General features: G+C 72.6%; 35 protein-coding genes and 1 pseudogene (1 of these 36 cut by a window edge). 20 read left to right on the top strand and 16 right to left on the bottom strand.

Translation table 11 applies throughout. The features are described 5' to 3' along the window. Positions 1-86: 86 nt before the first annotated feature. The 4 genes from AB0E67_RS25395 to AB0E67_RS25380 all read right to left on the bottom strand — a co-directional run bounded on the left by AB0E67_RS25395 (position 87) and on the right by AB0E67_RS25380 (position 3,724). Positions 87-1,271, bottom strand: coding sequence for a cytochrome P450 (locus tag AB0E67_RS25395; RefSeq protein ID WP_362030813.1), 1,185 nt, complete (start codon positions 1,269-1,271; stop codon positions 87-89). Between the two features lie 30 nt (positions 1,272-1,301). Then, positions 1,302-2,672, bottom strand: coding sequence for an FAD-dependent oxidoreductase (locus AB0E67_RS25390; RefSeq protein WP_362030811.1), 1,371 nt, complete (start codon positions 2,670-2,672; stop codon positions 1,302-1,304). Then, positions 2,659-2,871, bottom strand: coding sequence for a ferredoxin (locus AB0E67_RS25385; protein WP_073781522.1), 213 nt, complete (start codon positions 2,869-2,871; stop codon positions 2,659-2,661). Before AB0E67_RS25385 ends, AB0E67_RS25390 begins: the two co-directional genes overlap by 14 nt. Before the next feature lie 175 nt (positions 2,872-3,046). Continuing rightward, entirely contained in the window at positions 3,047-3,724 is a 678-nt protein-coding gene (locus tag AB0E67_RS25380; RefSeq protein WP_362030809.1) for a GAP family protein, read from the bottom strand. A gap of 402 nt (positions 3,725-4,126) precedes the next feature. Here AB0E67_RS25380 and AB0E67_RS25375 point away from each other — a divergent pair, with 402 nt between their 5' ends. The 11 genes from AB0E67_RS25375 to AB0E67_RS25325 all read left to right on the top strand — a co-directional run bounded on the left by AB0E67_RS25375 (position 4,127) and on the right by AB0E67_RS25325 (position 33,623). Beyond that, the gene (locus tag AB0E67_RS25375) at positions 4,127-5,974 is read left to right on the top strand and encodes a glycoside hydrolase family 15 protein (protein ID WP_362030807.1); all 1,848 of its coding nucleotides are present in this window, start codon (positions 4,127-4,129) and stop codon (positions 5,972-5,974) included. Between the two features lie 227 nt (positions 5,975-6,201). Continuing rightward, positions 6,202-6,996 carry an SDR family oxidoreductase gene (locus AB0E67_RS25370; protein ID WP_362030825.1) on the top strand — a complete coding sequence of 265 codons (795 nt, stop codon included), beginning with the start codon at positions 6,202-6,204 and terminating at the stop codon, positions 6,994-6,996. Between the two features lie 76 nt (positions 6,997-7,072). Next, a complete protein-coding gene (locus AB0E67_RS25365; RefSeq protein WP_362030805.1) occupies positions 7,073-8,002 on the top strand; it encodes an NAD(P)H-binding protein in 930 nt (309 codons plus the stop codon). A gap of 659 nt (positions 8,003-8,661) precedes the next feature. After that, positions 8,662-9,582, top strand: coding sequence for a 3-oxoacyl-ACP synthase (locus tag AB0E67_RS25360; protein ID WP_362030823.1), 921 nt, complete (start codon positions 8,662-8,664; stop codon positions 9,580-9,582). Beyond that, a complete protein-coding gene (locus AB0E67_RS25355) occupies positions 9,579-9,848 on the top strand; it encodes an acyl carrier protein (protein ID WP_362030804.1) in 270 nt (89 codons plus the stop codon). The genes AB0E67_RS25360 and AB0E67_RS25355 overlap by 4 nt, the downstream gene beginning before the upstream one ends. After that, complete coding sequence (locus tag AB0E67_RS25350) at positions 9,832-10,998, top strand: acyl-CoA dehydrogenase family protein (RefSeq protein WP_362030802.1); 1,167 nt, start codon at positions 9,832-9,834, stop codon at positions 10,996-10,998. Before AB0E67_RS25355 ends, AB0E67_RS25350 begins: the two co-directional genes overlap by 17 nt. Further along, a complete protein-coding gene (locus AB0E67_RS25345) occupies positions 10,995-12,071 on the top strand; it encodes an HAD-IIIC family phosphatase (RefSeq protein WP_362030800.1) in 1,077 nt (358 codons plus the stop codon). Before AB0E67_RS25350 ends, AB0E67_RS25345 begins: the two co-directional genes overlap by 4 nt. Further along, positions 12,064-12,993: a 3-hydroxyacyl-CoA dehydrogenase family protein gene (locus AB0E67_RS25340; RefSeq protein WP_362030798.1), complete on the top strand. Its 930-nt coding sequence runs from the start codon at positions 12,064-12,066 to the stop codon at positions 12,991-12,993. Before AB0E67_RS25345 ends, AB0E67_RS25340 begins: the two co-directional genes overlap by 8 nt. Before the next feature lie 5 nt (positions 12,994-12,998). After that, entirely contained in the window at positions 12,999-14,822 is a 1,824-nt protein-coding gene (locus AB0E67_RS25335) for a non-ribosomal peptide synthetase (RefSeq protein WP_362030796.1), read from the top strand. 38 nt (positions 14,823-14,860) lie between these two features. Further along, complete coding sequence (locus AB0E67_RS25330; protein WP_362030794.1) at positions 14,861-22,894, top strand: amino acid adenylation domain-containing protein; 8,034 nt, start codon at positions 14,861-14,863, stop codon at positions 22,892-22,894. Then, positions 22,887-33,623: an amino acid adenylation domain-containing protein gene (locus AB0E67_RS25325; RefSeq protein WP_362030792.1), complete on the top strand. Its 10,737-nt coding sequence runs from the start codon at positions 22,887-22,889 to the stop codon at positions 33,621-33,623. Before AB0E67_RS25330 ends, AB0E67_RS25325 begins: the two co-directional genes overlap by 8 nt. Positions 33,624-33,829: 206 nt before the next feature. Here the strand turns inward: AB0E67_RS25325 and sbnA are convergent, their stop codons facing one another. From sbnA to AB0E67_RS25290, 7 genes are all read right to left on the bottom strand, one after another. Further along, positions 33,830-34,837 (bottom strand): 2,3-diaminopropionate biosynthesis protein SbnA, encoded by a 1,008-nt coding sequence (gene sbnA, locus AB0E67_RS25320; protein ID WP_362030790.1) that lies wholly within the window; start codon positions 34,835-34,837, stop codon positions 33,830-33,832. Between the two features lie 214 nt (positions 34,838-35,051). Further along, entirely contained in the window at positions 35,052-36,122 is a 1,071-nt protein-coding gene (sbnB, locus tag AB0E67_RS25315) for a 2,3-diaminopropionate biosynthesis protein SbnB (RefSeq protein ID WP_362030788.1), read from the bottom strand. Next, positions 36,119-37,123, bottom strand: a complete 1,005-nt coding sequence (locus AB0E67_RS25310) for a TauD/TfdA family dioxygenase (RefSeq protein WP_362030786.1) — start codon at positions 37,121-37,123, stop codon at positions 36,119-36,121. The genes sbnB and AB0E67_RS25310 overlap by 4 nt, the downstream gene beginning before the upstream one ends. A gap of 23 nt (positions 37,124-37,146) precedes the next feature. Beyond that, positions 37,147-40,401, bottom strand: a complete 3,255-nt coding sequence (locus tag AB0E67_RS25305) for an amino acid adenylation domain-containing protein (RefSeq protein ID WP_362030784.1) — start codon at positions 40,399-40,401, stop codon at positions 37,147-37,149. 63 nt (positions 40,402-40,464) lie between these two features. Then, positions 40,465-42,993, bottom strand: coding sequence for a Pls/PosA family non-ribosomal peptide synthetase (locus tag AB0E67_RS25300; protein WP_362030783.1), 2,529 nt, complete (start codon positions 42,991-42,993; stop codon positions 40,465-40,467). Positions 42,994-43,197: 204 nt separating this feature from the next. Then, the gene (locus tag AB0E67_RS25295; RefSeq protein WP_362030781.1) at positions 43,198-43,419 is read right to left on the bottom strand and encodes a hypothetical protein; all 222 of its coding nucleotides are present in this window, start codon (positions 43,417-43,419) and stop codon (positions 43,198-43,200) included. Beyond that, positions 43,416-43,712, bottom strand: coding sequence for an IPT/TIG domain-containing protein (locus AB0E67_RS25290; protein ID WP_362030779.1), 297 nt, complete (start codon positions 43,710-43,712; stop codon positions 43,416-43,418). The genes AB0E67_RS25295 and AB0E67_RS25290 overlap by 4 nt, the downstream gene beginning before the upstream one ends. Before the next feature lie 129 nt (positions 43,713-43,841). Between AB0E67_RS25290 and AB0E67_RS25285 the strand changes: the two genes are divergently transcribed. From AB0E67_RS25285 to AB0E67_RS25270, 4 genes are all read left to right on the top strand, one after another. After that, positions 43,842-44,408: a transposase gene (locus tag AB0E67_RS25285; protein WP_362030778.1), complete on the top strand. Its 567-nt coding sequence runs from the start codon at positions 43,842-43,844 to the stop codon at positions 44,406-44,408. Between the two features lie 180 nt (positions 44,409-44,588). Then, positions 44,589-45,020, top strand: a complete 432-nt coding sequence (gene panD / locus AB0E67_RS25280; RefSeq protein WP_362030776.1) for an aspartate 1-decarboxylase — start codon at positions 44,589-44,591, stop codon at positions 45,018-45,020. 27 nt (positions 45,021-45,047) lie between these two features. After that, entirely contained in the window at positions 45,048-45,413 is a 366-nt protein-coding gene (locus AB0E67_RS25275; protein ID WP_362030774.1) for a GNAT family N-acetyltransferase, read from the top strand. A gap of 67 nt (positions 45,414-45,480) precedes the next feature. After that, entirely contained in the window at positions 45,481-46,107 is a 627-nt protein-coding gene (locus AB0E67_RS25270; protein WP_362030772.1) for an aspartate/glutamate racemase family protein, read from the top strand. Positions 46,108-46,611: 504 nt separating this feature from the next. Here the strand turns inward: AB0E67_RS25270 and AB0E67_RS25265 are convergent. From AB0E67_RS25265 to gndA, 3 genes are all read right to left on the bottom strand, one after another. Continuing rightward, entirely contained in the window at positions 46,612-47,409 is a 798-nt protein-coding gene (locus AB0E67_RS25265) for a family 1 encapsulin nanocompartment shell protein (protein WP_362030770.1), read from the bottom strand. Next, positions 47,409-48,482, bottom strand: a complete 1,074-nt coding sequence (locus AB0E67_RS25260) for a Dyp-type peroxidase (RefSeq protein ID WP_362030768.1) — start codon at positions 48,480-48,482, stop codon at positions 47,409-47,411. Before AB0E67_RS25260 ends, AB0E67_RS25265 begins: the two co-directional genes overlap by 1 nt. A 266-nt stretch (positions 48,483-48,748) precedes the next feature. Then, positions 48,749-50,191: an NADP-dependent phosphogluconate dehydrogenase gene (gene gndA, locus AB0E67_RS25255; RefSeq protein WP_362030766.1), complete on the bottom strand. Its 1,443-nt coding sequence runs from the start codon at positions 50,189-50,191 to the stop codon at positions 48,749-48,751. A gap of 196 nt (positions 50,192-50,387) precedes the next feature. On the opposite strand from gndA, the gene AB0E67_RS25250 reads away from it, so the two are divergent. The 3 genes from AB0E67_RS25250 to AB0E67_RS25240 all read left to right on the top strand — a co-directional run bounded on the left by AB0E67_RS25250 (position 50,388) and on the right by AB0E67_RS25240 (position 53,820). Continuing rightward, positions 50,388-50,981: a WHG domain-containing protein gene (locus AB0E67_RS25250; RefSeq protein ID WP_362030822.1), complete on the top strand. Its 594-nt coding sequence runs from the start codon at positions 50,388-50,390 to the stop codon at positions 50,979-50,981. Then, the gene (locus AB0E67_RS25245; RefSeq protein ID WP_362030764.1) at positions 50,974-51,933 is read left to right on the top strand and encodes an alpha/beta hydrolase; all 960 of its coding nucleotides are present in this window, start codon (positions 50,974-50,976) and stop codon (positions 51,931-51,933) included. Before AB0E67_RS25250 ends, AB0E67_RS25245 begins: the two co-directional genes overlap by 8 nt. A 399-nt stretch (positions 51,934-52,332) precedes the next feature. Next, positions 52,333-53,820 (top strand): transglycosylase family protein, encoded by a 1,488-nt coding sequence (locus AB0E67_RS25240; RefSeq protein WP_362030762.1) that lies wholly within the window; start codon positions 52,333-52,335, stop codon positions 53,818-53,820. Between the two features lie 62 nt (positions 53,821-53,882). Here AB0E67_RS25240 and AB0E67_RS25235 read toward each other — a convergent pair. Continuing rightward, positions 53,883-54,710 (bottom strand): annotated as a pseudogene (locus AB0E67_RS25235) (DMT family transporter); the annotation flags it as partial. A gap of 226 nt (positions 54,711-54,936) precedes the next feature. Here AB0E67_RS25235 and AB0E67_RS25230 point away from each other — a divergent pair. Next, on the top strand, positions 54,937-55,620 hold the full coding sequence (locus AB0E67_RS25230; RefSeq protein WP_362030760.1) for a (2Fe-2S)-binding protein: 684 nt from the start codon (positions 54,937-54,939) through the stop codon (positions 55,618-55,620). 150 nt (positions 55,621-55,770) lie between these two features. On the opposite strand, the gene AB0E67_RS25225 is transcribed toward AB0E67_RS25230, so the two are convergent. Further along, positions 55,771-56,241, bottom strand: coding sequence for an ATP-binding protein (locus AB0E67_RS25225; RefSeq protein WP_362030758.1), 471 nt, complete (start codon positions 56,239-56,241; stop codon positions 55,771-55,773). 551 nt (positions 56,242-56,792) lie between these two features. Between AB0E67_RS25225 and AB0E67_RS25220 the strand changes: the two genes are divergently transcribed. After that, positions 56,793-57,671: the 5' portion of an SDR family NAD(P)-dependent oxidoreductase gene (locus AB0E67_RS25220; protein WP_362030757.1), read on the top strand. Its footprint extends 606 nt past the window's final position; only the first 879 of its 1,485 coding nucleotides appear in the window; it begins with the start codon at positions 56,793-56,795; the stop codon falls past the right edge of the window.

Here is a 57,671-nt window from a genome sequence, read left to right as displayed (position 1 = left end):
AGCTTGCCCGGTCGGATGGGGACGGGCCGTCACATGGGCACGGGCCGTCACATGTGCGCGGGCCGTCACATGGGCACGAGCCGGAATCAGAGCTGAACAGGGAGATGCCGAGGACCGCGAAGCATGGCGTTCTGCCGGTAGGGAGGCGGGTCCTGGACCAGACGCGCCGCGCCCAGGTGGGGAAGCAGCGCGCCGAGTGCGGCCTGGGCCTCGATACGGGCCAGCGGACCGCCGTAGCACAGGTGAATGCCGCTGCCGAAGCCGAGATGCTGGTTGTCCGGGCGGGTGGGGTCGAACCGGTCGGGCTCGTGGAACCTCATGGGATCGCGGCTGCCCGAGGCCAGAGCGAGGATGACGGACGCGCCTTCGGGGATCGTGGTGCCGGCGACGTCGATGTCGGAGTGAGGGATGCGTTCGCGCATGTGGACGGGGGGTTCGTAGCGCAGCAGTTCCTCCACGGCTCGCGGCAGCAGGCCGGGGTCGCGGCGCAGGTGGTCCAGGTGCTCGGGCAGGCGCAGCAGGGTGAGCACCCCGTTGGTGATCAGGTTGACGGTGGTCTCGTGTCCGGCGATGAGGAGCAGTACGGCCGTTTCCGCGAGTTCTTCCTGGGTGAGCCGCAGCTCGGGATCCGGCTCGTTGACGAAGGCGGAGAGCATGTCGTCGCCCGGACTGCCGCGGCGCTGTTCGGCGAGGCCGACCAGGTATCCGCCCATCTCGATCCGTGCCTGGTTGCCGGCCTTGTCCGCCTCGGTGGTGTCCTGGCCGGGCCGGACATCGGCTGCTGTGACCAGGGCGTCGGACCAGGCCCGGAACAACGGCTCGTCCTCGCGGGGGACGCCGAGGAGACGGCAGATCACTGTGACGGGCAGCGGGTAGGCGAAGTCGTCGACGACATCGATCTGCCGTCCTGCCTCGAAGGACGCCACCAGGTCCTTGGTGAGCCGGTCGATCTCGTCGCGCATGGCGTCGACCCGGCCCGGGCTGTGCGGTGGCCCGAAGGGCCGCATGGCCAGCGTGCGCAGCCTGTGGTGCTCCGGGTCGTCGAGCCGCAGGAACGGCGGCTTGTGCGTCACTTCGCCACGGGTACGGGGGTCGACGCTCATGCGTGGGTCGTGAAGCAGTGCGGCGACCTCGTGGTAGGTGCCGATCAGGTAGCTGTCGTCCGCCTGCCGTACGACGGGACCGGCCGCGCGGAGTTCCGCATACAGCGGGTAGGGGTCGGGGCGGCTGGCGTAGTCGGTTATCCGGGCCAGCAGAGTCTCGGAGGCCATGGTGGCTCCTCGTCATGGGACGGACGTGGGTCAGCGCGGGGGCCGCAGCACGGTCAGCCGGCGGTCGGGCAGGTATCCGGTGAGCGCCACGGTGGGGCCGTGGGACAACCCCTTCGGGTCCGGTACGTCGGACGGAATCGGGACGTCGGCCGCGAGCGCACGGTCCAGCGCGCCGGGCGGGGGCGGGAACGGGGCAGCGGTCTCGATCAGGTGCCGGTAGTAGTCGAGCGACTTGGCCATGTCGACGGTGACCGCGGCGGTGACCCGCCCCTGGTAGCCGTAGACCATCGCCAGACGGCGCGCCTCCAGAGAGCCCTGCGCGATGACCACGTGGTCGGAGAAGGTCGGTACGCCCACGGACTTGATGTTGAGCCCGAACTGGGTCGACCAGAATGTCGGGATGGCCAGGTGCGGGCGCTGCCTGGGCCCCGGGTTGATCATGTTGTGGGCCGCCACCTCGGCCTGCTCGACCGCGTTGCCCCAGTGCTCCAGGGAGAGCATCTGATAGCCGAAGAGCGGGTGGGGGAAGCGGGAGACGTCGCCGGCCACGAAGACGTCGTCGGTGACGATGCCGTACATGTTGAAGGCGCGGCACCCGGCGTCGCAGGCGATCCCGCGCGGGCCCGCCGCCAGTCCGGAGTCGGCCAGCCATTCGACGTTGCGTACCGCCCCCAGCGCCACGACACACACGTCCGCGTCGACACGCGTGCCGTCGGACAGGTCCGCGCCGGTGAAGTCGCCGTTCCCGCGCAGGGCGGTGACGGTGACTCCGCAGCGCAGGTCCACGCCGTGGTTGCGCTGCATGACGGCCGCGAGTTTCGAGAGGGTGCCGCCCAGTGCGCCCACCAGGGGCGCGGGGCCGCGTTCGGCGACCGTGACGTCCAGTCCGCGTTCCCGGCAGGCCGAGGCGATCTCCGAGCCGGTGAAGCCGGCACCGATCACCAGCACCCGCTTCGGCCCGGCGTCCAGTCGCTCGGCCAGCCCTGCGGCGTCCTCACGCGTGCGCAGGGTGAACACCCCGTCCAGAGCGCCCTCCGCCGCGTTCGGCCAGGGCCGCGCCCGGGTCCCCGTGGCGATCAGCAGCCGGTCGTACGGCAGTGACTCTCCGTCCGCCAGCAGCACCCGCTTCCCCAGAGGGTCCAGCCCGGTGGCGGCCGTTCCCAGCCGCCAGTCGGCGTCCGGGTCCCGGCGCAGAGGCAGTTCGGTGGTGTCCGCCGTCGCGCGGCCGAGCAGCACCTGCTTGGACAGCGGCGGCCGGTCGTAGGGTGCATGGGGCTCGTCCCCCACCACCGTGAGGGAGCCGGTGAAGCCCTCCTCGCGCAACGTCTCCGCGGCCCTCAGCCCGGCCAGGGACGCACCGACGAGTACGATCCGGCCCTCCCGGAGATCAGCGGCGGCCATCGGGGTTCACCTCTTCACCGACCAGGATGGCCTGGACCGGACAGGCCGCCGCAGCCTGGCGCACGTGTTCGGCCTGGTCGTCGGGGACAGCTGTGGCGTACAGCAGTCCTTCCTCGCCGTGCAGTTCGAACATCTTTGGTGCGAGAAAAACGCACTGTGCGTAGCCCTGACAGCGCGTGAGGTCCACAACGGTTCGCATCCCCACCACTCCCTCTGTCGCCGCACCCCCCTTTTTTCTTCCAGCATGAGCCGAGCATCGCGGGCTCGCACGGTGACCGCTCGCGGGGCGCTGCCTCCGACGTACCAGAAGGAGAAGGCGCTCTCGTTCCCTTCGAAGCCGTCGGCGCGGGCATGCTCCGCCGCACACGGCTCCATCAGGTGGCGAGGATGCTGACGCCGTCGCCGAGCAGCTTGAGTCCGAGGACGAAGAAGAGGGCGGCCATGACGGCGGCGTTGTGCTGGGCGGCCCAGTTCCGCCAGGTGCCGAGAATGCTCTTGGCGCGCTCTCCCGCGAACAGATAGACGGCCAGCGGTGCGAGGACTCCGAGTGAGGCGATGAACACGAAGATGGCGAGTGCCCCGATTTGTTGCGGTACGGAGATTCCGGTGGCGCTGATCGAGGCGCCTGCGGCGATGGTCAGGGGGCCGTTCTTCGCGTTGGCTGCCGACAGCAGCAGCCCCAGTCCGAGCACTTTGGGCGGAGTGAAACGGTCGAGCGCCGTCATCCACTTCGGCAGACGGGCCTCCGTGGGGTCGGTGGGGCGGTGTCGCCACTGATGTGCGGCGAGCAGGACGAGCAACACGCCCAGGGCGAGTTTCAGGGCCCCCACCCAGGTGGCCGGGTGCTTGTTCGTGGACGCGTCGCCCGGGCCGCCCACCACGAGCATGATCGCCCCCAGCAGTGCCAGGCCCAGGATCCAGCCGACCGAGAACAGCGCGCCGTTCAGACGCCCCCGTGGGGTGGTGAGAAGGAGGATGACGGCCACGACAGGGAGTGGGCTGATCGTGACACCGGCCGCGAGGCCGAGTACATCGCCGACCGCATGTCCCAAGGCGGCCTCCTCACAGGTAGGGGTCGGGTAGCGGATCGGGCGGCCGAGGCAGCGGGCCACGCGCCGAACCCGGGAACCACGGCCATCGTTACGCGGAGTTGCCCTTCACGCGCGGTATCGGCATCGATCGGGTGAGGCCGTCTCTTCGAAGTGCCGTCGTTCGGCGCAGGCCGGGCCGAGCGTCCGCGACCCGATCGGAGCGCCCTCGACCCGATCAGAAGGAAGCGGCACCCCCGCGGCGACGCGGCTGTGCTCCAGCGGCCCGGACCTCTTGAGCCAGGGCATCGGCGGTCCCGCATCCCGAGCGCCGCTCGCGTACCCGGTCCGTGTGGTGCCATTTCTGGCATCCCTGGCGGACCAGGACGACAGTGGAAGAGGGACCCCCGGAAAGGTGACAGGACGATGGACCGCTACCCTCCGATCGCCGACCACGGCATCGTTGGCGACCTGGAGACCGCTGCCCTGGTTTCTTCGCAGGGGGTCATCGACTGGTTCGCGGCCCCCCGGTTCGACTCGCCCAGCATTTTCGCCGCCCTGCTCGACCATGATCGCGGCGGCCACTTCCTGTTCGCTCCGGAGGCCAGGAACGCCACGTGCAAGCAGCTCTACTATCCCGACACCGCGGTCCTGGTGACGCGTTTCCTCTCGCCCGACGGGGTCGGGGAGATATTCGACTGCATGCCTCCGGGCCGAACCGGCAGGGCCACCGACCGGCATACGCTGATCCGCGGAGTGCGGGCAGTGCGTGGCACCATGCGCTTCGTGCTGGAGTGCCGGCCACGGTTCGACTACGGCCGGGTCGACCACTCGCTGGACCTCCGCGACGGCACCGCCACCTTCCGGGCCCCGGGTGTCACCGCGTATGCGCAGAGCACATTCCCCCTGCAGCCGGACGGCAAGGACGTGCGGGGCGTCGTCACCTTGAACGCGGGGGAGGTGGCCGCCGCGGTGTTCACCGTCGACTCCGTGGACAGCCGGCCCCCGGTTCCTCCGACACCGGACGGCGTGATCAGGCAGTTCTGGGACGTGGTGGAATTCTGGCAGCACTGGGTCCGCGCCTCCCGGTACCGCGGGCGCTGGCCGGGTGTGGTGAACCGATCGGCCATCACCCTCAAACTGCTCACCTACGCTCCGACGGGCGCTCCGATCGCCGCAGCCACCATGGGTCTGCCCGAGCAGATCGGCGGAGAACGCAACTGGGACTACCGGTACACCTGGATCCGCGACGGCTCCTTGTCGGTGCGGGCCCTGCTCGACCTCGGGTACGTCGAAGAAGCGGCGCACTTCACCCGTTGGCTGGGAGACCGCTTCCGAGCCCGTGAGGGCACCGGAGGCGAACCGCTGCAGATCATGTACCGCGTCGACGGAGATCCTCGGCTGACGGAGGAGGAGCTCACGCACTTCGAGGGCTATCGCGGATCGTATCCGGTGAGGGCCGGGAACGGCGCCGCCGATCAGTTGCAGCTGGATATCTACGGCGAGGCGCTCTACGCCTTGGCCGAGGGCGGCGAGATCACCATGCGGACCGGCTATCACGGCTGGAAGAACGTCGCCCGGACACTGGACTGGCTCGCCGACTCCTGGGACCGGCCCGACGAGGGCGTGTGGGAAACGCGCGGCGGGCGCAAGGACTTCACCTTCAGCCGAGTGATGTCCTGGGTGGCCTTCGACCGCGGGCTGCGCCTGGCGGCCCAGTACAGCCGTCCTGCCGACACGGTGCGATGGACCGCCTCTCGTGATGCCATCCTCGAACAGGTGATGGAACACGGCTGGAACGAGAAGGAGCAGGCTCTCGTGCAGCACTACGGAGGCGAAGTCCTCGATGCCGCGCTGCTGCTCATCCCCCGGGTCGGCTTCCTGACTCCGAAGACGGAGAGCTGGCTGTCCACGCTCGACGCCATGGAACGCACCCTCGTGTCGGACAGCCTTGTCCACCGCTATGACCCCAAGGCATCCCCCGACGGACTGCGCGGCTCCGAAGGCACCTTCAGCCTGTGCACCTTCCTCTATGTGGACGCCCTCGCCCGCGCCGGGCGCTTGCGCCCGGCGCGTTACGCCTTCGAGAAGATGCAGACCTACGCCAACCATGTCGGTCTGTTCGCCGAGGAGATAGGCCCCAGCGGTGAGCAACTGGGCAATTTCCCGCAGGCGTTCACCCATCTGTCGTTGATCATGGCCGCCACTACGCTGGACGATGCCCTCGACCGGCAGCGCACGGAGAACTTCGACGTCCCCTTGGAAGGACCGTGACCATCAGCGCCGAGGACGCTCCGTACGACAATGGACGGCGTCCGCGGGCAGGCGACGGGAAGGGCTGAGCCGTTCGCCTGACAATTGTGCTGCAGACGGGCCAGGTGCGGGCGTCGTCTCCCGCCCCGATCCCGATGCCGGTGCTTCCGTTCCGTGAGATCAGCACGGAGAGGGAGAAGCCGGTGGGCAGCAGTGTCAGCGAAGGGGACCGGAGCAGCTCGCATCCGCTGCTCAAGGGGCAGAAGGCGCTGGTCACCGGAGCGAACTCCGGAATTGGCAGGGCCACCGCCATCGGCCTGGGGAGAATGGGTGCCGATGTCGTGGTCAACTACGTCTCCGGCGGCGAAGCGGCCCAGGACGTGGTGCGGCAGATCGAGGATCTCGGTGTGCGGTCCTACGCGCACGAGGCGGACGTCTCCCAAGAGGACCAAGTGGTCGAGATGGTCTCCAGGATGGTCGGCCAACTCGGCACGATCGACATCCTCGTGGCCAACGCCGGCCTGCAACGCGATGCCGCCGCGATCGACATGACCATGTCGCAGTGGCAGAAGGTCCTCGACGTCAACCTGACCGGCCAGTTCCTGTGCGCCCGCGAGGCGGCGAAGGAGTTCCTGCGCCGTGGCGTCGTACCAGAGGTGTCCAAGTCCGCGGGGAAGATCATCTGCATGAGCTCGGTCCATCAGATGATTCCCTGGGCCGGGCACGTCAACTACGCGGCGTCCAAGGGCGGTGTCATGCTGATGATGGAAACCCTGGCTCAGGAACTCGCACCCCACAAGATCAGGGTCAACGCGGTAGCTCCTGGGGCGATCCGCACCCCGATCAATCGCAGCGCCTGGGATTCTCCTGAGGCCGAAGCCGACCTGCTTCGTTTCATCCCCTACAACCGCGTCGGCGATCCGGAGGACATTGCCACGGCCGTGGCGGCGCTGGCCTCCGACCTCTTCGACTACGTTGTGGGCGCGACGCTCTACGTCGATGGCGGCATGACACTCTTTCCCGGCTTCGCCACGGGCGGGTGAGCTCCCGGGTCCGCCGAGCACCGGGGCTCGCCGGGCTCCGGTTGCGCCGCGGTCGTGCGCATCGCAGGCTGCAGCTATGAATCGCACCCGAGAAGTCGGCGTGCCGCCGATTCTGGTGACGGGCGCGGCGGGCAGTGTCGGCGCGGTCGGCCGATCCGTGGTCGAGGGACTTCGACGGCGTGGCCTGCCCGTCCGGGCCATGGTGCGTCGCGACGACGCGCGGGCGCAGGCGCTGCGTGCGACCGGCGCCGATGTCGTCGTCGGAGACCTCACGCGCGCGGGCGACGTAGCCGATGCCCTGGCCGGCTGTGCGCGCGTGTACTTCGGCATGAGTGTGTCGGCGCAGTATCTGCAGGCCGCCTTGACGGCGGCGGCCGTCGCGCGTGCGCACGGGGGCCTGGAAGCATTCGTGAACATGTCGCAGTTGACTGTCTCCCAGATGGACCTCACCAGCAGCTCCGAGTCCGTGCAGCAGCGGCAGCAGTGGCTGGTGGAGCAGGTCCTCGACTGGTCGGGCCTGCCCGTTGTCCAGCTCAGGCCCACCGTGTTCTTGGAAAACCCTCTGTTCCGTGCCGGCTTCTCCTCGATCGCGAAGTACGGAACCATCAGACTTCCCTTCGGCCGGGCGAAGACCTCCCCCGTGGCAGCCGGCGATGTGGCCGCGGTCGTGGAGGAGATCCTGGTCGACCCGGCCCCGCACATCGGCAGGATCTACGAGCTGACCGGCCCGCGCTCGGAGGACATCGCCGCCATGGCGGCGGAGGTCTCGACGGTTCTGGGCCGACCGGTCGGGTACACCGACGTTCCCCTGCAGGAATGGATCGACGACGATCTCAGACCGCTGGGGTTGCCCGACCATGCCTTCCAGCACATCACCACCATGGCTCGCCTCCACGCGGAGAATCGATACGACCGCAAGGCGGAAGGGGTAGAGCAGGTCACCGGGCGACCTCCTACGGGGGTGGCCGCATACGTTCGTGGGAATCCCGGCCTGTTCAGCTCCTGAAGCCGCGCTCAACCACCTGTCTCACACACCACGGAATACGGCTGACGCCGTGTGAGGCGGTTCGGCGAACGTTCACCTTGACGGGTCGAAGCCAGTGGCTCGATCACATGAATTGCCGGTGGGCGATCGGATGCTGTTGTCTTTCCGCCGCATCCGTCGAACGGCGTCACTCGATGGTCCTCACGGCCCTTGGAAGGGGCCGCGCCACCCAGGCCGACGGCTGGAAGGCATCCTGCCGTGACCGGCAAGGTTTGCCCGGAAGGAGCGTCGTCCGGTGCGTGCGATCGCAAGGCGATCGGAAGCCCCCGTAGCGGGCTACGTGGGCTTTTGGCCAACGCCGCGAGCGTGCGTGCCGGCGGCGCGACGGGGCAAACGTTGCCGGGAGCGGCAGTCCGATGCGGCCGAGTCTCGCCACGCGTCCGCAGCGGCCGCCGACGTGCCCGGAGCGGCCTTCCTCCCCGCGCAGCCGCAGTTCGACCATGCCCAAAACTCCTTGTAGAGGTGTGGTGGCGTGACTGGAATTGAGGGTGAAAGCCAGCCACCTCACGGGGGGAGAGCCAGTGACCCATTCCGGCGCACGGGCGCCGTTCGCGCCGCTCGCGGTCAGGACGGTGGCCTCCTGCCTTCCCCCGGTCTCGCTGAAAGTGGCGGAGCTGCCCATGCTCTCCGCGCTGCCCCCCGAACAACGAGCGGCCTGTACGCAGTTGGGCATCGACACCGTCGGGGTGGACGAAGCCGACGCGACCACCCTGGCCGAGCGGGCCGCGCGCAGGGCACTGGAGGACACCGGGGTCGCGGCCGGCGACCTGGGCGCGCTGCTGGTGGTGGAGCAGCGTGCGCCGGGGACGCTGCTCAGTTCCGCGGCCACCCGTCTCCAGGAGCTGCTGGGCGCCACCGACGCGCTCACCTTCACCGTGGGCGGACTGGGCTGCGTCTCGGTGACCCCGGCCCTGCTCACCGCCCGGGGGCTGCTGGCCGCCGATCCGGAGCTGGGACCGGTGCTGGTCGCCCACGGCAGCAAGCCCGTCTCGGAGCACCGCTACCGGCACCCGGTCACCGTCAACGGCGACGGCGGGCAGGCCCTGCTGCTGGGCCGCGAGGGGCGGATCCAGGTCCGCGACCAGGTGCAGGAGACCGACGGACGGTACTGGGACCTCTTCCACGTCGACTACCGGGACCGGCACCCGTCGCAGTGGCGCGAGGAGTGCACGGACCAGCGCACCTACTCCTTCCGGCTCGCCGTCGAGACCCGTAACAGGCTCAGGTCCCTGCTGGACCGGCTGCTGCGGCGCAACGGGCTCACCCGCGCGGACATACGCGGATTCGTGAGCCAGAACCTGTCCGCCGGCGGACACACCTTCATCGAGGAATCCCTCGACCTCGCGCTTCTCCCTTCCTGCCGGGAGAACCTGCGTACCCATGGTCACCTCGGCCCCAACGACGTCTTTCTCAACCTCTGGTCGGCCCTGGAGGACGGCCGGCTCTCCGACGGCGACCACGCCGTGCTGATCAATGTCAGTCCGGTGGCGGCCTGGAGCCTGCTGCTGGTCCGGATAGGCCCCCAGGAGTCAACGGCGTGAACGAGATCACCGACCAGGTCACCGAGTTCCTCACCCAGGCCCTGCGGCGGCCCGTCGAGCCGGACGACGACTACTTCGCCCTCGGCCTGGCGGACTCCCTGTTCGCGCTCGAACTCGTCACCTTCGTCGAGGAGCGTTTCGCGGTCACCGTCGAGGTGGAGGACCTGGACCTCGACAGCTTCCGCACCGCGGCGCGGATCGCCCGGTTCGTACGGGCCAAGAAGGGCCACTCCGAGCTGGTGCCCGGCGATGACTCCTTCGCCTGAGACCGGGACGGCCCTGGAGAGGGCGGCCGAGGAACTGGCCGGGCGCTGGGCGCTGCCGGCGGCGCAGTGGGACCGGTCCGAAGGACTGCCGGCCGAGGTGGCGCGCGACCTGGCCCGGTCCGGGCTGCTGGCTCCGGACATACCGGTGGAGTACGGCGGTGCCGGCGCTGACCCCCGTCAAGTGGGGGAGATCTGCGCCCGGTTGGGCGGCGTGTGCAGCTCGGTCCGGGGACTGGTCACCGTGCAGGGCATGGTCGCCGCGGGGCTGCGCCGCTGGGGCACCGCCCAGCAGCGCAAGGACTGGCTTCCCGCACTGGCCTCCGGGGAAGTGGTCGCCGGTTTCGCGGCCACGGAGCAGGAGGCGGGCAGCGCCCTGGCGCACCTGGGCACCACCATCGAGGAGGACGGCGACCACCTCGTGGTGAGCGGCCGCAAGAGGTGGGTGACCTGCGGGCAGTTCGCCGATGTCCTCCTGGTGCTGGGCCGGGCTCCGGGGGGCCTGGCGGCGGTGCTGGTGGAGGGCGACCTGCCGGGGGTGACCAGGGAGCCCGTCACCGGACAGCTCGGGATGCGGGCCGCGCGGATCGCGCACCTGGCCTTCGACGCGGTGCGCGTGCCCCGCGACCACCTCGTCGCCCCGGTCGGTCTCGGGCTGTCCCACGTCGCCGCCACCGTCCTGGACCACGGGCGCCACACGGTCGCCTGGGGCTGCGTCGGGATGGCGGAGGCCGGTCTGCGGGACGCGGTCGCCCACGCCGGGACCCGCGTACAAGGGGGAACCCCCCTCGGCGACCACCAACTGGTGCGCTCCTGCCTGGCCCGCTCGGCGGTCGCCGCCGCAGGTGCGCGCGAGCTGTGCCTGCGGGCGGCGCGGGCCCGGACGGACGAGCCGAGCCGCGCCGTGCACGAAACCATCCTCGCCAAGTACGCCGCCGCCGACGCGGCCGCGACGGTCACCCGCGACGCCGTCCAGATCCTCGGCTCGGCCGGGTGCGCCCCGGACAGCAGGGTCGGGAGACTTTTCCGCGACGCCAAGGTGATGGAGATCATCGAAGGAGCACAGCACGTGGCCGAGATGCACATCGCCGACCGGCTGTTCCGGGACCTCGGTGTCCCTGCGGCGCCCCGCGCGAACGGAGCGACGGCATGACGGCGGACACCCCCGGGGCCACGGTCAAGTGCCTGGTGTGGGACCTGGACGACACCCTGTGGGCCGGAACCCTGCTGGAGGGGGACGACCCCCGGCCCGCCGAGGCCACCCTGAGCACCTTGCGCACCCTCGACGAGCGGGGTGTGCTGCACGCGGTGGCGAGCCGGGGCGATCACGCCACCGCCACTGCCCACCTGGCGCGCCTCGGGCTGGCGGAGCTGTTCACGGTGGTGGAGATCGGCTGGGGCGCCAAGTCCGCCTCGGTGCGGCGGGTCAGCGAGGTGCTCGGCATCGGCATCGACAGCCTCGCCTTCGTCGACAACGACCCCGTGGAGCGCGCCGAGGTCGCCTCCGCCCACCCCCACGTGCGCTGCTACGAGCCGGAGCGGATCCCGGCCTTCCCCGAACTGCCGGAGTTCCGCCCCGGGCACCTCACGGAGGAGTCCCGCAGACGCCGGGAGATGTACCGCGCGGAGAGCAGCCGCCGCAGGGCCCAGGAGACGTACGAGGGGGCGCCGGCGGACTTCCTCGCCTCCCTCGCTCTGGAACTGACCGTGCGGGAGGCCACCGAGGGGGACTTCGCCCGGGCGCACGAACTGACGGTCCGCACACACCAGCTCAACACCACGGGCCGCACCTACGACCTGGCGGAGCTGCGGCAGCTCAGCCGCTCACCGGACCACCGGGTCATGGTGGCGCAGCTCCAGGACGTCTACGGCTCCTACGGCACCGTCGGGCTGGTGGTCACCGAACAAGTGGCGGACCGGACCGTGCTGCGCCTGCTGCTGCTCTCCTGCCGGGTGATGTCCCGGGGCATCGGCCCGGCCCTGATCGGCCATGTGGTGCGCCGGGCCCTGGCCGAAGGACGGCGGCCCGAGGCCGAGTTCGTCCCCACGCCCGTGAACCGGGCGATGCTCGTCAACCTGCGCTTCGCGGGGTTCCGGCCGCAGGCGGGCTCCGGCCCGGCCGCGGAGGACGAGCCCCTGGTGCTGGAGTTCCCGCCCGGCGCGGTCCCGCCCGCCGTTCCCGACCACGTACGGCTCGTCATCCCGTCTGGAGGCTCCGATGAGTAGCACCGACCGCCGCGGCGACCGCGCCGTCGCCGACGAGCGGGGCGGGCCGGTCCCGGCCGCACCGCCCCGAGTTCCGATCGGCGTGGTCGGCGCGGGCACCATGGGGGCCGGGGTCGCGCAGAGCTTCGCCGAGGCCGGCCACCCGGTCACGCTCCACGATCCGGACGCGGCGGCCCTGGCCGACGGCGAGCGCCGGCTGCGGGCCGGCATCCGGGCCGCCCGGCTGCTGCGCCGGCCCGCGCCCGAGGCTCCGCCCGGCGCGGTCCTCGGGCGGGTGCGATGGGTGACGGAGGCGGCCGAACTCGCCGACGTGGCACTGGTGGTGGAGTGCGGGCCCGAACGGATGGCCGTCAAGGAGCAGATCCTGCGGACGCTCGACGCCACCTGCGCCCCGCACACCGTCATCGCCTCCTGCACCTCCGCCATCCCCGTGGAGATCCTCGCCGGTCACACCGGGCGCCCCGACCGGGTCCTGGCCACCCACTTCATGAACCCCGCCCACCTCAAGGACGCGGTCGAGGTGGTACGGGGAGCCCGTACCTCCGAGGAGACCCTGAAGACCGTCCTCGGCCTGCTGGAAGGCATCGGCAAACGCGCCCATCTGGTGCGCGACGCCCCGGGCTTCGTCTCCAACCGGGTGCTGATGCCCATGATCAACGACGCCGCCGCTCGGGTGGAGGAGGGCACCGCCGACGCCGAGACCGTGGACCGCGTCTTCACCGACTGCTTCGGACACGCCATGGGGCCGCTGAGGACCGCCGACCTGATCGGCCTGGACACCGTGCTGGACTCCCTCGTCGTCCTGCGGGACACCACCGGCGACCCCCGCTTCGAGCCCACCGCCCTGTTGCGGGACCTCGTCGACCGGGGACACCGCGGCCGCAAGAGCGGCCGCGGCTTCCACTCCTACGAGACCCGGTGATCGCCATGACCGGCCATGACGTGGTGGACCAGTTGCGCGACTCCCTGCGGCGCCACTCCGAGCGCACCGCGGTGGTGGTGGGCCGGGAGCAGCTCAGCTACCGGGAACTGGACGCGGCCACCGACCGGCTGGCCGCACGCCTGCGGGAACTCGGGGTGCGCCCGGGACAGACCGTCCTGCTCCACCTGCGCCAGAGCGCGGACACCCTGGTCGGCATGGTGGCCGCGCTGCGGGCGGGCGCGGCCTGGTGCGTCACCGAGCCCGGCCATCCGGCGGAGCGCCTCGCCGCGGTGACCCGCGATCTGGAGTGCGGGGCGGTGGTCCGGGACGGGGCGGCGGACCCCGACGTACGGGAGGCGGTGGCGCGGCCGGCCGACGAGGCGCCCGCGCCGTTGCCCGTCCTCGACCTGGCGGAGCTCTGGCGGTCCGTCCCGCCGGGCGGGGCCACCGGACCCGGGCCCTGGACGGAGGTGCCGCCGGGCGCCCCGGCGTACGCCATCACCACGTCCGGGTCCACCGGGAAGCCCAAGGCGGTCGTCGTGGGGCGGGACAACCTCTCCGCGCTGGTGGCCGCCCGCGGTGACGAGCCGGGCGGGATCCGCTTCTCGGCCTGCCGGTTCGCCTGGGACGGCGCGCTGATGCTGACCTTCGGCGCGTTGTGCACGGGCGGCACCGCCGTGCTGCCGGACCACGCCGCCCTGCGCGACGCCCGGGCCTGTGCCGAACTGGTCCTCCTGCGGCGGGCCACGCAGATGGTCTGCCCGCCCTCGTACTACCGGCTGATGCTGCCCCACCTCGCGGGCGCCGGCGCCCATCTGCGGGAGGTCGTCGTCGCCGGCGAGGTGGTGCCCCCGGCACTCGTCGCACAGCACCGCGCCGCACTTCCCACCACCCGGCTGCGCAACGAGTACGGCCCGACCGAGACCACCGTGTCGGTCCTCGGCCACACCCTGCGCGACGACTCCCCCCGGACGGTGCCCGTCGGCCGCGCCTCCGGGGCCACCTCGGTCCACGTGCTCGACGAGCGGCTGGAGCCCTGCCCGCCCGGCGTCGTCGGCGAACTGTACGTGGGCGGACCGCAGGTCACCCGCGGATACGCCCGCAGGCCCGCACGGACCGCGGGCAGCTTCGTCGCCGATCCCTTCTCCTCCCGGCCGGGCGCGCGCATGTACCGCACCGGGGACCTCGTCCTGATCGGGGAGGAGGGCGAGATCGAGTTCCACGGGCGGGCCGACGGCCAGCTCAAGGTGCGCGGAATCCGCGTGGAGCGGCACGGCGTCCAGGCCGTCCTGGAGACCCACCCGGCGGTCGGCCAGGCCGGCGTGCTGGGGGTCCCGGGAGACGACGGCGCCCTGCGGCTGGTCGCGTTCTGGACCCCGGCCGAGGACGCGGTGGCACTGCCCGGACCACGGGAACTGATCGCCCACTGCCGGACGAGCCTCGTCGCCGACGCCGTACCGGAGGAGTACATCACCCTCGGCTCGATGCCGCTGGCACCCTCCGGCAAGGTCGACGAGGCCGCGCTGCTCGCCCTGCTCACGCCGCGGAGCGGCGGCGGCCCGGCCTCGGGCCCGGGCGGGGACGAGCGGGAAGCCCTGTACCGCGAGGTCGCAAGGATGTGGGCCCGGGTCCTGCGGCACGAGGACTTCGGGCCCGAGGACAGCTTCTTCGACGCGGGCGGCAACTCCCGCAGCGTGGTGGAACTTCACCTGTGCCTCGACGAGCGCTGGCCCGGCGCGCTGCGCGTGGGCCAGCTCTTCGACCTGGACCGCGTACCGGAGCAGGCGGACGCGCTCCTCGCGGCGGGCGCCCGCCCGACACCTCAGTGAGACGGCCCGACACCGAAGCAGAGCGGACCCCACCTCCGGTGGGCGAGACAGCGGGGGACACAGTGCCGAACAACGGCGGCTCGACAGCACGACGGACGCGGCAGGACGGCGACGCGACCGGCCAGGACGCCACCCACATCCCCGACGACGCGATCGCCGTGGTGGGACTGGCCGTGCGTTTTCCCGACGCCGACGACCTGGCGGAGTTCCGTGCCAACCTGCGCGCGGGCCGCGACAGCGTCGGCGCCCTGCCCGAGGGCCGCGCCGAGGCGACGGGACTCGACCCGGAGGCGGCCTACCTGCCCATGGGGCACGTGCGGGACATCCACACCTTCGACCACGGCCTGTTCCGGCTCTCCCGTCGGGAAGCCGCCGTGATGGACCCGCAGCAGCGCCTCGCCCTGCTGCTGGCCCACCAGGCGGTGGAGGACGCCGGGTACTCCGCCCGCCACCTCGGCGCGAACGACACCGCCGTCGTCCTCACCTCCTCCCCGTCGTCCTACCGTGCCGCCGCCGCGGACCCGGGCACGCTCGCCGCCCTGGGCAACATGGCCTTCGGGACACCGGCCCGGGTCGCGCACGTGCTGGGGCTGACCGGCCCCTGCTACACGGTCGACGCGGGCTGCAACAGCTCCCTGCTCGCGGTCCACCACGCCTGCCGCGAGATCGCCTCGGGCGACGCCCGGTACGCGCTCGCCGGCGGGGTGAGCCTGCGTCCCGGCGGCCTTCCGGCCGAGGAGGCCGACGCGATGCCGGAGCTGGTCTCCGACAGCGGGCGGTGCCGGGCCTACGACGCGGACGCCGACGGCGCCGTCCCCGGAGAGGGCGGGGCCGTGCTGCTGCTCACCACGGTCGCCCGGGCCCGGGCCGACGGCGCACCGGTCCACGCGGTGCTGCGCGGCAGCGCGGTCCTGCACAACGGTGGCGCCGTGGCCACGATCAGCTCGCCCAGCGCCGTCGTGCAGAGCAGGACCATCCGCAAGGCGTGGGCCGCGGCGGGGGTGGACCCCGTCCACGCGGGCTATCTGGAGGGGCACGGATCGGGCACCCCGCTGGGCGACGCCGTCGAACTGGAGGGCCTGGCCGCGGTGTTCGGCACCCGGGACACCCCCGTGCCGATCGGTTCGGTCAAGGCCAACATCGGCCACCTGGACCATGCGGCGGGCGTCGCGGGACTGGTCAGGGCCATCCTCAGCGTGAAGCACGGGGAGCTGTACCCCTCGGTCCACTTCCGCCGGGCGACCGGCGGCGTCGACCCCGCCGACCTCGGGGTGGAGGTCGTCGGCGCCCACCGCCCCTGGGGCGACGGCCCTCGCCTGGCCGGGGTCAGCTCGTTCAGCCTCGGCGGCATCAACGCCCACTGCGTCGTGCAGCGGCCGCCTGCCGAGGACGGCGCGGAGGAACCCGACGACCCGGCGGACGACCCGGCGCCGCACCTGGTGGGCGTCTCCGCCCGCACCCCCGAGGCGCTGGCGGCGCTGTGCGCCCGCCTCTCCACCGCGCTGCGCGCGGGACACCTGCCGCTGGCCGACGTCGCGTTCACCCTCAACCAGGGGCGCGACCACTACGCGCACCGCGTCGCCGTACGGGCCCGGGACACCGAGGAACTCGCGGTGCGCCTGGCCGCCGAGGCGACCTGGCTCGCGCAGGACGGGACCCGTGACGTCCCCGCGCGGCCGCCCCGCGTCGTCCTGCTGCCCGACGCCGAGGGCAGGGCCGCCACCGGGACGGCCGCCGAACTCCGCCGCTGCGGGGTGGGACTGGCCGCCGTGCTGGGCACCGACGGCGGTACGCCTCCCGAGCGGACCGCCGCCGAGGTGGCGAAGCTGCGCTCCCGGGGCCGCCCGGTGCTGTGCGTGGCGCCCGACCCGGCCACCGGGCAGGCGGACGCCCTGGCGGAGCCCGGCTCCGACGAGCGGGGCACCGTCGAGGTGATCCCGCTGGACGCGCGCCACGGAGTGCCGGATGTCCTCGGCGCCCTGTACCGCCTCGGCGTCGACCTGGACTGGCAGGCGGTCGCCCCCACTCCGGCCGACGCCACCCGCCCGCCGCGACGTCACCGGCTGCCGGGCCACCCCGTCCTCGGCATTCCCTGCTGGGCGACGCCCGCCCCCGCCGCACCGGCCCGGGCGCTCACCGCCGCCCCGCCCGTGCCGCCCGCCGCACCGGCGCCGGACGTCCCGGAGACCGCTACCGCCACCGCCACGCCTGCCGACCGACCGGCGACCGGGACCGGACCGCTCCCGGCCGGTGAAGCGCCCCGGCCCGTCGAGCAGGTGGCGGCGGAGCCCGAGGACACCACCGCGTGGCTGTGCCGCACCCTGGAGGAACTCCTCGGCGCGGGCACGCCCGTCACCCCCGAGGCCGACTACTTCTCCCTGGGCGGCAACTCGATCATCGCCATGCAGCTCGTCCAGCGCGTGGACGAGCGGTTCGGCCACCGCCTCAAGCTCATCGACACCTACGACCACCCCCGAGTGGCCGACCTCGCCCGCTTCGTCGACGCGCTCTCCCGCGGCCGCCGGACGGCCGTCCCCCCGGTGAAACCCACCGACGAGCGGGTCCTGTCCTTCGGGCAGGAGCGCATGTGGTTCCACCACCAGCTCGACCCCGACACGACCCTCTACAACCTCCCGATGGTCAGCCGGATCAGCGGGGACCTGGACGTCGACGCGGTGCGGGGCATGTGGGAGGGGCTGGCGCGGCGGCACGAGGTGCTCCGCTCCAACCTCGTCGACGACGACGGCGTCCCCGCCCTGCGCGTCCGGCCCGAACTGGGCCCGGAGTTCTTCCGCTTCTCGGACGTCAGCGACCGCCCCGACCCGCAGGCCGCCGCCCGTGAACTGGTGCGCCGCGCCGCGGACCACCGCTTCGACGTGGAGAACGACCCCCTCGTACGGCTGCAGGTCATCCGCACCGGTCCGCAGGAGCACGTGGTCCACGTGACCATGCACCACGCCGTCAACGACGGCGGTTCGCCCAGGATCTTCGAGCGGGAGCTGCCCGAGCTGTACGCCGCGCACCGGGAGAACCGCGAACCCCGCCTCGACCCGCTGCCGGTCCAGTACCGCGACTGGGCCCACTGGCAGCGGCAGCTCCTGGAGTCTTCCGGCCTCGACGGCGAACTGGAGTACTGGAAGCAGCGGCTGGCGGGGATCGAGCCGCTGCGGCTGCCCACCGACCACCCCCGGCCGGCCCGCAAGAGCTACACCGGCAGGCTGCACACCTTCACCGTGCCGGCGGACCTGGTGCGGCGCCTGCGCCGGATCGCCGCGCAGGAGTCCGCGACCCTCTTCACGGTGCTGCTCTCCTGCCTCTACCTGCTGCTCGCCCGCCACACCGACCAGCGCGACCTGGTCATCGGCAGCCCCACCACCGGGCGCACCCGCCCCGAGGTCCAAGGCCTCATCGGCTTCTTCAACAGCACCGTCGCCCTCCGCGCCGACCTGGGCTCCGCCGTCTCGTTCGGGGACTTCGTCAAGCAGGTGCGCGGTACGGTCCTGGAGGCGCTGGAACACCAGGAGGTGCCCTTCGACCGGGTGGTCAACGCGCTGGTGGGCGAACGCGACCTGGGCCGGGAACCGCTGTTCGACGTGTTCTACGTGCACCAGGAGCTCCCGCCCGTGCAGCACGTGGGCGACGCCCGGACCGACTTCTTCGACACCGGCCACACCCAGGAGAACCTCTTCAGCGGGATGCCCCCCGGCACCGCCAAGTTCGACCTGACCCTCGTCACCGAGGACCGCGAGGGCCAGGACGAGATGACGGCCTGCCTGGAGTACAGCGACGACCTGTTCACCGAGCGGACCGCCGCCACGCTCACCGCCGACTATCTGGACGTGCTGCGCGCCGTCGCCGCCGAGGGCAGCCGGGAGACCCCGCTGACCGCCCTGCTGGCCCCGGGCGACCCGCACCCGCCAACGACCGTTCCCGGCCGCCGCGACGAGCGGGCGGAGGCGGCGCCGGAGGCGCCCGCCACCGTGCACCGGGCGATCGAGGACCGGGCCGCCGCCACTCCCGACCTCGTCGCGGTGCGCGCGGGCGAGGACCGGCTCACCTACCGGGAGCTGGACCTGCGCGCGGAGCGGCTGGCGCGGACTCTGCGGGCGCGGGGCGTGGGTGCGGAGGACCGGGTCGCCCTGTGGCTGGACCGGGGCGTGGAGCTGGCCGTCGCGGTGCTCGGGGTGCTCAAGTCCGGCGCCTGCTACGTGGCGGTGGAGCCCTCCCTCCCGCCGGAGCGGGCCCGTTTCCTCCTCACCGACAGCCGCCCGGCACACGTGGTGGCCACCACCGCGTCGGCGGCCCGGCTGCCCTCGGGAGCCCCCGACGTGGTGCTGGTGGACGACCCGTCCACCCCCGGGGAGGGCGCCGGGGCCGAGCGCGCGACGCCGCCGAGCACCCGCCCGGCGGCCGGCGGCAACGCCGCGTACATCTGCTACACCTCCGGCTCCACCGGGCGGCCGAAGGGCGTCGTGGTCACCCACCGCAACGTCCTCGACTTCCTCGCGTGGATGCGGCGCGAGCTGGGCGGCGACGCCTCGTCACGCGTGCTCGGCGCCGCCTCGGCGAGCTTCGACGTGTCGGTCGTGGAACTGCTGGCCACCCTGGTGGCCGGCGGAACCGTCGACCTGGTGCGCAACCTGCTGGCCCTCACCGAACGGAAGGACTGGTCCGGCTCCCTCATCGTCGCCATCCCGTCCGTCTACCGCCGGGTGCGGCAGGCGGAGTGGGTCGACGAGCGGGCCGACCACTACGTGCTGTGCGGGGAACGGGTCACCGCCGACCTGGTGCGGGACATCCACCGCCGCCACCCCGGGGCCACCGTCTGGAACGCCTACGGCCCCACCGAGTGCACCGTCTATGCCACGGCCTGGCGCTGCGACCCCGACGCGCAGGACGACCCTCCGATCGGCACACCGGCGGACGGCCACCGCTGCCACGTGCTGGACCGCGAGATGCGTCCGGTGGCCCCCGGCACGGTCGGCGAGCTGTACGTGGCCGGTGACGGCGTGGCCCGGGGCTACGCGGGCCGTCCCGGGCACACCGCCGAGCGTTTCGTGGCCGACCCGTTCGCAGCCGACGGCACCCGCATGTACCGGACCGGGGACCTGGTGGTCCAGGACCGGGACGGGGTGCTGACCTACCGGGGCCGTGCCGACGACCAGGTGAAGGTCCGGGGCCACCGGGTGGAGCCCGGGGAGCTGGAGGCACGCCTGTCCGCCCTGCCCCGGGTGGCCTCGGCCGCCGTGGTCGCCGTGCCCGCGACCGAGGGCGGAGACGTGGGGGACCACACCCTCGCCGCCTTCCTCCAGCCCGACCCCGGTGCGCGGCTGGACCCCGACACCGTACGGGCCGCCCTGGCCCGTGAGGTCCCCGCGGCACTGGTCCCCACCACCTTCGAGGTGCTGGACAGCCTTCCCCTCACCCCCAACGGGAAGGCCGACCGGAAGGCGCTGCGCCGACGGGTGGCCGCCGAGCCGCAGCGGCCCGTGGTGCGGGCAGGCCGGCCGGAGGCGGTCGACGTGCTGCGCGAGGTGTTCGCCGAGGTGCTGAACCGCACCGACGTCGGCGCCGACGACAGCTTCTTCGCGCTGGGCGGCGACAGCATCCGCTCCATCCGGCTGGTACGGAAGGCGCGCCGGCGGGGCCTGGCGCTGTCCACGGAGGACGTGTTCGTCAGCCCCAGCCCCGCCGGACTGGCCGCAGCTCTCACCGGCGGCCCCCGGGGCGACGCCGCCGGCCCGTCCGTGCCGCCCACGCCCGAAGCGGGGGAGCCCTCGACCCGGGAGGCGGTGGCCGCCGCGCCCCGGCCCCGCCCGTCCGGGGCCACCGGGACCGGACCGGTGCCCCTGACCGAGGAGGGACGCCGCTGGCTCGCCACGGCCTACCCCGCCCACCGGGACGTGCTGCCGCTGTCCCCCCTCCAAGAGGGGCTGCTGTTCCCGCGCGGGTCCGAGCGGGACGGCGAGGACGCCTTCGTCATGCGGCTGACCCTGGACCTGGCCGGCGACCTCGACGTACCGGCACTCCGGCGCGCGATCCGCGAGCTGGGCCGCCGCCACCCCAACCTGTGCGCCGCCTTCGTCCGACCGCCCTCCGGGCCCGCCGTACAGGTGCTGAGCGGCCGCGAACTGGTCCTGGACGAGCTGGACCTCTCCACGGCGAGCCCCGAGGCCCGGCGCGAGCACGGCGAGCGGCTGACCGCCGAGGAGCGGGCCACCCGCCTGGACCCGGTCGACCCCCCGCTGCTGCGGTTCACCCTGGTACGGCTCGGGTCGAAGCGCTTCCAGCTCCGTATCGTCAGCCACCACCTGCTGCTCGACGGCTGGTCCAACCAACTGCTGCTGCCGGTGCTGTTCGCGCTGTACAACGGGGACGCGCTGCCCGAACCCACCCCCTACCGCGACTACCTGGCCTGGCTCGGCGGGCTCGACCGGGAGCGGGCCCTGACCGCCTGGCGCGAGCACCTGACCGGCGTCGAACCCACCCTGCTGGCCCCTTCCCGCAGCGGCGCCGCCACCACCTGGCCGAACCGGCTCATCCACCGGCTGGACCCCGCGGAGACCGACCGCCTCGCGGCCACCGCCGCCCGTCTGGGCGTCACCGTCAACACCGTCGTCCAGTGCTGCTGGGCGCTGCTGCTCGCCGAGCGGACCGGCCGCGGCGACGTGGTGTTCGGGGCGATCTCCTCGGGGCGGTCCCCGGACCTCCCGGGGGTGGAGTCCGTCGTCGGCTTCCTCATCAACACCTTCCCGGTCCGGGTGCGGCTGCGGCCCGAGGAGACGGTGGCCGCGCTGCTGAGCCGCGTCCAGGCCGAGCAGGCCCGCCTGATGCCGCACGGCCACCTCGGACTGTCCCGCCTGCTCGACGCCGTCGGCCTCGACGAACTCTTCGACACGGCCGTGGTGTACGAGAACTTCCCGGCGGCGGACCCGGAGGCGGCGCGGGCCCTGCGGGGCGTGCGCGTCGACGGGGCCACCACCGAGTCCGCCGGTCACCACCCGCTCTCCCTGATGGTGCTGCCCCGCGACGGGGGCACCGACGTCAACCTCCTGCACCGCACCGAGGCGTTCACCCCGGACGAGGCCCGGACGCTGATGGACCGGCTGCTGACGATCCTGCGTACGGTCGTCGCCGCCCCCGACACCCCGGTGACCGACCTGGGGGCGGTCGACGAGGCCGCCACCGGCACCGCGTCGAGCGGGGACCGGTTGGCCGCCCTGATCGGCGCGCAGGACGTGCACCCGGCGTTCGACACCCTGCTGCCCCTGCGCGGCGAGGGCGGACGGGCCCCGATGTTCTGCGTCCACCCGGCCGGCGGCGTGGGCTGGATGTACGCGGCGCTGACCCAGCACCTCGGCCCCGAGCAGCCCCTCTACGCCTTGCAGGACCGGGGGCTGAACGGGGCGGACCTGCTGGCCGGGAGCGTGGAGGAGATGGCCGCCGACTACCTGGCCGAGATCCGCCGGATCCGGCCGCACGGCCCGTACCAACTGCTCGGCTGGTCCTTCGGCGGGCTGGTCGCCCACGCCATGGCCACCGAACTCCAGCGCCTGGGCGAGCGGGTGGAGCGCCTGGTCCTGCTGGACTCCTACGTCGTCGCCGACCTGCCCGAACTGCCCCCCGTGTCCGACCGGGCGGGGGAGCGGATGATGTACGGGGCGCTGCTGGACTTCGCGGGCATCCGGCCCGACGGCGTGCGCGACGAGGAGCTGACCGACGAGCGGTTCCTGAAGATCGTCCGGGACGAGGACAGCCTGCTGTCCGACATCTCCGAGCGCCATCTGATCGCCATGGGCGGGGCGTACGACAACAACCTCCGCCTGGCGCGCTCCTTCCGTCCCGGCCGGTACGCGGGGGACGTCTCCCTCGTACGGGCCCGTCCCGACGAGGGGCCCGGGGCAATCGCCTTCGACCCCTCGACGTGGCGCCCCTACGTCCGGGGGCGGATCGACGTGCACGCCAGCGACTTCGGCCACGGCGACCTGGCCCGCCCGGAGTCGCTGGCCCGTATCGCCCGCATCCTGGACCCGGAAGCGGCCCCCCGAGCGAAGGACGACGACCATGGCTGACCGGGGTACACCGCTGACGGCCGCGCAGGCCGGCATCTGGTACGGCGGGGCCCTGGACCGCTCGGGGCTGCGCTACGTGGTCGCCCAGTACGTGCACCTCCACGGCCCGCTCCGCCAGGACCTGTTCGTCCGGGCGGTGCGCGCGGTCGTCGCGGGCAGCGAGACCCTGCGGGTGCGCTTCGGCGACGACGGCGGTGAACCGGCGCAGTTCCTGGAGCCGGTGGACGACTGGACGGTACGCCGACTGGACCTGCGCGGGGCCGGGCAGCCGCACGCGGAGGCGCTGCGGCTGATCGAGGAGACGTGCGGTCGCCCCTACGACCTGTCCCGGGCGCCGCTCTTCGACCACCATCTGCTGCGGGTGGCGGAACACGAGTACCTGTGGTGCCTGCGGATGCACCACCTCATCTGCGACGGCGCCGCCGCCGCCAACTTCGTCCGGCGGGTCGCCGCCACCTACACCCGACTGGCGGCCGCCCCCGTCACCACGCCGGACCCGGGCGGTGCCGAGGTGTTCGACACACTGGCCGGCATGGTGCGGCGGGACGCCGACTACCGGGCCTCCGCACGCTTCGAGCGGGACGCCGCCTGGTGGGCGGGGCGGTTGGGCGGGGTGGACGAGGCGCCGCAGTTGGCCACGGGCCCGGCCTCCGCCGGGGCCACCGGCCACGTCCGCCACTCCCGGTGGCTGCCGGCCGACCGCTGGCGGGACGTGGGGGCGGCGGCCGACCGCCACGGGGTGCGCTGGCCCGCGCTGTTCGCGGCCGCCACCGCCCTGGCGGTGCACGCCGACACCGGGGAGCGGGAGGTCGTGCTCGGGCTGAGCGTTCCCGGACGTACCGGCCGGGCCGCCCGCGAGGCGTTCGGCACCGCCGCAGGCGTCGTGCCGCTCCGCCTCGCCGTGGACCCCGCCGCGCCCCTGTCGGAACTGGTCTCCACCGTCTCCGCCGCCACGCTCGGCGCCCTGCGCCACCAGGGCTACCGCTTCGAGGACATGCTGCGCGACCAGGGCGCGGTACGGGGCGGGCGACAGCTCGTGGGACCGGTCCTGAACGCCATGACGATGCGCCGCGACCTGGACTTCGCCGGTACCCCGGCGACCGTCCACATGGTCACCCAGGGCCGGGGCGACCATCTGGCGCTCGGTGTCTACGACAACGGCGCCCCGGAGGTGCGGGTCGACATCGACGTACCGGAGGCCCGCTGCTCCGGCACGGCCGCCCGGGCCCAACTGGACCGCATCGTCGACCTGGTGCTGGCTCTCGGCGACGCGGACCCCGCCACCTTGCAGGGACGGGTGGGCGCCGGGGAGCCCGCGGCCGGGCCCGCACCGGCCGCCGCCGGGGAGGAGACCGGCACGCTCACCGACTGGTTCGCCGCCACGGCCGCCAAGGTCCCCGATGCCGTCGCCGTGGTGTCCGGGAGCGACCGGCTCACGTACGCCGGACTCGACGAGCGGGCCGAGGAGCTGGCCCGCCACCTCGCCGCCCGAGGGATCGGCCCCGGGGACCGGGTGGCGGTCTCCCTGCCCCGGTCCACCGGCCTGGTCGTCGCCCTGCTCGCGGTCCTGAAGGCGGGCGCCGCCTATGTGCCGCTGGACCCCGGCTACCCGGTCGAGCGGCTGCGCGGCATCTTCGCCGACGCCGAACCCGCGCTCACCCTCACCCACCCGGGTGCCGCCGTGACCGGGATGCTGGAGGAGCACCGGGCGCCCCACCTGGCCCTGGACCCGCGCCACGGTGTGCCCACCGGGCCGCCGACCGCTCTCCCCCCGGCGGCCCCGCGCCGCCCGACCCCCGGCTGCCCCGCCTACCTCATCCACACCTCCGGCTCCACCGGGACCCCCAAGGGCGTGGTGGTCAGCCACCGCAACGTCACCCGGCTGATGTCCACCACGGCACGCCACTTCGCCTTCGGCCCCGACGACGTCTGGACCCTCTTCCACTCCTACGCCTTCGACTTCTCGGTGTGGGAGCTGTGGGGCGCCCTGCTGCACGGCGGGCGGCTGGTCGTCGTCCCCGAGGAGACCGCCCGCTCGCCCGAGGACTTCCTGGACCTGCTGGTCGAGGAGCGGGTCACCGTCCTCAACCAGACCCCCTCGGCCTTCGCCCAGCTCGCCGAGGCCGACGCGGACCACCCCGCCACGGGCGACCGGCTGGCCCTGCGCCACGTCATCTTCGGCGGCGAGGCACTCGAACCCTGGCGGCTGTCCACCTGGTACGCGCGGCACCCCGACCACACGCCCCGCCTGGTCAACATGTACGGGATCACCGAGACCACCGTGCACGTCACCCACCACCGGGTCGGCCACGCCGCCGACCCCGCCGCGGACGGGAGCGGGGGTGTCATCGGCGAGGCCCTCCCTGACCTCCGGGTGCGGCTGCTGGACGCCGCGCTGCGCCCCGTCCCGGACGGCGTACCGGGGGAGATGTACGTCTCCGGCCCCGGCGTGGCCCACGGCTACTGGCGCCGCCCCGCCCTCACCGCCGGACGGTTCGTCGCCGACCCCGACGGAGCCCCGGGCAGCCGCGCGTACCGCAGCGGCGACCTGGCCCGGCGCCGGCCCGACGGCACGCTGGAGTACCTGGGACGGGCCGACCGGCAGGTGAAGGTGCGCGGCCACCGGGTGGAGCCCGGAGAGGTCGAGGCCGCACTCGTCCGGCTGCCGGGCGTGCGCGACGCCGCCGTCCTGCTGACCGAGTACGGGCCGGGGGACCGGCGGCTGGTCGCCCACCTGGTGGCCGACCCGCAGAGCGCGGCCCGCGCTCCCGAACGGGCCGCCGCGGTCCTGCCCGCCCACCTGCTGCCGTCCGTCTGGGTCACCCTGGACTCCCTGCCCCTGACGCCCAACGGCAAGCTGGACCGGCGCGCACTGCGGGAGGCGGGCGCAGAGCACCCGGGACACGTCCGCGCGCCCCGGAACGCCACCGAGACCACGCTGCGGGACCTCTTCGCCGAGGTGCTCCGCCTCGGACCGGACCGGGTCGGCGTGGACCGGGACTTCTTCACCCTCGGCGGCGACTCCCTGCTCGCCAACCGGCTGGCCACCCGGGTCCGTGCCGTGCTGTGCCGGGACCTCGGGGTGCGGGACGTCTTCGAGCACCCGTCGGTGGCCGAACTCGCGGCCAGGCTCGGCGAGGTGGGCGGCGAAGGGACAGCGCGCCCGGGACCCCTGCCCCGGCCCGCCAGGGTGCCGGTCTCCTACGCCCAGCGCGGGCTGTGGTTCCTGCACCGCCTGGAACGGCACAGCCCCGCCTACCACGTCCCCCTCCTGGCCCGCCTGGAAGGACCGCTGGACGTCGACGCGCTCCGCGCGGCCGCGCGGGACGTGGGGCACCGGCACGAGATCCTGCGGACGACCTTCCCCCACGACGGCGACGAACCGCGGCAGTGCGTCCAGGCCGCGACCGGGGACGACGCGGCCGACCCGCTGACCGTCGTCCCGGTGGCCGAGGACACGCGCGAGGATATGTACGAGGAGGAACTGCGCAGGCCCTTCGACCTGGCGACCTCCCCGCCCTGGCGGCTGACGCTGCTGCGCCGTTCCCCGTCCGACCACACCCTGCTGGTCGTCCTCCACCACATCGCCGCCGACCAGCACGCGCTGGGCCCCCTCACCCGCGACCTCGCCACCGCCTACGAGAGCCGCCTGCGCGGCCGGGAACCGCAGTGGGCGCCGCTGCCCCTCCAGTACGCCGACTTCACCCTCTGGCAGCGCGCCCGGCTCGGCGACCCGGGCGACCCGGACAGCCTCCTGGCCCGCGAGCTCGACCACTGGCGGCAGACTCTGCACGGCGCGCCCGTCGAGACCCCGCTCCCCGCCGACCGCGCCGGCCTGCCGGACGCGGACCGGCCCGGCGACGCCGTCGGCTTCCACTGGGGGCCGCGACTGGGCCGGCGCCTCAAGGAGCTGGCCGCCGCGCGGGGCGCCACGACCTTCATGGCGCTGCACGCCGCCCTCGCCTGCGCGCTGAGCCGGTGGGGCGCGGGCACGGACGTCGTGGTGGGCACCGTCGGCGCGGGACGGGAGGACCCGGCGCTGGACCCGCTGGTGGGCTACTTCGCCCAGGCCCTGCCGCTGCGCCTGGACCTGTCCGGCCGACCGGGGTTCGCCGCCGTGGTGGACCGGGCCCGCGCCGCGGACCTGACCGCCTTCGCCCACGCCCGGGCCCCCTTCGACCGGATCGTGGAGGCGGTGGGCCCGCCCCGGGAACCCGGGCGGCACCCGCTGTTCCAGGTCATGCTGAACCACCAGTCCGGGCACCGGCCCGTACTGGCGCTCGCCGGGACCGAGGCCACCGAGCTGCCGCCGCGCCGCTCCCGGGCCAAGTTCCCGCTCCTCTGGGACGTCACGGAGGAGACCGACGGCACGCTGCGCGGCTGCCTGGAGTACGCCACCGACCGGTTCGACCGCCGCACCGCCGAGGCACTGCTGGACTCCGTACGCCTCTTCCTGGAGGCCGCCCTCGACGGGCCCGAGGCGCCCTTCACCGACCTGCCCTGCCCCCGCCCCGGGGACGGCGTGACCCACCGGCGGACCCCGCCTCCCGCCGACCGTCCGGAATCCGCGCCCCGGGAGGAGACCCCGGCGGCACAGTCGGCCGCCGAGGAACTCCTCCGCTCCCTGACGGCCACCCTGCTCAACCTGCCCTCCGTCGACCCGGACGCCAACTTCTTCGGCCTCGGCGGGGACAGCATCCTCGCCGTCCAACTGGCCGCCCGCGCACAGGGCGCGGGGGTGCTCATCGGCCCCAAGGACGTCTTCGCCCACCAGACCCCCCGCGCGCTGGCCCGGGTCGTCCAGGGCCGGGTACGCCCTCTCACCGCCCCGTCCACGCCCTCCCACGACCCCGGGCCGCTGGAGCCCACCCCGGTGATGGACTGGCTGGCCTCGCTCGGCGGCGGCGCCGAGGGCTTCGCCCAGTCCGTGGTGTGCCCGCTGCCCGACACGGTCACCACCGCCACCCTGCGCGACGCCCTCCAGCAGGTCGTCGACCACCACGACGCCCTGCGGCTGCGGCGCACCGCCGTGCGGGACGGGCACTGGGCCCTGGAGGTGCGCCCACCCGGCACCGTCCACGCCGGCGAGGTGCTGCGCCGCGTCGACCTCGCCCGGGAGCGGGCCGACCGCCCGGAGGACCTGGACGCACTGATCGAGCACGAGCGCCGCAGCGCCCGCCGGCACCTCGACCCCGACCGGGGAGACCTGGTGCGCGCGGTGTGGTTCCGGGGCGCGGGCACCAACCTCCTGCTGCTGGTGATCCACCACCTCGCCGTCGACGGGGTCTCCTGGCGCGTCCTCCTGCCCGACCTGGAACAGGCCCACCAACACGCGCTGCGGGGCGAGCGGGCCCCGCTCCCGGCGGTACGGACGCCGCTGCGCGCCTGGACCCGGGCGCTGCGCGAGGCCGCCGCGTCCGAACCGGTCCGTGCCGACGAGACCTGGTGGCGGCAGCGCCTCGACCGGCCCCACGCCCGCCTGGGCGCACGGGCCCTGGACCCCGTGCGCGACACCGTGGACCGGGCCGGGCGGCTCAGCACCACCTGGGACGAGACGTGGGTGGAGGGCCTGCTGACGGCCGTACCGGCGGGCTTCGGCGCCCGCGTCCCCGAGGTACTGCTCGCCGCCCTGTCCCTCGCGCTGCGCCGCTGGCCGGGCAACCCGGAGGGCGCCCCGGTCCTCGTCGACATCGAAGGACACGGGCGCCGCACCGCGCTGGAGGGGCTGGCCGACCTCGACCTGTCCCGCACCGTCGGCTGGTTCACCACCCTCCACCCCGTGCTGCTGGACCCGCCGGTGAACGGGGGCGCCGAGGGTGACGAGCTGTCCCGGGCGGTCAAACACGTCAAGGAGAGCCTGCGCGAGGTGCCCCACGACGGGCTCACCCACGGGCTGCTGCGCCAGGCCGGCCGGCTGCCGACGGCCCGGGCCCCGCTGACCTTCAACTACCTGGGCCGCTTCGACACCGAGGAACCCGCCCCCTGGAACGCCCTGCCCGGTTCGCTGCGCGGCGAGGCCGACCCCCGCCAGCCGCTGGGCCACACCCTGACGCTCGACGTCTTCGCCGAGCGCGGCCCCGACGGGCCACGGCTGCGCGCCGAGTGGACCTGGCCGTCCGAGGTGCTGACCGCCGACGAGGTACGGGAGCTCAGCGACCTGTGGCACACCGCGCTGGGGCGGCTGGTCCACCACCACCCCGGCACCGGCCCCGTCCTCTCCACCCCCTCCGACTTCCCCCTGGTCCGGGTCGACCAGGGCCGGATCGAGGAGTGGGAACGGCGGTACGGGCCGCTCTCCGACCTGCTGCCGGCCGTGCCGCTCCAGGAGGGGCTGCTCTTCCACGCCCTGTACGACGCCGACGCACCGCGGGCGGACGAGCCGCGGCAGGACCCCTACCTCGTCCAGCTCAGCCTGGAGCTGACCGGCGACGTGCGGCCGGAACGGCTGCGCGCGGCCGCCCGGTCGCTGCTCCGCCGCCACCCCCACCTGTCCGGCTGCTTCCCCGCGGACGCGGGGGACCGGCCGCTGTACCTGATACCGGCGGCCGAAGGCCCGCTGCCCTGGCGCACCGCGGACCTCACCGCCGTGCCCGGTGACGCACTCGCCGACCGGCTGCGCCAGGAGGAGCAGCGGGAACGCGAGCCGTTCGACCCCGGACACCCGCCGCTGCTCCGGTTCGCCCTGCTGCGTACCGGAGAACGGCGGTGGCGGCTGGTCTTCACCCACCACCACCTGCTGCTGGACGGCTGGTCCGTGCCGCTCGTCCTCGGCGAGCTGCTGGACGCCGGCACGGTCCACGAGGGCTCCTCGGCCGGGCAGCACGCCCCCGCCCACCGGGAGTACGCCCGGTGGCTGGCCACCCGCGACCGGGCCGCCGCCGCCGAGGCGTGGCGCGCCGAGCTGGCGGGCGTCGATCCCACCCGGGTGGCCGACCATGCCCCGGGCACCCCCGCCGCCCTGAGCCACCGGTTCGAACTGCCCGAGCGGCTCGGCCACGCGCTCACCGCGCGCGCCGCCCACTGGGGCGTGACCGTCAACGCCCTCGTCGAGTCCGCCTGGGGCATCCTGCTGAACCACCTGACGGGCGAGGAGGACGTCGTCTTCGGTGTCACCGTCGCCCAACGCCCTCCCGAGGTGGCCGGGGTGGACCGGCTCGTCGGGCTGCTGCTGAACACCGTGCCCACCCGCATCACCGTCCGGCCCGGACAGTCGGCCGGTCACCTGGCCCGGCGGGTCCACGCGCGCCGGGCCGACCTGCTGGACCACCAGCACCTCGGCCTCACCGCCATCGAGGAGGCCGTGGGCACCACCGGGCTGTTCGACACGTCGGTGGTCTTCGAGAACTATCCCCTGGACGAGGACGCCTGGACCCGCCTGCCCGACGGCGTCCGGGTGACTGGGACCGAGATACGGGACGGCACCCACTACCCGCTCAGCCTCGTGGTCCTGCCCCGGGCCGGCCGGGTGGAGTGCCGGCTGTACAGCAGGCCCGGAGCGCTGGACGACCGCGCCACCCCCACCGAACTGGCGGACCTCTTCGTCGCCGCCTGCCACGCCCTCGTGGAGGACGAGCGACGGCCCCTGGCCCACGTCCGGCTCCTCCCGGCCCACCGGCGGGCCGGCCTGCTCGCCGCCGGTCAGGGGCCGTCGTCACCGGTGGGGGACGACGACGTCCAGCTGGCCCGGGTCTTCGAGGCCCAGGCCGCCGCACATCCCACCCGCACCGCGCTGTGCCACGGCACGCGGACCCTCACCTACGGTCAACTCAACACCCGGGCGAACCAGTTGGCCCACCACCTCGCCGAGCGGGTCCCGCCCGGCACCCCGGTCGCCGTCGCCCTGGACCGCTCGCCCGAGGTCGCCGTCTGCTTCCTGGCCCTGGCGAAACTGGGCGCCCTCTGCGTCCCCCTCCACTCCGGGTTCCCTCCGGAGAGGGTCCGGGCCATCCGCGAACTGACCGGCGCCCGGCTGCTGTTGGACTCCGTACCGGACGAGGAGACCCTCGCGGCCCAGCCCTCCGCCGACCTGGGACGCACCCTGCCCGGAAACCTCGCGGCCTGCGTGATGTTCACCTCCGGGTCGTCCGGCGAGCCCAAGGGCGTACGGCTGACCCACCGCAACATCCTCAGCCGAGCCCTCGACCCGGCATGGCGGGGCGAGGACCAGCAGTGCGTCCTCCAGCACTCCCCGCACGCGTGGGACGCCGTCGTGTACGAGCTGTGGACGCCCCTGCTCACCGGCCGACGGGTACGGGTGGCCCCGCCCGGCGAGATGGACGGCGCGGCCCTGCGCCGGGCCGTGCGGGAGGGCGGCGTGACCGCGGCCTTCCTGACCGCCGGACTGCTGGACGTCATCGCCGAGCAGGACCCGGGGGCACTCGAAGGACTGCGGCGGCTGGCCACGGGCGGCGACGTCGTCTCGCCCGCCTCCGTGGAACGGGTGCGCCGGCACCACCCGGAGCTGGAGGTCACCCACCTCTACGGGCCGGTCGAGAACACCACCTTCTCCCTCGGCCACGAGGTCCCCCTCGACGGCTCCGGCACCGCGCCCCTGCCGGTCGGCACCCCGGTGCCCGGCTGCCGGGTCACCGTCCTGGACACGGCCCTGCGACCGGTGCCGCCCGGGGTGCCCGGGGAGATCCACCTGGCCGGCGACGGGCTGGCCGAGGGGTACCACGGCGCCCCGGCCGCCACCTGCCTGCGCTTCGTCGCCGACCCGTACGGCCCCGCCGGATCCCGCACCTACCGCACGGGGGACCTGGGCCGCTGGGACCGGGAGGGGCGCCTGCACTTCCTGGGCCGCGCCGACCGGCAGGTCAAGGTGAACGGCTTCCGCATCGAGCCGGGCGAGGTCGAGGCCGCGCTGCGCGCCGAACCCGGGGTCGGCGCCGCCTGGGTGATGGTCCGCGGCGAGGGCGCCGCCGAACGCTCCCTGGTCGCCTACGTGATGGGTGCGGACGGCGCCGTGGACCCCACGTCGCTCCGGACCCGCCTGGCCGCGCGGCTGCCCCGCCACATGGTGCCCGCCGTGGTGGTACCGGTGACCGAGCCGCCCCTGAGCGCCAACGGGAAGGTCGACCGGGACGCGCTGCCCGCGCCCGAGCGCCCGGCCGCCGCCGACGCCCGCACACCCCGTGCCGAGGTGTTGGCCGCCGCCTTCGCGGCCACCCTCGGTCTGCCGTCGGTCTCCGTCGACGAAGACTTCTTCGCCCTCGGCGGCAACTCGCTCACCGCCATCCGGCTGGCCGGCCGCATCCGCGCCGCCCTCGGCCTCCCCGTCTCGGTACGGGACCTGTTCGAGGCACCCACCGTCGCCGAACTCGACAGGCGGCTGCCCGACGGCGCCGCCCCGGCGCGCCACCCCGAGGACGGGACGGCTCCCGAACGCCCGGAACACATCCCCCTCTCCCCGGCCCAGCTCCGCCTGTGGACCGCCAACTACCTGGGGGAGCGACGCCCCACCTATCTCACCTCCCTCGCCCTGGAACTGCGCGGCCCGCTTCGGCGGACGGCGCTGGAGGAGGCGCTGGGCGACGTGGTGGCCCGGCACGAGGCGCTCCGGACGGTACTGCCCTACGGTCCGCAGGGTCCCGAACAGCGGGTGCTGCCCAGCGAGGACGCGGCGCCCGCCCTCCGCCACCTCGACGTCACCCACGGCGAGGAGCGGTCGGTCGTCGAGGCCGAACTGTCCCGCGGCTTCGACCTGCTGACCGAGACGCCGTTGCGTGCCCTGCTGCTGAGCACCGGCCCGGAACGCCACCTGCTGCTGCTCGTGGTGCACCACGTGGCCGTCGACGGCCACTCCCTGGGTGTGCTGCGCGACGACCTGCGGCACGCCTACGCCGCCCGCCTGGACGGCACGGCCCCCCGGTGGGCGGTCCCCGCCCCGCAGTACGCCGACCACACGCTCCGGCTGGCCGGGCGCCGGGGGGACGAGAGCGACCCCGACAGCCCCGCCGCCCGCCAGGCACGCTACTGGTCGGCCGAACTGAAGGGCGTACCCGACCAGTTGATCCTGCCCGGCGCGCCCCCTCGGACCGGACGCCCCGACGGCCGCGCCGGCCAGGTCCCCCTCTCCTGGGGGCCGGATGAGCACCGCCTCCTGGAGGAGGCCGCCACCCGCTACGCCGCGAGCCCCTACATGGTGCTGCACTCCGCCCTGGTCGCCGCCCTCGGCCAGCTCGGCGCCGGGGAGGACATACCCGTGGTGGTCGCCCTGAGCGGACGGGACGACGACGGGGTGGACGGCCTGGTGGGATGCGTCACCAACCCCGTGGTGCTCCGTGTCCCCACCGGCGGGGCCCCCGACGGCCAGGAGCTGACCGCCAGGGTCCGCCGACGCCTGCTGTCCGCCCACGCCCACCAGGACCACCCCTACGAACAGGTGGTGGAGGGCCTGGCGCGGGACCGCGCCCACCAAGGGCGGGGCCTGTTCACCGCGGCCTTCTCCTACCTGCGCGTCGACCCCCCGGGCCGCTGCGAAGGCCGGTGGGCGGGCGGCCTCCGGGTGGACCACCGCGTCCTCCCGGTCACCCACACCGGCCAGGACCTGCTGCTGCAACTGCGCGACACACGCGACGCCGACGGCGGCCCCGCCGGCCTGGACGGCGAACTGATCCACGCACTCGACTACTGCACCCCGGACACCGCCACCCGACTCGCCCAGCTCTTCAGCGAGAAACTGACGACACTCCTGGCCGATCCGGGGGCGCCGCTGATCAGCGGGTGAACTCCGGCCCGGGGGCGCCGCGCAGGGGGCGTCACCGGGGCGTGCCCGGCGACTCAGCCCCCGTGACCGGTGCAGGTGGACGAGCAGGTCGTGGGAGCGAGCCGGTGTGCTCAGCCGTGATTTCCTTCTGTTCCGACAGCGTTGCCCCCTCCGTCATCGATCACGACACGCATGGCTCGACACCGCTCCTCGGGAGTATCAGTGCCCTACCCTGTCGCCGGCGACGGGGCGGCTGCCAAGGAATCGGCAGCCTCCTTGTCGGAGTCGAGCGCGTCCTCGCCGTAGAGATCCCGCAGCCAGTTGGTCTGGTAGATGGTGTCGAGGTAGCGCTCGCCGAGGTCCGGGCCGATGGCCACCGCGGTGAGCTCGCTCGCGTCATGCCGGGCCAGCCAGTCCGTGGCGCCGCTGATCACCGTGCCGGTGGAGCCGCCGAACAGGAATCCGCGCCTGGCCAGACGATGGCAGGAACGTATGGTGTCCGCCTCTTTGACACAGATCACCTCGTCGACATAGGACTCGTCGAGCAGTGGCGGGCGCATGCTCATGCCCAGACCGGGAATCATCCGGCGGCCCGGCGCACCGCCGAAGGACACCGAGCCGACGCTGTCCACCGCGATGATCCGCACCCGCCGGTGCCATCGCCGGAAGTAGCGCGCACAGCCCATCAGGGTCCCGGTGGTGCCGGCTCCGACGAACAGCACGTCCAGCCGCGGGAACTGACGGGCGATCTCCGGCGCGGTCGTGCGGTAGTGCGCCTTCCAGTTGCTCGGATTGGTGTACTGGCTGAGCCACACATACCGGTCGTCGGAGGCGCACAGCGCGCGGACGTAGTCGAGCCGTGCGCCGAGAAAGCCGCCGTTGGCCTCCTGCTCGGCGATCACGTGCACCTGGCTGCCCAACGCCTCCATCATCATTCTGTTCGACAGATTGCCGCGGGAGTCCGTCACACACAGGAACCGGTAGCCCTTGCTCGCCGCGATCACGCTCAGCGCCACGCCGAGGTTTCCGGACGAGGACTCGACCAGGATCGATTCCGGCGTCAGGATTCCATCCCGCTCAGCGGCCTCCACCATCTCGGTCGCGGCCTTCAACTTGATCGAGCCGGCGAAGTTGAAGCCCTCACACTTCAGGAAGAGCGAGTGCCCGAAGATCGACCGGAGATCGACATAGAGATCCTCTTCGTTGAAGGCGTAGGGAGCGGAAATGACGGGCACGACGGTCTCCTCTGTCTGGAGCAGAGCACTATCTGAACTTCCATCCGGCCGTGGGCGCGTTCCTCGCCTGTGCGGGCGAGACCCCCGTTTCCAACCGGGCGGTACGGGGCCCTGCGTCAGTGGCCGCTGTCTCATGCATCGGGGCCCGCTGCGACGTGACCGGTGGTCTCTCCCGGGATCAGCCCGGAAGAGGCCTCCCGGGCTCCCGGCCCGCTCATCCGTACCGGCTCAGTTCGTGGAAGAAGTCGTCGACGACGTGCAACTCTCCGCAGCGGGCCACTTCGGTGTAGACGTACTTGCCCACCGCGAGGTCGAGCACCCCGAGGCCGAAGGGCGAGAACACCACCGGCCGGTCCGTCGGCACCGTCACCCGCCCGGCCATCACGTCGTCCAACGTGCCGTGCAGGAAGTCCCGGTTGCCCGTGAGCTGCTCGGCCAGATGCGGCGAGGTATCGGCCTTGAGACAGTGCTCGACGTCATCGACGATGTTGGTCGAGGCGAGCAGGATCTCCGGCGCGAGGTCGCGCAGCGACACATGCAGCACCAGCGGATTGTGCGCGAACCACGACGGGTCGCTGACGTGCGGTTGACCGGCGACCGTGGCGAAGACGACCAGGTCGCTGTTCCGGATCAACTGCTCGGCGCTGTCGTGCACGGTGATTCGGCCGGGGGCGTCCGACTGCTCCAGGTAGCAGCGGAAGCCTGCCGCGCTGTCGGCGGACAGGTCGTGTACGCCGATGTCGTCGAACGACCAGCCGGTGCCGATCAGGAAGGTGTGGATGTAGCGGGCGATCAAGCCCACCCCGAAGAACCCGACGCGCGTCGGTCGCGGCCTCTCGCGGCTGAGCCAGTCGGCCGCCGACGCCGCCGACGCGGCCGTCCGGGTGGCGCTGATGATCGAACTCTCCAGACAGGCGAACGGGTAGCCGGTGTCATGGTCGTTGAGGATCAGCACGGCCGATGCCCTTGGGATGCCGGCCGTCACGTTCTTCGGGAAGCTGGAGATCCACTTCAGGCCGTCCACCCGCGTCTGCCCACCGATCGAGGCGGGCAGCGCGATGATCCGGGAGGACGGGCGGTCGGGGAAACGCAGGAAGTACGACGGAGGGTTCACCGAATCACCGGCCCCGTGCACCCGGTAGGTGGCCTCGACCAACTCCGTGATCCGCTTCTCGCGTCCGTGCAGTGTGCGCCGGACCTGGGCGCCGGAGATCACCGCGAACGGTGGCACGGTGATCGGTGCGACGCTCGCGGACTCTGCCGCGGGGGAATCGACGGTGGTCACTGCGTGGTCACCTCCACGGTCGGCGAGCAGTCGGCCAGACGCACCGGCTCGGCCATGGCGACGAGCACCTCGCGCGGTCCCTCGAAGGGCTCCCTGCTGTGCGCAGTGCGGACGTTGTCGACGAGCATCAGGTCGCCGGCCTGCCACGGTTCGCGTGCGGTGTTCGCCTCGTAGACGCTGTTGAGCAGCTGGACGACGTCCTCGCCGATCGGGTCGCCGTTGCCGAAGCGGGTGTTGAACGGCAACCCGTCGGCGCCGTAGACGTCCACCAGGTACTCGTGCACCTCGGGGGCCATCGTCCACTCGTTGAGGAACGCGATCTGGTTGAACCAGCAGCGTCGGCCGGTGACCGGGTGGCGCACCACGGCGCTGCGGCGCTGTCTGGTGCGCAGTCCGCCGTCGGGCTGCCACTCGAACGCGATGGCGTTGGCGCGGCAGTAGCGCTCGACGGCGTCCCGGTCGTCGGTGCCGAAGGCCTCGGCGACGGACGCGCCGATCTCGTCGTTGTAGCTACGGGTGAGCAGCCAGCCCTCGCGCTCGAACCGCTCGGTCAACTCGGCGGGCAGTGCGTCCAGCACGGTCGGTGAGTCGGCCACCGCGGTCGCTCCGCCGGCGGTGGGCGCACTGAGACAGGCGAACATCATCAGGCCGGGGAACTCAAGTGTGTAGCTCAGTTCGTGGTGCATACACATGGGCTGGTTCGGCGGCCACTTCGATGAGGAGTACACCCCCTCGGAGTAGGTCTGCCGGGGTGCGAAGGCCTCCCGCTCGGTCATCAGACCGGTGGCCAGCTTGGAGAAGACGGCTCCGGTCTCGGTCGCGTCACGCAGCCCGAGGCCGCGGACCAGGACCGAACCGTGCTCGGCGACGACTGCGCGCAGCGCGTCCCGGTGCTCGGCCGCCCAGGCCGGCGCGTCGCCGCCGGCCTCGGCCCGCAGCCGTGGGGGTGCGCCGGAATTCAGTTCCACGTCGACCGGCAACGCCGTGGATGTGAACGACATCTCGATTTCCTTTCAGCTGACACTCAGGAAGAAGCGAACAATTCGGCGGAGTGCAGTACGGCCTTTGCCGCCTCGACCGGACGGGTACGCAGGAAGTAGTGGCCGCCGTCGGCGAGTTCGTGCAGGTCGACCTGCTCGGCCAGGAGCTGCCAGTCGAGGTACCGGCGCGGGTACTCCGCCGTGCTCGGGTCGTCCGCGGCGACGACCACGGTGACCGGCGCGGAGAGCTTCTGAGCCGGCGGGCGCTCCAGGGCATCGGCGAAGTAGTGGTGTGCGGACACGCAGTCGTGCCGGTAGGCGGCGCCGACGTGCTCGGCGTGCTGCGCACCCAGCTCACCGAGCGAGGTGTGACCGCCGTGCGTGCTCAGGCTCGCGGCGATCTCGGCGTCGCTCCGTCCGGCCAGCTCGGTGATGGTGGCGCGCCGGTCGTCGGCGTCGCCGAGCAGTTGCGCGCCGAGGAACACCCGTTGGACGTCCACCCCGCGCTCCAGCAGCCTTCTGGCCGTCTCCACGGCCGGCGCGGTGCCCGAGGAGTGGCCCCACAGCAGGACCCTGGTCAGGCCACGCCCGGTGATCTCGTCGACGACCTGCTCGACCACCTGCGTCATCGGCGCGAGCGGCTCGCTCCCGGCGGTCATGTCGTGACCGGGCAGCTCGACGGCGTAGACCGCCGGTCCACCGTCCGGCAGCGCTCCGGCCATCGGCTGGAAGTTCACCGCGTTGCCGCCGGCGTAGGGGAAGCACACCAGGGCCGCGGTCTGCGCACCGTCCGATTCCGACAGCGGCTGAAGCAGCCCGGCACTCCGTGCGGACCTGCCGTCGATCAGCCCGGCCAGATCGGCGAGGACCGGGTGACCGGTGACATCCTTGAGGGACACCGCACGGTCCAGGACGACGGCCAGCCTCACTGCCGACAGCGACGTGCCGCCCCGGTCGAAGAAGTGGTCCCGCCGTCCGACCTGGTCCTGCGGGATGCCGAGGACCTTCGCCCATGCGGCCGCCAACCGCTGTTCGGTCGGCGTATCCGGCGCGCGGTAGTCGTCCCGGACGACGTCGAGTTCTCCGGCGAGTGTCTGCAGGGTCCTTCTGTCGATTTTGCTGTTGGCCGTCAGCGGCAGAGTCTTCCGCCAGTGAAAGGCCGACGGGACCATGTACGCGGGCAGCGACTCACCGAGCCGGCCCAGCAGTACGTCGGCCTCGATCGGCTGCCGACCGGAGTAGAACGCCACGAGGTGCTTGCTCCCGTCGGCCCGCTCGGCGACCACGACCGCACCGTCGCGAACACCGGGTACCTGCAGCAGGGTGTTCTCGATCTCGCCGATCTCGATCCGGAAGCCACGGATCTTCACCTGGGTGTCGCGGCGCCCGAGGAACTCCAGCTTTCCCTCGGGCGTCCAGCGGCCGTAGTCGCCGCCCCGGTAGAGACGGGCGCCCTCACGGTGCGGATCGGTCAGGTAGGCCTGCCGGGTGCGCTCGGGGTCGTTGACGTATCCGCGGCCGACGCAGACGCCGGAGAAGACGATCAGGCCGGGGGCTCCGAGCGGCACCGGGTTCAGGTGCTCGTCGACGACGTAGACGTGCACGTTGTTGACCGCGGGGCCCAGCAGGACCCGGTCCCCGTCGGGCACGCGGTCCATGACCTCGTGGTTGGTGTCGTCCGAGGTCTCGGTCAGCCCGTAGGCGTTGACCAGCTTGATCCCGGGCTGGGCGGCGAACCAGCGCTGCACGAGCTCCTTCTTCAGCGCCTCGCCCGTGACCGACACGCACCGCAGGTCCGGCAGCTCGCGGGGGTGCTGCTTCAGCCAGGACACGACCACGTCCAGGTAGGAGGGGACGACCTGGAGGACGGCGACCCGGCCGTCGACGATCTTGTCGACGAACCGCTGGACGTTCAGGATCACCTCCTGCTCCACCAGTAGGGTCCGTCCCCCGACCAGGAGCCCGGACACCAGCTGCCACAGCGAGATGTCGAAGCATTGGGGTGCGGTCTGGGCGACCACCTGTCCCTCGCCGATCTCCAGGTCGTCGATCTTGGCGTAGAGGTGGTTCAGCATGCCCGCGTGCTCGCACATCGCGCCCTTGGGCTCGCCCGTGGAGCCGGAGGTGAAGTAGATGTAGGCGAGCTGGTCCGGCGCGATGTGGAGGCCCAGATCGTCGTCGGCGTGGTCTTCCTCGTAGGCTGCGCCGACGAAGAGCTTCCGGACCCCGGACAGCGAGTCGAGGGCCTGGTCGAGCGTGGAGGTGCTGCCGGGTTCGGTCAGCACGAGACCGCATGCGGCACGGGAGAGCATGGTCGCGAGACGGTCGGCCGGGAAATGCGGTTCGATGGGCAGATACACGCCGCCGGCCTTGAAGACGGCGAGGACTGCGGCCATCCAGTCCAGGTTGCGCTCGGTCACCACCGCGACGACACCCTCGGGGCGCAGCCCCCGAGCCAGCAGGGCCCGTCCCACCCGGTTGGCGCGCGCGTTGAGTTCTCGATACGTCAGTTGCTGCTCCCCATGCACCGCGGCGACGGCGTCCGGGTGTGCCGCCACCCGCTGCTCGAACAGTTCGTGGAACCGGTGGTCCGGCAGTTCCCGGCGTGGACCGGCGAGTGATTCGAGCTGGAGACGGAGTTCCTCGGCGGAGAGCAGGTTCTGTCGCCCGTGCTCGGCGTCCGGATCGGCGGCGATCAGCGCGAGTGCGGTGAGGTGGTATCCGGCGATCCGGACGACGCAGTCCTCGTCGAGCGCGTCGGTCCGATGGCGCAGCCGTAGCGCAAGGTGGCCGCCGCGCTGCGAAAATCCCACCCACAGCACGGTGTTGCCGGCGACTTCGCCGCCCACGCCGTGCGGATCGAACACAGCATCGATCGACGGCTCTGCCAGGCCCAGTTCGCACCTGAGATCATCGACCGGGTAGTCCTTGTGCGACAGCAGGTCCGACGCGACTCGATGAGCGTCCAGCAGCAGCGTCCGCCACGAGCCGGGCTCGGTCGTCAGGCGGCAGAGCAGCGGTCGGCCGCCCTCCGCGGTGACGTATCCGGTTGCGACCTCGTGCTCGCCGGACAGCGCGGCGAGCACCTTGGAGTGCGCTGCCAGCAGCACCGAGTCGAGCGGTACCGCCAGGTCCTCGGCCAGCCGGCCCAACGCCGCGACGACGTCGTCCGGGACCGGCGCCTCGTGTTCGCCGACGCCCTTCACCGGATCGAGCGTCCACCGCGGGATTTCGGTGGATCCACCGGCGACGAGCACATCGCGCCAGAACTCCCGGTCGGCCTGCGCTTGCATTCCCATCTGGTCGTCCCTCTCCATTCGCCTTCGCCACCGTGCTGTTCAGCGCCGACAAGGGCGGAGCCGCTATCCCGTCCGCGTCAGCGCCTCGGGCCGATCAGGGGCGTCTCGCATCTCCGTGGCGGGGTTCCCTCCCCAGCGCGCGTGCTGCGGGACCTCCTCGCCCTTCATCAGGAAGGAGTCGGGCGCGAGCACCGCGCCGGCGCCCATCGTCACGCCGTAGTGGACATGGGCTCCCACGCCGATGGTGCAACCGGCGTCGAGGGTGCTGCGATCGGATTTGAAGGTGCCGTCCTCCTGCGAGTGGCACTGGATCTTGCTTCCCGCATTGAGCGTGCAGTCGTTCCCGATGGTGGTGAGCGTCCGCTCCGTCACATAGCAGCCGTCGTCGAAGACCCTGCTGCCGATCCGAACCCCCAGCATCCGCCAGATCACGTTCTTGAAAGGGGTGCCGTTGAAGATGTCGAGGTAGGTGTCGGGCACCTTCCAGAGGCGCTCGTGCCACCAGAAGTACGGGTCGTAGATGGAGCACACCTGCGGCTGCAGCGCGCGGAATGCCGCGACAGCGCGCTCCACCAGTACGAAGTAGACAGCGGTGAACCCGAGGCTGAGCACCAGGAAAGCGCCGATCAGCACATTCCCGTAGGAGTCGTACAGCTCGGCGCTCGCCAGGCCGAGCATCGTGAGCACGAAGAAGTGCAGCCACCGCACGAGCAGGAAGAAGAGCATCGAGCGGATGTTGTAGTGGTTCTTCGCAGCGAGGTTGCGGCTCAACTCGTCGCCGGTGCGCAGATGGTCGAACCGGGAATCGCGCTCGACCGACCGGGGAATCTCGAAGCACGGCGAGCCGAGCAGGCCCACCCCCTCGCGCACCTCGCCTTCGAGCGGAACCATCACCTTCGTCGCGAGGAGACAGTTCTCACCTGTCCTGGCCCCCGAGGGATAGGCGATGTTGTTCCCGAGGAAGTTGTGTGACCCGATCGAGGCCCGGGACACCCGGAAGGACGTGCTCGAATAGTCGGCGTTGACGACGGAGAGCCCGTCGGCGACCATCGTCCCGCTCCCGAACGAGCACAGGAACGGGGTCTCGTGTTGCACTTCCGTGCCGAAGTTCGACCCCGTCTGCTCGACCCGGGACAAGTCGTATCCGATGCCGCGCAAGTAGTGGACGATGTAGGAGCTGTCACCCAACAGCCATGTGAAGAACTTGATGTTGGTCATGCGCCCGATCGCCCGGTGCACCGAGTAGTGAAACCCGTACAGCGGATAGGTCCTGTCCGGCTTGACGACCAGGTTGAGCAGGCGCGGAAGGGTGAAGATCACGGCCAGGCCCACGACGACGAAGCCGAAGAACAGCAGCAGGGAGAGGACCAGCGCGTCGACGTAGAGGTCCAGCGACGTGAGCTCCGCCGTGCCCGGGACCAGCCGGTTGTGCAGCGCCGGGACCAGGGTCACCAGCATGTACGCGCCCCCGACGGACAGCGGTACGTAGAGGAGGAGCAGCTGAAGCACGGTGACGAGGCCGAAGCCGGCCCGGCGCAGCGTGCCGCATCGGGCCGGCCCGATCCTCAGGTAGTCGTGCTGCGTGAGCTGTGCCGGGGACCCGTGCCAGCGCTGACCGTCCGGGACCGCCTGGCCGCTGTACAGCGTGGACGTGTGGCCGAGTTGGGCCCCGTCGCCCATCGACGTGTCGATGTCGAGCACGGTCTTCTCGCCGATGAACACGTCCCGGCCGAGCGTGACCCGGCCAGTCTGGATGCGCCCGGCGTGTGCCCGGTAGCAGAGGAAGAACGAGTCTTTGCGGATCACCGTGCCGGCGCCGACCGTGAGCAGGTCGGTGCATACCGGAACGCTGCGGGAGAGGATCGTGACCCCTTCGCCGATCCGTGCGCCCAGCGCCCGCAGATACAGCACGTACAAGGGATTGCCGACGAAGAGGATCATCGGGTTGGCGTGGATCAGCACTTTGACGGTCCAGAAGCGCAGATAGGTCAGACTCCAGACCGGGAACTCTCGTGATGTCCACCGGCCGATCAGGAGCCACTTGGCCGCGATGGGGAAGGTGCACAGACCGACGAAGCCGATGCCTCCGAAGACGAGCGATCGCAGGTAGATGTCGATCACGCCCGACCCGGCGGAGACCCATGTATAGCCTCGGCTGGCAACCAGTCCGGCGAGGAAGGAGTATCCCAGGAAGAGCAGGAACTGCAGGGTTCCGCAGAGGGCGTACCGCACCGTGCCGACCGGGGTCACCACCTCGGACGGCGTCGGCGCCGACGGCTCGACGGGGGCGTGGTTCGCGAGCCCCGTCGCCAGACTGCGGATCGTCGGGTGCCGGTAGATGTCCTTCATCGATGCCGAGGGAAGGTCGGCTCGCTTCCTGACCCGTGCGCAGAAATGAGCCATCACCAATGAGTTGGCGCCGAGATCGTCGAAGAAATGACTGTCGACCGACACCCGTTCGACGCACATGACGTCGGCCAGTACCTCGGCGAGGTCCTTCTCGATGTCGGTCTCCGGACTGGTGAACCTGCTCGTATCGATTGCGGATTCATCAGGCCCGGGCGTCAGGACATCGAGGGATTTCTCCTCCATGCGAGCTCCTTGAGGAACTTTCGAGCGCCGTCGCCATTGCGGTGGGCGCTCCGTACTCGCGCTTTTCGATGGCTGGAGCGAGTGGTCCGGGAATCACGAGGTCGGGGTCTGCTGTCCGGATCCCGAACCGCTGCCTCAGTCTTAGCTGTCCACCGGCGGGCTGCCACTCGAACTCGGTCGCATTGGCCCAGCAGTGGCCCCGGTTCACTCCTCGTCCAGGATCCTGCCCGGCGGGACGGCGATGAGCTGCGCGTGCGTCTCGCCGTGCTGCACGCGAGTGGTCCGTTCCCGGTCCGGGAGGAGTTGCGCCGGGGTGTGGGGCGGTGGCGGTACTCCGGCCGTGCCGGTGCCCGAGGGGGAGACCGCCGTGACCTGGGTCGGGGATATCCGGGTGATTTCGGTGGTCGGTTCGCTGTCGAATGTCACCTTGGTCGTGGGGGCAGGTTCGTTCCCGTGATGGTCACCAGGGTTCCGCCGCCGGTGGAGCCCTGGTTGGGAAAGAGGCATGTACAACGCTCCTTGTTCTCCGATGGAACATACGGGGACCGGTGGCACGCGCCCAGCCCAAGCGTTCGGCTTCCGCGGGAAAGGTCGGTTGTCGACGACGTCAAGTGACGCCGTGTGGTAGCGCGCAGTTGTTGGCATTGCCGAGAGTCCGGGGAAGCGGGCGCATAAGGTCGCGGCCCGGGCCCCGGCTGCCGGAACTTCTTCTCGGGCACGGAGAAGAACCGGCAAACGCTGTCTGTTCTCAACTTCCTCGGCTGGGGTGGGCAGCCCGCCCGTTCACCATTTCAGTGACCCACAGGCGGATTTGAGCGGCAAGGCTCGTAACCTCGTATCACTCGAAGGTGGGAGTTGCCCGACTTGTACGAGCGGATTTCACGCATCGACGGCCGGCTCGGCCTGCCCGAGCACTCCTGGTGCACCGATCCCGAGCGCCGCCAGGAGCCGGGACACCCGAGACGGTGCGGTTCGCGACCGTGCCCCGTCCGGCCCGGGAGACGATCGCCGCCGCGCTGGATGCCGGGGTGGAGGCGCCGTGGGTGACAGGCGACGAAGCCTATGGGCAGGACCCATGGCTCCATGCCGCCCTGGGGGCACGCGGGACCGGCTGCGTTCTCGCCGTGGCCTGCTCGACCGGAGTGCGGATCAACCACGGTCGCACCCCGTCCGTGCGGTCGCCGTCGCCGGCCGCCTGCCCGCCACCGCCGGGCAGCGGCAGAGAGCAGCCGCGATCCGATCCCGTCGGCCGTCCCGGAGACACGCCATCTGCTCGCCGTGGTCCTCGGCCCACCGGCCCTGACCGCGGCCGGGGGTCCTGCACTGGTCCACCTGGCGCAGACGCCGCCAGGCATCAGCCCGACACAGCCACTACCGACGACGCTCCGCCGACGAACCTGCCGGATGGACGGTGAAACCGCACTGGAGTGCTGAGGGTCGTCCCGGGAAGTGGCTCGTCCTGCGCCCCTCGCATTCCTGATGTGCCGTCAGGCAAGTCGGCATCCGACCTTCGAGTCCGACGCGTGCCAGTGTAAGGTGAAGAACGCCCCTGACCTGCAGAAAGCTGGCAGGGAGCCGTATTCCAGGAGTCCAAAATGCTGCGTACTCTGTTCAAGTCCAAGATCCACCGGGCCACCGTGACCCACGCCGACCTCCACTACGTCGGGTCCGTCACCGTCGACGCCGACCTGATGGAGGCGGCCGACCTGCTGCCCGGCGAGTTGGTGCACATCGTCGACATCGACAACGGCGCCCGGCTGGAGACGTACGTCATCGAGGGCGAGCGCGGTTCCGGTGTCATCGGCGTCAACGGTGCCGCCGCGCATCTCGTGCACCCGGGCGACCTGGTCATTCTCATCAGCTACGCGCAGGTCGACGAGGTCGAGGCGCGTACGCTGACACCCCGCGTCGTGCACGTGGACGCGGACAACCGTATCGTCGGGCTCGGTGCCGACGCCTCCGAGCCCGTACCGGACGCCGCCACCGAGCGGAGTCCGTACGCCGTTCCCGCGGGGCGCCGGTCGTAACCGTCCCACCGACGAGGAGCACCCACCGTGGCAGAAGAGACCGGCCGGACCGAGGTCGACATCGAGATCCGTGACGACCGCGCGGGCGGCAACCTGCTCGCGTACGAGAACGGCGAGGCCGCCGGAGTCATCGCGTACTTCGTGATGGAGGGCGAGCCCGCCGCGCTCGTCGCCGTGCACACCGTCGTCGAGCCCGGCCACGAGGGCAGGGGCATCGCGGGCGCCCTCGTCCGGGAGTTCTACGCCATGGCCGACAGGGAAGGGGTTCCCGTCGTCCCGCTCTGCCCGTACGCGGCGAAGTGGGCGCTGCGCCACCCCGATCTGGCGCCCGTGCCCCCGGCCGAACTCGTGGAGCGGGCGAAGGAGCAGCTCAAGTCGCACCCCGAGCTGTAGCGCAGGCCGTCGGTCACCGGCCCGTGACGGTTGCCGCCCCGCTCCCGCGGGCCGTACCGTTCGGCCGGTGACGCTCGCGCTTCTGCACACCTCCCCGGTCCACGTCCCGGTCTTCGACGCGCTCCGCGACGCGGACCACCCCGGACTCGTCCTGCGGCATCTCGTGGACGAGGACCTGCTGCGCCGGGCCGGGGACCGCGGGCCCGGCGCGGTGTCGGCCGAGATACGGGAACGGCTCGCGGACGCCGTCGGAGCGGGCGCCACGGCCGTGCTCTGCACCTGTTCGACGATCGGCGGGGTGGCGGAGTCGACGGCGGCGGAGGTCGGCGTCCCGGTGCTGCGGGTCGACCGGCCGATGGCGGCGGCCGCCGTACGGCACGAGCGGGTGGTGGTGCTCGCCGCGCTGGCCGCCACGCTGGCGCCGACCCTCGCGCTGCTCGCCGAGGAGGCGGGGGAGCGGTCCGTCGACGTGCGTCCCGTCCTGGTGGAGGGGGCCTGGGAGCGCTTCGCGGCCGGTGACCGTGACGGCTTCCTGGACCTCGTCGCGGCAGCGGCCGACGCGGTGACGGACGCCGATGCGATCGTGCTGGCACAGGCTTCCATGGCCGACGCCGCCGAACGCGTGAACACCCCGGTCCCGGTGCTGTCCAGCCCTCGATCCGGCCTGGCCGCGGCGGCGTCCGTCGCGCGCTGATCCGTCGGTGTCCGGGCGGCGGCGGAGCCGCGGCAGCCGTCGCCCCGGACGGATCATTCGGAACCCGTACGCATGGGCTCACCGGGCGCGGGTGGCCGCTCCGGGGGACGGTGGAAGGAGATCCACCACGAAGCGCTCGGAGACCCGCGATGACCAACCCGTACCCCGACCCCGTGCCACCGGCGCCCACCCCCGGGCCGATGCCCGAGCCGCCGCCGATGCCGCAGCCACCACCGGTACCGCCCGGGCCCGTACCGCCCGGTCCGGCACCCGACCCCATCCCGCAGCCGCCCGCTCCGAACCCCGAGCCCGTGCCGGAGCCGGAGCCGTCGCCGCACCCGCCCGGCTGATCACCGCCGGACGCGGCGCGGTGGGCGCGCACCGGCCCGTCCGGCCGGTGCGCGCCCGTCGTGTGCCGGTGCTCGGCCCGCTCGCGCGGGGGCCCGTCGGCCGGCCGGTGCCCTCGGCCCGGCCGCCCCGGGCGACGCGGTCGCGGGACGTCCGTCAGGCGATGATCGGGACCACGGCCTCCGGAGTGAGCATCCGGAACACGAACGACTGGTGGAAGTAGAGGTGGATGCCGTTCGCGTCGTGGTCCTGGTAGCCGATCGACAGGTCCTGGCCCAGGCGCAGTTCGAAGTCGCCGCCCCGGGTCGACAGCAGGACACCGCCCTTGACGGCGGGCGCCCACAGGATCTGGTCGTCGAGCAGCCGGGCCAGATGGGTGGCCACCGGGTACCCGTGGTCGGACGTCTCCGTCGCCTCGGTGAAGGCGTCGGCGCCGAGCAGCAGCCGGTACGGCCCGTCGACACCGGCCAGGCGCAGCTGGGTCAGTGCCTGGCTCACGGTGGCCGGATAGTCGCGCGCATCGGCCGGCAGGGCCAGCGGCGGGTGCGACGAGCCGTCCCGGAGTCCGGTGACGCCCGCCGACGCGTATCCGTCGATGATCGTCATGTCCTCGGCGAACGCGCAGGTGCGGGCCCCGTCCTTGACGGGCTGCCAGTCGCTGTCGTCGGAACCGCGCTCGACGTCGTCCACGGCGGCCCGGGTCACGGTGAAGGGCACCCGCCACTCGATCACGGGCATCGAGGTACGGGCCCGCGCGATCACATCGGGCGTCGGCGGGTCGATGTCGCGCAGATGACCGTCGCCGACGGCCGCCAGCTCTGGCCCGGCCGGTGCGGTGACGTCGACGACGCGACGTCCCGCCACATGGCGCCCGAAGGTGCGCCGGGCCTCTTCCTCGATCTGGGCCCAGGCGGCTTCGGTCACGGGGGCGAGTTCGCGGTGGAGATTGTTCATCACTGGGCGCTTTCGTGCAGGCTGCCGATGTGCAGCGATCCGTCGTCCGGCCGGATCGCGGCCGGGTCCTGCGCCGGCACGGGCACCGGCTCGGACGGGTTCCCCGCCGCGGCCGCGTCGGGCGACGGCGGTGGGTCGGCGAAGAACCCGGCGCCGGGGGCGTAGAACAGCGTGCCGGTGACCGCCGTCGAGAAGTCGAGGATGCGGTCGTGCGTACCGGGCGGATCGCCCAGGAACATGTTGCGGAGCATCCGCTCGGTCACGTCCGGGTCGGCGGCGTAACCGATGAAGTACGTGCCGAACTCGCCCTGCCCGAAGCTGCCGAACGGCATGTTGGCGCGGAGGATCTCGCGGGCGGTGCCGTCCGGATCGGTGATCGTGTTGAGGGCGACATGGGAGTCGGCGGGCTTGACGTCGTCGGGGAGCTCGACATCGGTGAACTTGGTACGGCCGATGACGTGTTCCTGTTCCTCGGTGCTCAGTCCGTTCCAGGCCGCGAGGTCGTGCACGTACTTCTGCACGACGACGTAACTCCCGCCGGCGAAGTCGGGATCCTCGGCGCCGACCAGGGCCGCCGACCGGGCGTCCGCGCCGACGGGGTTCTCGGTGCCGTCGACGAAACCGAGCAGATCCCGGTGGTCGAAGTAGCGGAACCCCTGCGTCTCGTCCACCACGCGAACCGCGGTGCCGAGCCGGTCGAGCAGCCGGGCCGCCCATTCGTAGCACACGTCCATGCGCTCGGCCCGGACGTGGAACAGCAGATCCCCGGGGGTGGACGGGGCATGGTGCCGGGTGCCGCGCAGTTCCCGGAACGGATGCAGACCGGCGGGGCGCGGCCCCGCGAACAGCCGGTCCCACACATCGGAACCGAAACCGGTGACGGAGGCCAGACCGGCGTCCGGGAACCGGAACCCGATGGAGCGGGCGATCGCCGGCAGGTCCGGCAGCACCTCGCGCACGGCGCCCTCACCACCGGGTTCGACCGTGGCGACCAGGATCAGCGCGGCGCTGGTCAGCGGCGCGATCACGGGCTGGGCGGCGACGGGTTCGGATTCCGGTGGGGCGTCGGGCATGCGGGGGCTCCAGGAGGGGCGGTGGGCGCGGCTTCGGGTGCGCGGACGTGCACACGCACGGCTTCGAGGGCGTATGCGCGGAGACGCCCGCTGCCACTTACCCACACCTTCGCCACCTCCGCATCCCGGGAGCGCCCGGACGAGTGGCGCCGGTCCGGGCGCGCCGCGTCCGCGGGTCCCGCCGTGCCCCTGCTCCGCCGCCCGCAGGTCCCGCCGTGATGCGGCGCCACCGGGCTGTTGCGCGGATCCGCCGCGGGGCATCCCGGTCAGCCTGCTTCGACCTCCGAACGGTCCCCGCCCCAGAGCGTGTGGAACGAGCCCGGGCGGTCCGCGCGCCGGTACGTGTGCGCGCCGAAGAAGTCGCGCTGTCCCTGCGTCAGCGCGGCGGGCAGCCGGTCCGCGCGCAGCCCGTCGTAGTACGCGAGCGCGGCGGCGAACCCCGGGGTCGGCACGCCCTGCCGGGCCGCCTCTGCGACGACCACGCGCCAGTCGTCCTGCGCCGCGCCGATCTCCTGGGCGAACCTCGCGTCGGAGAGCAGGCCCAGCAGCTCGGGGCGGGCGTCGTACGCCGCCCGGATCCGGTCCAGGAACGCGGCCCGGATGATGCACCCGGCCCGCCAGATGCCCGCCACCGCACCGAGATCGATGTCCCAGTCGTAGGTCTCGCTGCCCACCCCGATCTGGTGGAAGCCCTGCGTGTACGAGACGATCTTGGACGCGTACAGCGCCTGTTCCACGCGGTCGGCGAAGGCTGCGGCCGCGGCCTCGTCGAGCGGTGCGGCGGACGGCCCGCTCAGGTCCTTCGCCGCCTCGCGCAGATCCGTGTGCCCCGACAGGGAGCGGGCGAAGACGGCTTCCGCGATACCGGAGACGGGGACCCCGAGGTCGAGCGCGATCTGCACCGTCCAGCGGCCGGTGCCCTTCTGTTCCGCCCGGTCCTGCACGATGTCGACGAACGGCTTCCCGGTGACCGCGTCGGTATGGGCGAGGACCTCCGCCGTGATCTCGATCAGATAGGAGTCCAGACGGCCGGTGTTCCAGCGGCGGAAGGTCTCGGCGATCCGCTCCGGGGAGTAACCGGCCACCTGGCGCAGCAGGTCGTACGCCTCCGCGATCAGCTGCATGTCGGCGTACTCGATGCCGTTGTGGACCATCTTCACGAAGTGCCCGGCGCCGTCCGGGCCGATGTGGGTGGTGCACGGTGTGCCGTCCTTCGCCTTGGCGGCGATCCTCTCCAGCATCGGCCCCAGCGACTCGTAGGACCGAGCGGAACCGCCGGGCATGATGCTCGGCCCGTGCAGCGCGCCCTCCTCTCCGCCGGAGATGCCCACACCCACGAAATGGATGCCCCGCCCGCGCAGTTGCCTCTCCCGGCGGCGGGTGTCCTCGAAGTGCGCGTTGCCGCCGTCGATGATGACGTCGCCCTCCTCGAGGAGCGGGGCGAACTCCTGGATGACGGCGTCCGTCGGATCGCCCGCCTTCACCATGATGAACACCCGGCGCGGACGTTCCAGCGCCGCGACGAACTCCTGCGGCGTGCGCGCGGCCACGAAGGAACCCTCGTTCCCGAACTCCTCGACCAGGGCGTCCGTCTTCGACGTCGTCCGGTTGTGCACGGCGACCTGGAAGCCGTTGCGGGCGAAGTTGCGAGCGAGGTTGCGGCCCATGACCGCCAGCCCCGTGACGCCGATCTGTGCGGTACCGCTCATCAGTGTGTGCTCCGCAATCCGTGTCGGGAACCGGGTTCTTCGGTGGTCGCGAACCGGGTTCTTCAGTATGGACGCGGAGTGGCGGGAGGGCCTGTTCTGTGTGGGCCGTCCGGTGTTTCCTATGTATATTAGGCGCCTTCCTAGAGGGTCTAGGTACGCATGCATGGACTGCATGGTGCTCCGGTGGGGGTGGCGGATGGTGCGCGCGGGTCTCACGACCGAACGTGTGGTGGAGGCGGCGGCGGATCTGGCGGACTCCGTCGGCTTCGACCAGGTCACGATCTCCGCGCTGGCCCGAGGTTTCGGGGTGAAGGACGCCAGCCTGTACTCCCATGTGCGAAACCTCCACGACCTGCGGACCCGGGTGGCCCTGTTCGCCGCGGGGGAGTTCATCGACCGCATCAACGCCGCGGTCGCGGGCAGGGCGGGCAAGGACGCCCTGATCGCGTTCGCCGACGCCTACCGGTCCTTCGCGCTGGAGCGGCCCGGGCGGTACGAGGCGACGCAGATGCGGATCGACCCGGCCGTGGCGGTCCGGACCTCGGCGTACCGGCGGACGGTCGAGACCATCGGCGCGATGCTGCGCGCCTACGGACTGACCGAGCCCGATCTCACGGACGCGGTACGGCTGTTGCGCGGCACCCTGCACGGCTACTGCGCCCTGGAGGCGAACGGGGGGTTCGGCGCGCCCCGCGACGTGCGCACGTCCTGGGACCGGGCCGTCGCGGCGCTGCACTTCCTGCTGGAGCACTGGTCGTCCGCAGTGAGCGAGGAGGAACGCGATGACTGACCGCACGAGCCGTACGACGCGGCGCACCGCGTCCGGTGCCGCCCCGCCCGAGCGCGGGGCATCCGGCCCTGCGCTGCCCGATCGCACCGGACTGCTGCGGGTGCCGGGGGCGACGCTGCACTACGAAGTGCGCGGGCAGGGGCCGCTGTTGCTCATGTTGCCCGGCGGGAGCGCCGACGCGGGGATCTACGACCGGCTTGCGGCCCGACTGGCCGACCGGTGGACCGTCGCCGCCTTCGACCCGCGCGGCTACTCGCGCAGCGTCCTCGACGACGGGGGCGCCGAACAGCGGGTGCGGGTACACAGCGACGACGCGTACCGGCTGATCGAACTGCTCGCGCCGGAGGGCGGTCCTGTGGCGGTCTTCGGCACCAGTTCGAGCGCCGTCGTCGCCCTCGACCTGCTCTCGCGTCATCCGGAACGGCTGAGCCGGGTGGTCGCCCACGAGCCGCCGCTGGTGGAGCTCCTGCCCGATCCGGAAGTGGGGCGCGAACTGTTCGCCGCCGTACGCGAGTCCTTCCGCGCGGACGGCGTGGAAGCGGCGATGGCCACCATGGCCGCGGGGCTCATGGGGCAGGCGCCGGACCGTCCGGCCCAGGGCGGGAGCGGTGAGACGGCTTCGGCCTCTTCCCCGAAGGGGGCCGAGGTTGTTCCCTCCCCGAGGGAGGCCGGGGCGTTCCGGCGGATGCGGGCCAATCTGCCCGTGTTCCTGGAGCACGTGCTGTGTTCGTTCAGCGGCTACGTGCCGGATCCGGAAGCCCTCGGGCGCGGCGCGGAGAAGCTGGTCGTAGGCGTGGGACGGGACTCCCGCGACCTGCTGACGGCCATTCCGGGCGTCCGGCTGGCGGGCAGGATCGGCGGTGGGCCCGTGGAATTCCCCGGGGGTCATGTCGGCTCCGTCGAGGAACCCGATGCCTTCGCCACCCGGCTGAGGGAGACGCTGCTCGCCTGACCGGGCGAGGACGAGCGGCCGTCCCGGCGACCGGTGGTTCACGATGTGCCGCGGCGATGTCGAAGCGGTGGCACACGTGGCCGGCCCCGGGGCCGGAGCCGGAGCCGGAGGTCTGCCGGGAGGCCGACGTGTCCTGACGAGGCGTGCCGTCGGCTAAACAACTCACGTTCGGACAGCAGCTGTTGGATCCGAATCGGATGCCGGACGCAGCCGTCGGCCCTCGCGCTCCCGCATCGGGTACGAGGGGCGAGGGGGACGCGGGCACGGGGTCCGGCCGACCGGTGGCGCGGCCAACCCGCCGTGACGATCGGGTCGTTCCGGGTGCTCTTGTCATCTTGCTTTGTGTGCACATAAGTTGGCGCTTGCGACGTGTCCTACTGCCAGTGGGGGAGCCACATCATGGCCGCGAACGGACGGCACCGCAGATATCGGCCCAGCCGGCTGAACCGTGCCTCGCTCACCGTCACCGCCGGTGGTGCCGGCCTGGCGCTACCGCTCATCGCGGCCGCCCAGGCGGGCGCCGCGTCGCCGGACGTCTGGGAGAAGGTCGCCGCCTGCGAGTCCACCGGCGACTGGCACATCAACAGCGGCAACGGCTACTTCGGCGGTCTGCAGTTCTCCCGGTCGACCTGGGCGGCCTACGGCGGCACGGTCTACGCCCCGCGGGCGGACCTGGCCACCAGGAAAGAGCAGATCGCCGTCGCAGAGAAGGTGCTCGAAGGACAGGGGCCCGGCGCCTGGCCGCGCTGCTCGACGCAGGCCGGGCTGGCCAAGGGCGGGAAGTCTCCCGACATCGCCCCGCAGTCGGAGCGCATCAGCCATGCCCGGAGCGGCGATGAGCGGCCCTCCGGGCAGTCGCCGGAGAAGAAGACCGCGGCGAAGCGGTCCTCCGCCCCCGTGACGCCGACCACCGTGCCCGGCAAGCACGAGGCGTACACCGTGGCCCGAGGCGATTCGCTCTCCGCGATCGCGCAGAGCGAGCGACTGGCGGGCGGCTGGCAGCGTCTCTACGCGGCGAACCGTGAGGGGGTGGGCGACGATCCGGATCTCATCTTCCCCGGACAGCGTCTGAACCTCGATACGGCCCGGGCACCGAGGACGGGCTCCGCCGCGAGCCCGGCACCGACGGCGCGAGCGAAGAAGGCGGAGACGAAGCCGTCGACCGAGTCGCACACGAGGACGGAGCCGCAGCGCCAGGAGGCCAGGCCCCATGACGGGGCCGCGAAGCCCGACGCCCGGCCCGCGAAGTCCCAGGTCCAGGCGGCGAAGTCGCAGGACGGGGCCGCCGTCTCGCCGCACCGGCGGGCCACGGATCCGCAGGACCGTGCCGCGGCGGCCCAGAGTCGCGCCACCGAGCCCCGGCGCCAGGCCGTGGAGCGGCACGAGACGGCGAAGACCCCGCACCCGGCCGCGAAACCGAAAGCGAGGCCGAAGACGCCTTCGAGGGGCACCGAGGCCCGCCACCCGGCGCGGTCCGAGACGCGCCAGGGCCTCGTCGCGCCCGTGGCGGCGGGCATCGGCACGCCGTACCACCGGGCCGGTGCCTGGGCCAGCGGCTTCCACACGGGTGTCGACTTCCCCGTCCCGACCGGCACATCGGTGAAGGCGATCGGCTCCGGCACCGTCGTCTCGGCCGGCTGGGCGGGTGCGTACGGGTACCAGATCGTCATCCGGCACGCCGACGGCAAGTACAGCCAGTACGCGCATCTGTCCGCACTCCACGTACGGGAGGGGCGGCACGTCTCGGCGGGGCAGCGGATCGCGCGCTCGGGTTCGACCGGCAACGTCACCGGGCCGCACCTGCACTTCGAGATCCGCACCGGCCCCGGCTACGGATCGGACGTGGACCCGCTGGCCTACCTCAGGGCGGGCGGGGCCAGCGTCTGACGGTCCCGCGTCCGGCGGTTCCGGGCCGGGCGTCCGCGCCCTCCCCGCGCCGCCGCCGGACCCTCCGTGCCCGGCCGCTGCACCGTGAGCAGAGCGATCCCGCCCGCGGCGATCGCGCCGCAGGCGGACGCGAGCACGATGCCCGTCGTGCCGTGCAGGAACCGCTCGTCGAACATGGTGATGCCGACCAGCGCGGCCGTCACCGGGTTCACCACCGTCACCGTGGCCAGCGGCGCGGTCAGCCCGGCTCCCCGGTACGCGGTCTGGGACAGCAGCAGCCCCGCCCCGGCGAGGGCCGCGATCGCCGCCAGCGACGGCACGCCGGCCGCCACCGCGCCCGAACCCCACCGCACCGCCACCTCCTTCGTGAACACCGACGCCATGCCGAACGCGATGCCCGCGCCGACCGCGAGGACCACACCGCGCGTCACCGGCCGGGGCACCGCCCCGGAGACGAGGAGGAGCGCCGCGAGCGCTCCGAGCGTCACCATCACGAGCCCCAGACGGTCCGGTCCGTCCAGCGTGTGCGCCCCACCGTCCCCGGTGAGGGCGAGCAGACCCGCCAGTCCGACGGTCGCCAGGACCGCCCCGCGCCGGGCCGCCGCGCCCGGCCGACGGCGTACGAACACCGCAGCCATCGGCAGGGCGAAGACGATGGTGAGCGCCCCGAGCGGCTGGACGAGGCTGAGCGGACCGTACGCCAGCGCCACCACGTGGAGCACCGCTCCCGTCCCGTTCAGCGTCACGGCGCCCCACCAGACGCGATCGCACGCGAGCGCGAGCGGTCGGCCGTCCCCGGCCGCGGCCACGTGCTCCTGGAGGATCGCCCCGGCCGCGTAGGCGACCGCCGAGATCAGCGAAAGGAGCACGGACAGCGCGAGGGAACTCATGTGCACCACCCTGTCGTCTCGAAGCCGCCGCGTCGTCGTACCTGAGTCGGCGATCACGTGTACTGCCTCGGTTGTACGGCGCACGGACCGGCGTCCCTCTCGCGTCGCCGGTCCGCCCCGCGCGGGACCCCGGGGCGTCGGTCCCGAGAGGTACGGTGAACGCGGTCATGGTCGACGCGGGCCGTACGGCGCCACCGGCGGCGACGGAGAAGTGGGGGAGAACGGCGTGACGGACGAGTCGGCCGCGGCCTCGTTGGGCGGGTTCTTCGCCCTGCGCGCCACCGCGCCGCCGGAGGGCGCGCACCGGCCGCTGGCACTGCTGTACGCGGGCGGGACGGCACCGCTGTCCTCCCGCATCGACCTGGTCGCGGCGCGGCACCGGACGCACGAGCGCAGAGTCGCCGCCTCCATCGCGCAGTTGGGGCTCGCGGCGCGGCTCTGGTCGATCGCGCTCGGCCCGGCGGCGCTGACCGGCCGCTTCCCCGATCTGTCGCCCGACGCCCTGCGCTGGGACCCCCGGGCGAGCCGCCCCGACGACCTGTGGCTGAGCACCGCCGAAACGCTGCCCGGTACCGCCGAGCGGATACGGGAGGTGGTCCAGTACGGTCATCTGGTGCCGCTGGCCGAGGCGATCCACCGGGACGGCCCGCTGGCGGACCGGCTGTTGTGGGGCAACGCGGGATCGGCCCTGGCGGGTGCGCTCGGCCAGCTCGTCGACTGGGCGCGCACGAACCACCGCCCCGATGTGGCCGCGAGGGCCCGCGCACTGACCGCCGAGCTCTTCGACCACCCGGATCTGCGGAACACCGGCGCTCCGCACGACACGGCGTTCCGGCGCCGCAGTTGCTGCCTCTACTACCGCTGCCCGGCCGGAGGGCTGTGCGGTGACTGCGTCTTCAATCGCACCTGACACGCCTGACAAGGGCTGACATACCTGACACGCCCGACGCGTTCGGCGCGACCGGTGTGCCTGACAGGGCCTGACACGTGTGGGACGGACCGGGGCCGACCCGGCCGGGGCGTGGTCGTGGGGCGGGCGGCGTCCCGCCCGCCCCACAGCTCAGCTGCTCAGCTCGAACTCGGCGCGGATGCGCTTGCCCACCGGCACGCGCTCGGCGGTCAGCCGGTCGCACAGCGCCACGACGATCTCCATGCCATGGCCTCCGGGGCGGGTTGGATCGGGCGAGAAGAACAAGGGGAGCGCCGTGCTGCTGTCGTACACCGTGACGCTGACGCGCTCCGCCGTTCCCTCCAGCTCCAGCAGATACGGTCCCTGCGTGTAGCGGTCCGCGTTGGTGACCAGTTCGCTCACGGCCAGCATCAGATCGCCGCGGGTGCGCTCGCCGAACACCGCGAGCCACTCGGCGGCCAGCCGGGCCAGGAAGCGGTCGGCCAGGGCACGGGCCCGCGCGATGCAGCCCGGCTCGCCGTCGAACACCTCGGCGCTGTGCAGAACCTCGGTGGGGTCGTGGTCGGCGGGACGGTCCGGGCGGGGACGGTCGGCCGGCCGTGCGGTGACCTGTTCGTTCATGTGCTCCAGCCAGGGCGACGCAGGGGTGTTCGGTGTCGGCTTCTCGACGTTCGCCTACCCGCGACGAACGGTCTCACTCCGGGGAGCCGCCGCCCGCGTCCGCGGGCCCGGCGTCCTCCCCGACGGCGTGGAACTCCTCGACGGCGTGACGGGCGTACGGCTTTCGCGGCCCTGGTCACCGAGCGTGGCCCCGGCCGCACCGGAGGGAAGCATATGTGACCCGTCCATGCCGGAATCATGGGGGCGGAGCAGGGAGGGCTCTGCGATGGAACGGGCGCGCACCCGGACGGAACGGGGCCTCGGAGGGAGGCGGAGCGGGATCGGGACGCAACGCGCCACGGGGCCCGCACGGTACCGGGGCCGGGGGAGCGGGACGCCGGACGGGCGGGCCGCGGGGGACGGCGCGGTCGGCCGCCGCGCCCCGGCCCACGCGCGCGGGTCACGCGAACGGAGCAGCATCCGGTGCATGGCAGACTTGACCGGGGCGTTCTGCCCGGCAGGAGCAGGTGCGGCGGTCTCCGCCACGAGCGACGAGTGACAGAGGAATGGCAGTGACGGTGACAGAGGACGGTCCGGAGCTCGTTTCCGGTGCGGAGGAGTTCGGTCCCGGCATCGATCCGGAGCGGCTGGCCGTCTGCCTGAGCGTGCTGGAAGAACTCGACGGCATCGAGATCGACCACCCCGACGCCATCGCCGTACGCCGTGCCACGGCCGGGATCTACCGGACCGTCAAGCAGCGCCGCCGTCAGGAGCGCCGCGCCGCGAAGACCGCCCACGACAAGGCCGTCACCGAGGCGACCGCGACCGGTTCGGCCGACCGGATCGACGACGAGACCAACGGCGTCCTGCCGTCGTCCTCCACGGCGTCCGAGATCGCCGGCATCCTTCAGCGCCCGCGGTCCTGCTACATCTGCAAGACCCGGTACGTGGAGGTCGACGCGTTCTACCACCAGCTGTGCCAGCCGTGCGCCAGCGAGAACCGGGCGCGCCGCGACGCGCGCACCGACCTGACCGGGCGTCGCGCGCTCCTCACCGGCGGCCGCGCGAAGATCGGCATGTACATCGCGCTCCGGCTGCTGCGCGACGGCGCGCACACCACCATCACCACCCGCTTCCCCAACGACGCCATCCGCCGCTTCAAGGCGATGCCGGACAGCGACGAGTGGATCCACCGGCTGAAGATCGTGGGCATAGACCTGCGCGACCCCGCCCAGGTCGTCGCGCTCGCCGACTCCGTCGCCGCCGAGGGCCCGCTGGACATCCTGATCAACAACGCGGCGCAGACCGTACGCCGTTCGGCCAACGCGTACAGCGAACTGATCGGCGCGGAGTCGGCCCCGCTCCCCGCGGGCGAGCTGCCCGCCGCCGAGGTCATCGGTGCCTTCGGCAGCGGTTCCGTCGACCGCGTGGCGGCCCTCCCGGCCGCCCGC

The sequence above is a fragment of the Streptomyces sp. NPDC032161 genome (assembly GCF_040636995.1).
In the GTDB taxonomy this organism is placed as follows: Bacteria; Actinomycetota; Actinomycetes; order Streptomycetales; family Streptomycetaceae; genus Streptomyces.
Note: the sequence above shows the minus strand (reverse complement) of the source record. Positions and strands in the feature narration are given on the sequence as shown.

What these genes read in the sequence shown, in the direction of transcription:
- AB0E67_RS25395 (WP_362030813.1), bottom strand. Translation starts at nt 1,271, where the DNA reads ATGGCCTCCGAGACTCTGCTGGCCCGGATAACCGACTACGCCAGCCGC.
- AB0E67_RS25390 (WP_362030811.1), bottom strand. Translation starts at nt 2,672, where the DNA reads ATGGCCGCCGCTGATCTCCGGGAGGGCCGGATCGTACTCGTCGGTGCG.
- AB0E67_RS25385 (WP_073781522.1), bottom strand. Translation starts at nt 2,871, where the DNA reads ATGCGAACCGTTGTGGACCTCACGCGCTGTCAGGGCTACGCACAGTGC.
- AB0E67_RS25375 (WP_362030807.1), top strand. Translation starts at nt 4,127, where the DNA reads ATGGACCGCTACCCTCCGATCGCCGACCACGGCATCGTTGGCGACCTG.
- AB0E67_RS25365 (WP_362030805.1), top strand. Translation starts at nt 7,073, where the DNA reads ATGAATCGCACCCGAGAAGTCGGCGTGCCGCCGATTCTGGTGACGGGC.
- AB0E67_RS25360 (WP_362030823.1), top strand. Translation starts at nt 8,662, where the DNA reads ATGCTCTCCGCGCTGCCCCCCGAACAACGAGCGGCCTGTACGCAGTTG.
- AB0E67_RS25350 (WP_362030802.1), top strand. Translation starts at nt 9,832, where the DNA reads ATGACTCCTTCGCCTGAGACCGGGACGGCCCTGGAGAGGGCGGCCGAG.
- AB0E67_RS25345 (WP_362030800.1), top strand. Translation starts at nt 10,995, where the DNA reads ATGACGGCGGACACCCCCGGGGCCACGGTCAAGTGCCTGGTGTGGGAC.
- AB0E67_RS25340 (WP_362030798.1), top strand. Translation starts at nt 12,064, where the DNA reads ATGAGTAGCACCGACCGCCGCGGCGACCGCGCCGTCGCCGACGAGCGG.
- AB0E67_RS25335 (WP_362030796.1), top strand. Translation starts at nt 12,999, where the DNA reads ATGACCGGCCATGACGTGGTGGACCAGTTGCGCGACTCCCTGCGGCGC.
- AB0E67_RS25325 (WP_362030792.1), top strand. Translation starts at nt 22,887, where the DNA reads ATGGCTGACCGGGGTACACCGCTGACGGCCGCGCAGGCCGGCATCTGG.
- AB0E67_RS25310 (WP_362030786.1), bottom strand. Translation starts at nt 37,123, where the DNA reads ATGTCGTTCACATCCACGGCGTTGCCGGTCGACGTGGAACTGAATTCC.
- AB0E67_RS25305 (WP_362030784.1), bottom strand. Translation starts at nt 40,401, where the DNA reads ATGGGAATGCAAGCGCAGGCCGACCGGGAGTTCTGGCGCGATGTGCTC.
- AB0E67_RS25300 (WP_362030783.1), bottom strand. Translation starts at nt 42,993, where the DNA reads ATGGAGGAGAAATCCCTCGATGTCCTGACGCCCGGGCCTGATGAATCC.
- panD (WP_362030776.1), top strand. Translation starts at nt 44,589, where the DNA reads ATGCTGCGTACTCTGTTCAAGTCCAAGATCCACCGGGCCACCGTGACC.
- AB0E67_RS25265 (WP_362030770.1), bottom strand. Translation starts at nt 47,409, where the DNA reads ATGAACAATCTCCACCGCGAACTCGCCCCCGTGACCGAAGCCGCCTGG.
- AB0E67_RS25260 (WP_362030768.1), bottom strand. Translation starts at nt 48,482, where the DNA reads ATGCCCGACGCCCCACCGGAATCCGAACCCGTCGCCGCCCAGCCCGTG.
- gndA (WP_362030766.1), bottom strand. Translation starts at nt 50,191, where the DNA reads ATGAGCGGTACCGCACAGATCGGCGTCACGGGGCTGGCGGTCATGGGC.
- AB0E67_RS25250 (WP_362030822.1), top strand. Translation starts at nt 50,388, where the DNA reads ATGGTGCGCGCGGGTCTCACGACCGAACGTGTGGTGGAGGCGGCGGCG.
- AB0E67_RS25245 (WP_362030764.1), top strand. Translation starts at nt 50,974, where the DNA reads ATGACTGACCGCACGAGCCGTACGACGCGGCGCACCGCGTCCGGTGCC.
- AB0E67_RS25240 (WP_362030762.1), top strand. Translation starts at nt 52,333, where the DNA reads ATGGCCGCGAACGGACGGCACCGCAGATATCGGCCCAGCCGGCTGAAC.
- AB0E67_RS25225 (WP_362030758.1), bottom strand. Translation starts at nt 56,241, where the DNA reads ATGAACGAACAGGTCACCGCACGGCCGGCCGACCGTCCCCGCCCGGAC.